A 57,671-nucleotide genomic window follows, 5' to 3' on the forward strand; every position below is an offset into this window, starting at 1 on the left:
ACCACAAATAAGCGTGAGGTTGTCGTTGGCGGTAATGGTGACTTTACCATCCACGCTATCCACTTTGATATCTTGCTTGGCGGCCATATTGAGATTGGCATTTTGGGCTTGCACTTCAATATCACCTTGGTTGGCAAATAGTTTCATCCCCGATTTTTGCGCAAATAAACCAATCGCTTCAGCCGATGAAACAGTGACGTTGTTTAAAGCGTTGATGTCGGTTTGATGTTCGCTGGTTAAGGTGAGGCTGTTAGCTGTTGTCAGTTGGATGTTTTCAGGGCTGGTTAGGGCGATGCCTTCTTGCGCATAGGCCAGTAGGCCACTTTGGGTTAGCTGAGTTAAGTTGGCTTTAAGTTGCGCTTGGCTGTCGGTATCGGCGCTGTGCGCTTCGGACTGGGTGGCGGCATTTTGTAGCGCTTTGGCAATAGAGAGGGCATTTTCAAGTTGGCTTATTGCCGCTTGCATATCCAGTTGTTTACCTTGCGCTTTCGGCTCGGTTTGGGTGGTTAAGTATAAGCCTTTGTTAGCAGCAATCGCCCCCCATTCATCAGTGCGCAGTTCAAAGCCTTCACCGCGAGGTTGTTTTTTTTCGTTAACTAAGTGACCAATATTAAGTTGAGTTTTGCCGTATTCGGTGGCCAGTTTGATATGCTCTTGCCCACGTTTGTCATCCATGCGCAGTTTGTTATTAGCCGGCGTGCGAATCACATTGCGGTGTTTGTTAATGGTGGTGACAAGGTCGGGGTGAGCACTATCATGCATCGCATGGGCAATATACGGCCTATCAGGATTGCCTTGCATAAAGGCAATGGCTACTTCAGTACCGTCAATTAAGGGAAAGTGAAAGCCATAGGTGTTACCCGCATACGGTTTGGCTAAGCGTACCCATAAGCTTTCCGTGCCATTTTTCCACTCTTTTAAATCAAAGTTAAATTTAACCCGATAGCGCCCTTGCGGGTCGATATAGCCATAGGTGTCATGATTAGCACTGGTGACACGGGCAGGTAATGTGCCACTAACTTGTGGCCAGCGTATAGGCGCAGGGCGATAGGGTTTTAAGGCTTGATAGGGAATAGCGGTAAAGGTGAGTTCATAAGCATCAGTGCGGTTACCTTGCCCCTGTACACTTAAAATAATCACACCGTCATTGATATCTGCCAGCGGGCTGCCGTTGAGGTTAATCCATTGGCCGGGAGCAAGGTTATAGTGATTACTCTTGCCTTTGAGGATAATTTGCTGGCTAATAGCCTGTTCATGGCGAATACGGGCATACCACTGACCGCTTTCAATCTGATTATCGTGAGTGTTATTGTCATTATCACTATTATCATCACCACGAGTGTGTGGATTTTCCTGTCCGTTACTCGCTAAGCCTTTATAGTGCTCGGCATAGCGATAGTCGCTGCCATAGGTGGTAAGGTCTTTAGGTTGGGTGTTTATTTCGCCCTGTAAATCGGCTAGGGCATCACGGTAGTTATCGTCTTGTACCTTGACTGAGGAGTGGATCGGCTACACTAATTAGTACCAGTTTTATAAGGTCATTGTTATGATAAACTAAAAATAAGAGAAGGTAACAACAATGGCAATCGATTCATCACGAAGAGCAAAACGTAGCTTTACTAACGAGTTCAAAAAACAAATGGTCATGCTATATCAAAATGGTAAAAAACGTGCGGATATCGTCGCAGAGTATGACCTCACCAAATCAGCATTAGATAACTGGATAATGCAGTACCAAACTACCGGCTCATTCATCGCAAAAGATAATCGTCGAACTGAAGAGAACGAACTTATCGCGCTACGCAAAGAGAATAAACGCTTGTTAATGGAGAATGATATCCTAAAGCAAGCGGCGTTGATAATGGGAAGAAAATCGAGTTAATTTTACATAATAAGCATCGATACAGCTTACGTGCATTATGTCGATGTTTAAATGTAACCCGAAATCGTTTCTATTATCAACGGAAATTAACGCAGCAATCACAAGATATATCACTGAGTGAAATAGTGGGTGAAATTTTTAATACTAATTATCGTGCTTATGGTACAAGGCGTCTGCAAGCAGAGCTGAGAAAGCAAGGCATAACCGTATCTCGACGCCGAATAGGTCGAATCATGGCGAAAAATGGCTGGGTTTCGAAATACACCTGTAAAAAATATTGTATTCATACAGAAAAAAGCAATGAATCACCGGTGGGGAATGAACTTAATCGAGAATTTGATATAGGTCAACCACGAAAGATATTGGTGACCGATTTAACCTATGTAAGGGTTAAACAGCGTTGGCACTACCTTTGTGTAATTGTTGATATCAGTAATCGAGAAATAGTGGGGCGAAGTGCTGGCAGGCATAAAACAGCGGCACTGGTCATGCAAGCTATGAGTCAAATTCCAATGAATTTACAGACGATTGAGTTGTTTCATTCTGATAGAGGAAAAGAGTTTGATAATCATTTGATTGATGAATGTTTAACAGCATTTGGAATTAAACGGTCGTTAAGTCGCAAAGGCTGCCCCTATGATAACGCAATTGCAGAAAGCACATTCAAAGCAGTGAAAACAGAATTTGTGTCAAATACTATTTTTGATTCATTGGCGCAACTTAAATTGGAATTTAATCACTATGTGGATTGGTTTAATTATAATCGAATTCATTCAACATTAAATTACCAGTCGCCGATTGAATACAAAAGAAATCGATGACCTTATCTTTTTGGTACTAAAATGTGTTGCCATTCCACGTTGAATAAATTCAAGGTCACTTTCTTGCCACTGCGTGATAAACTCCCGCTCAGGGTAGCTATCTTTTAGCTCTAAACGGTAATCAATGCCCGTCAAACCATGACTGCGCAGCACTTCTTCAACTACACTCACCACACTTTGCTGTTGAAATATGGCACTATGTTGCCCCACTGCGAGCCGTGCTAAGCACGAGGATAACACCACTTGATAATGGGCTTCCTCTTTATTGACCGATAACTGACTAAACTCAGTAATCACCCCATGCAAGGTGCGTTTATTCGTCAACGTGGGCAAATCACTTAATGAGCGGATAGCGGAAGTTAATGGTTTATTGATAACGGGATTAAAGGAGAAGGTCGATTTTTGATTAAGAAAGGCCTCAGGCGATAAGGTTTTGTCAGTACTGGTAAAGGAGATTACATAACGCCAAGGCTGGTTTAACGACTCATTACCCTCAACATGTAAAACCGAAATCGGCGCCCCCAGCCCGTCAACCGTTAAGGTATAGCGATTATGGCTAACACCCCCTAAGCCCGCCATTAAATCACTAAACCCGTCACCGAGTTGACTTAAAAGACGATTAAGTTCATTTGACATGTTTGTTTCCTTTCCTTATTTATTGATTTAATTAAAATAAAATGGGGATGCCTTTTGTTTGTTGTTATGACTTAAATGGTTAATGTTATTGCTTTTAGTTATCTAATAGATAATCTAAATAAATTAAATTGTACAAAGTATAGCGTATTTTAGGGCAGAATTTAACTAATTTTGAACGATGATGTTGTTTAATATTAATAATTACAGTTAATTAAGTGGCGTTTTTTTGCGGTGAAATCGTGGTTAAAAAAACAATAATAAGTTTATCTTTGTTAATTTAAGCTGAATTTTTTTGTTTTTTTACATAAACACGGTGCTTTCCTGAAAGTTTTTGACAAAATTGGGGGGTAGCTCATTATCAATGGCCTAGCGACTGACCATAAAGTGTTTAGTCAAATCAGTGACCGTTATTTTTTTATGATATAGGCGCCCTATCGTTTGCTTGTGATAGGGCGTTAATTTTGTTTTTTATGTTTATTTATTACTGCAATTTTTTAAATTACGGTAAACAATGTGATAGGTTTGTGCAAATAATCCTATTCTCAATTAAACGCGATTTGCCTAAACCCCGACACCTTTGTTGGTGGATTATTTTGGGCTATTTGTTCAATACGTCTAATGATTTGAATTAGTTTGTCACTGTAATTGGGATCGGTGGCATAATTGGCCTCTTGTAATGCTTTAGCTGCCGTTCTGGCGTCTGGCGCATTAACTACAGCACGATAACGAGGACTATTTGTTAATAAATTAATATAATCGGTAAGTGCATGTTGTTTGCTATTATAGGCTCTAAATTGGTCTTTAATTTTTATCATCTTATTATTGATAAATTCTTTAGTAGTTAATTGCGTTGAGTCTCCCTGCCATGATTGATTCGCTTTAATTCCAAAATAATTGTGACTTGATTGATTATTTTCTGTTTTTATTTGCTTTTGTCCCCAACCTGTTTCTAATGCTGCTTGTGCAATAATAATTTCGTAAGGAATGCCTGAATGTTTTGCAGCCTGCTTGGCAGGTTCAAGCCATTCGGTTACAAATTTAACAATATGTTCGTCTTTTCCATCATTTATTTGTGTTTTTAAAGATAATTGATTGGTTGAGCTAGTTGCCTGATTTGCCTTATGTTGGCGATAAAGCATTTGCCCTAATGCCTGAGGCGATATATTAGATGATACATCACTAAATAAAGACTTCGCTAAACTAAGATTTTGCTGGGCATTATTGGTATTTGATTGTAAATTTACCTTTGTTGATGGCGATGTATGATGACTTAATTGTTTAGTAATGATATCGGCCAGTCCAAATCCTTTGCCTGCTGCTTGCTGTGCAATTTGCTGATCAAACATTGACGTAAACAGTTGTGTAGCGGAATGATTAAATAAACCACTTTCTGGTACAGCTTTGCGCATTGACTGCATCATCATATTAATAAATAATGATTCAAATTGCTGAGCCACTTGTTTAACACTTTCAGATGAACCATTCGCTGCACTGCGCTTTAGTTGGTTAAGACCCGATAAATCATAGGCAAAACGATTGAATGATTGACCAATTTTAGTATTCATAAGCAATATTCTTTAAATAGTTTCAAGCGTTGCATGCAAACAACCGGCTGTTTTTAGTGATTCAAGTATCGACATTAATTCGGTCGGGTTAGCGCCGAGCACATTGAGCGAATTAATCACATGATTTAAGTCTGCGCCTGATGCTAGGTTGTGTAGTGCGCCACCTTCTTGTTCTACGCTGATTTGATTTTCAGGTGTGACAACCGTCGCACCACCAGCAAGTGGAGTATTGGGTTGGCTAACATTGAGTTTACGATTAATAACCACCGACAAATTACCATGTGCCACAGCACAATTATCTAGCCTAACCTTTTGGTTCATAACAACAACACCTGTTCGAGTATTGATTACAACTTTTGCCGAAATAGGCGTTGCGGCAACTTCAAGGTTTTGTATTTTTGATAATAGCTTTACTCTAGCAGTATTTTCTTCTGGCATTTGCAAAGCTATTGTTGTGCCATCTAATGCGACAGCAATATTTTTTTGTAGCCTGTTAATTGCGTCCGAAATTTTTAACGCCCGGGTAAAATCAAATTCGTTAAGGTGTAAATGGATAACATTTTGTTCATTTAGGTTGATTGCCAGCTCGCGTTCAATTGTTGCACCATTAGGAATTGAAGCGCCCGCCATTTGGTTAATACTAACACTGCTTCCTTTATTGCTTGCGCCCATTCCACCAACAAAAAGATTACCTTGAGCAATAGCGTACACTTGATTATCGGTGCCTTTTAGTGGTGTCATAATTAGGGTTCCACCACGTAAACTTTTAGCGTTACCTAGTGAAGATACGACAACATCAATTTTTTGTCCAACTCGCGAATAAGAGGGTAATTTGGCGGTTACCATTACCGCAGCAACATTTTTCAGTTGCATATTGCTTCCTGATGGCACGGTAATACCTAGTTGGGATAACATATTAGTGATGCTTTGAATGGTGAAGGGAGTTTGTGATGTTTGATCGCCTGTTCCATCAAGCCCAACAACAATACCATAGCCAACCAAAGCGTTTTCTCTTACACCTTCAATAGTGACTAGATCACGTATACGTTCAGCATGTCCATTTGGTATGACCAATATCATCATAAAAATAACACTAAAAAAGGAACGCAGTTTTTTCATCATAATCAGACTCGTTAAAATGGTGAAAGATTTAAAAATAGACGCTGTAACCAGCCCATTGTTTGTGCTTCGTCAATATACCCATTGCCAACATATTCAATGCGAGCATCGGCAACTTGTGTTGATATAACGGTGTTATTACCACTTATGGTTCTTGGGTTAACCACTCCCGAAAAGCGGATAAATTCGGTGCCTTGATTAATCGCAATCTGTTTTTCACCAATGACTTTTAAATTTCCATTTATCATAACATCTTGAACAGTCACCGTTATTGTTCCACTAAACGTGTTTTTAGCATTAGCACCACCTGCGCCTTTAAAATCATTGCCACCTGAAAGATCTGTTTCAGCTTTGCCTCGACCAACTAACCCATCTAAAAAAGTAGGGATTTTTTTTACCCCTAAATTTACCGAGCCATTACGCCCCGCATTAATAGATGAACTTTTACTGGCACTGACGTTTTCTTGTAAAACAATGGTTAACACATCACCAATATTACGCGGACGGCGATCTTCAAACATAGGCTGATACCCAAAACTGCTTGGCTGAGTGGCTTGATAAATAGAACCACTGGTATTTACAATTGTTGGCATTTGCGGAACAACGCTCGTTTCACCTTCAACTAAAGCTTGTTTGGGTAATTGCGCACAACTAAACAAAAAGAAGGCAATTGGAATATAAAAATATCTCAATACACTTATCATATTGTCAATTTTAAAGTTGATTTAACCGTTGTAGCATTTGATCAGATGTTGAAATCGCCTTGCTATTAATTTCGTAAGCACGTTGCACTTGAATCATATTCACCAATTCTTCAGCAACATTGACATTAGAGGTTTCGGTATAACCTTGATATAGTAATCCTGCACCATTTAATCCAGGCGTATTTTCGGTCGGATTGCCTGAACTTTCGGTTTCCAAATAAAGATTTTCGCCTACGCTTTCCAGACCTGCGTCATTAATAAAGGTATGTAAAGTGAGTTGACCAACTTGAACTTGTGTTGATTGATTCGCTAATGTCACATTCACTACACCATCACGCGCGACAGTCATTTTGATTGCATTGGATGGAATAGTAATGACTGGTTGAATTTCATATCCTGCTGCTGTCACCAATTGACCATTTTGATTAACTTGAAAAGCGCCACTGCGTGTATAAGCTTGTGTACCATCGGGCAATAAAACTTGAAAAAAACCTTGTCCATTAATAGCAATATCACTACTGTTATCTGTTGCCTCTAAATTGCCTTGGCTATGAATTCGCTCTGTCGCAACAGGGCGAACACCCGTCCCAATTTGTAGGCCTGACGGCAGCGTTGTTTGCTCAGAAGACTGGGCACCTGGTTGACGAACCGTTTGATACAATAAATCTTCAAATACCGCTCTTTGTCTTTTAAACCCACTGGTACTCACATTCGCTAAATTATTTGAAATGATATCCATATTCATTTGTTGTGCGGTTAAGCCCGTTTTGGCAATCCATAATGATTTAATCATAGTCTTTCCTACTTAATATATTGATAAATTTAAGTCAGCGATAAAATTTGGTTCGCTTTTTGTGCATTTTCATCTGCCGTTACAATTTCTTTCATCTGCATTTCAAACTGGCGAGCATGGCTAATTAAATCCACCATAGCAGTGACAGGATTTACATTACTCCCTTCTAATACACCTGACATCAATTTTGCTTTAGGGTTATCTGGTATGACAGCACCACGTTCATTACGTGCTTGGTCTGTTAATTGAAAAAAACCACTATCACCACGGACAATCTCGTTACGCTCAAGATGTACTTTTTTTATTTTACCCACTTGGGCAATGGTGGTTGGTTTATTGCCTGCTCCTAATACAGAAAGTGTTCCATCGCCACTAATACTGATTTGCGATCGTTGAGGCACAGTCAAAACACCACCATCACCAATTAATGGATAGCCTTGTATGTTAAGCGTACCATTTTCGTCAATTTGGATAGCACCATTACGCGTGTAAGCTTCGCTACCATCCGCTAATTGCACCGCCAACCAGTGATCTTCTGCCAAAGCAACATCCAAATTTCTACCCGTGTAATTAAATGCACCCATGGTTGAGTCAAAAGTAGGCGTTGTTGCTGTTACCATAGTCCGTGTCGGCATATTATTGGTTCCCACAATAGGAACCGCTTTCATCGCCGTTAGCTGTGCACGAAACCCTGCGGTGGAGACATTAGCTAGGTTATTAGTCGTCACTGACTGCCGGTTTAACGTCTGACTTGCTGCCGACATCGCTGTATAAATAACACGATCCATAAATAACCTTTAAATTAGCGCAAATTAACTAAAGTATTTAGAATTTGGTCCTGCGTTTTAATGGTTTGTGAATTGGATTGGTAATTGCGCTGAGCAACAATCATATTCACTAACTCTTGGCTCATATCAACATTTGAAGATTCAAGTGCGCCACTGGCTAACGCACCAAATGTACCGGAATTTGCCACACCCAATACTTCTGTACCAGACTTAATTGTCGAACGCCAATTATTATTCCCTGCTGATTCTAGACCATTAACATTGGCAAAATCAGCCATGGCAATTTGACCTAATAACATCGTTTGTTGGTTAGAATAAACGCCATAAATAGAACCATCATCATCAATGCTATAACCCACTAAATTACCTGGTGCATAACCATTAACAATTGGCGTTTTAATACTACCTACTTCTTTCCCCATATTTTGCTGAGAGCTATTGGCTAATGATAAAGTAAAGGTATTGTCAGCAGATCCATTTAACCCATTAATATTAATGGTCATTTCAGGATCACTAATTAATTTACCGGAAGAATCAAACTCCATTTGCCCCACTTTTTGTAAACTTCCATTAGGGTCACTACTATCAAGATAATGAACGTCCCATTGATTATCAGCCGTTTTAACATAAAAGAGCTGAACATTACGTTGATTACCTAGCGAGTCATAAGTGGTAATGGTTGTAGAATAATTAAATGTATCCGCATCAAGAGCATTGACCGGTTGTTTGACAGGAACTTTACTATTAGCATTTAAGTTTGTTTGCAAAGAAGCCTTGGTTGTTGCTGATGCATTTAACATTTCTTGCGAAATTTTTAATGGACCCGGCGCCGCACCTTGCTGCACTTGAGGTGGCGTTCCTGTTGCAAGATAGCCAGTCAGATAAAGACCATCAGCAGAAATAATATTTCGCTCAGCATCTAATTGAAATTGTCCGTTACGAGTATAGAAAGCTTGCCCATTACTATCCACTAAACGAAAAAAACCATTACCTGAAATAGCAACATCTAGACTATTGTTAGTGGTTGTTGCGGTTCCATCATTAAAATTTTGCATAACCGCAGCCACTTTGACCCCCATACCCACTTTTGAGCCGGCATAGATATCAGCAAATGAAATACTGGCGCTTTTAAAGCCAACCGTTGCTGAGTTGGCAATATTATTACCAATCACATCTAATTGCTTTGATGCGGCATTCATGCCACTCACTGCTTGAGAAAATCCCATCTGAACTTATCCCCTTTAAAGAATTTGACGCACTTCGTCAATACTAATTGAACCGAGTATTCCTAAATCGAGTAATACTTTATTATTAACTTTACTATTGATAACACCATAGACCACTGAATAAGCTAATGATGTTGATGATACTTTCTGCCCATCTGAAGTTGCATTGACCGAAAAGGTATAACTGCCGTCTGGCGCAATCGTTCCATCATTTAGCATGCCATCCCAAGTAAAAGAGCTCACGCCAGCTGGGATGGCACCTAAATCAACTTCTCGCACCACATTGCCATTTGCATCTTGAATAGTGATAATCACGGAATCTGCATCCCGAACTAACTCAAAGCCAAAGGGTGTTGTAACCGTTTCTTTTTCTGCATCTGAGCGTTCTAGTTCAGAGGTAGCAACTAAAATTTTATTGCCAGGCACCATGACCCCCTTACCGATCATGTTGCTAGCATTCACCGATAAACTGTCATCGATCTGACCTGAAACCATTCCCAATGTCGTATTTAGTCTTTCTATACCTGCTAAAGTATTAATTTGTGCCAATTGTGAAGTTAACTGGCTATTATCCATTGGATTGGTTGGATCTTGGTTTTTCATTTGGGCAATAAGCAATGTTAAAAAATTATCTTGCAACTCTCTGCTTGAATTACCATCTGATGAACTTTTTTGAATCTTTTGCGGATTTTTTATACCTGATGATTCTGAAACGGCAACATTAGTTACTCCCATAAGTCACTCCTTATTACTGGCCTAATGTCAGAGTTTTTAGCATTAAACTTTTTGCCGTATTAATGACTTCGACATTGGCTTGATAACTACGTGATGCTGAAATGGTATTAACCATTTCGGCAACCACATCGACATTCGGTTTTTGAATATAACCTTTAGCATCGGCCAGCGGATGATTGGGTTCATAAACTAAATTCATTGGCGTGGGATCTTCAATCACCTGCGACACTTTAACGCCCGCAATTGAATTGGTTTGACCATTATCATCTACTTGAAAAATAACTTGCTTGGCTCGATAAGCTTCTCCAGAAGTACTTGTTACGCTATCGGCATTAGCTAAATTACTGGCACTAACATTCATACGTTGGGTTTGTGCCATTAATGCTGACCCCGAAATGGCAAAAATAGAAAAACTCATCTTTATTATCCTTGCTGTAATACCGACATCACATTTTTAAATTGTTCACCTAAAAACGTTAAATTACTCTGATAGTGAATACTATTGTCAATAAACGCGGTACGCTCTTGATCCATTTCGACCGTATTACCATCAGCCGATGCTTGATAAGGAATACGATAAAGTACATTTTGATTAAGTGTGATTGGCGCTTTTACCTGAATATGATGATTTGAGGTAATATTGAGTCCAACGGGATTAATATTACTCTGATTATTAATCGCTTTGCTTAACTCAGCATTAAAATCAATATCTCGAGCCTGATAGTTAGGCGTATCGCTGTTGGCAATATTTGCAGCTAATATATTTTGTCGCATTTCACGTATATTTAATGCTTGTTGGTGAAAATTAACCCATGTATCCAATTTATCAAACATAAAATCATCTCACTTTTTTTGATAATGAGGATTTTAAGCGAATAAAAAAAAAGTCATTGAGCAAATAACGATAAAAATTGCCCTTATTTCAAGATTTGTTTCATGCAATCATAAAGTACAATCCATTTATGCATAATTTGAAACAAACAAACATGATTAAAATTGTAAAATTGATACCCGCTATTTTTATACTATTTAGCTGGCATCCTGTTTTGGCAAGTTCTCTTGATAAGCAGATTCTTAATTTAATCTCTCAACAATTTAGCTATAAAATAGATGATATTTCGATTACTTACCTGACCACTAAACCACAATTGAGTTGCGATACACCAATACTTTTGTTATTGAATAAAAAGAAGCAGTGGGGCAACATGACCATTGGGGCGCAATGTGATAATAAGAAAAAATTTATCCAGATTCATGTTGCTGTCATGGGTAATTATATTGTCGCTAAGCAAGCAATAAGCGCAGGTACTGTCATCAACAAAGATCACATACGTATACACTCCGGTTGGTTAGATAAGCTACCTCCCGCTGTCATTTTAAATGAAGCTGACGCGCTTAATCATATCGCTTTACGCAAAATTAATCTCGATGAACCAATAAAAACCACAATGCTGCAAAAAAATTGGCTAGTAAAAGCTGGACAAATAATTAAAGTAATAATGCATGGTGAAGGTTATGAGATAACGACTACAGGCAAAACACTTAGCAATGCTGTATTAAACGATAAGATTAAAGTTAAACTAAATTATGACAAAATTGTTGAAGGCACATTAACTCACCAAGGGGTCATCATTTTTAATAAATAATATTAATGATTTTTTTATTATTGCCGATAATAAAACTAAACAAATCACTTAAATCGCCAATTTGATTAAAGGTATTTTATGAGTATTGATGCAACAAAATCCGTGACAACCATATCAGGACTACTTAACCGTGATGTAGTCAATGAACAACAAAAAAACCAAATAGCATCTGTACCAACAAAAAACAGTACTAATGCAAGCACTACTGTGAGTATCACTCAAAATTCAATGAATCTTTTGCATTCAACGGATAAAGATATTGATATAGAAAAAATTGAAAAAATAAAACAATCCATTACTGATGGCACACTGGTTATTGATACCCATAAAATTGCAGACAAGTTAATTAAACAATTACTACAAAATATTTAAAGATAAGTCAAAATTACAGGAATATAAAATGTTAAAACTCGATGACATCCTAAAACAAATAACAGCAATGTTACAAACACTCTCAGAAATTCTACAAACAGAGCAACAAATCTTAATTGAAAATAGCTCAACAAATCAATTAAATGAAATAATTAATAAAAAAAGTCAGTTACTGATCCAATTAAAGTTACTGGATGAACAACGTATAACGTTAAGTAAACAATTAGATATTCAACCACCCTATAGCGAAAACCCGACAATCGCAGCGCATTGGCTATCCATCACAGACACAACAAAATTATTAGCCAATATAAATCGTGATAATGGATTGATCATTCAAAATCGCATGACTATAACCCAGCAATCTATTAACTACCTTAAAGGCATAAACAGTCCTGTTGTTTATAACAATAATGGCTATCAACAAGCCGATGTTATCTCGTCAGAACGAGCTAAAGTTTAAAAGAGAATTACGATTTTTTTGACGGTAAACGCGATAAATACCGCCAAAAATGCCCTCTTATTAAGCCAATAATTCGTGAGTAATAGTTCATACTGTTAGCAGGTAAACTGTAATTAAACGATGAAGTTTTATTTGATTCCATCATGGCCGACGATAATGATCTAGATAAAAGCGAGCATCCCACCGATAGCAAAATAAAAAAAGCGCGGGAAAAGGGACAAATTCCTCGATCTCGCGAATTAACTTCGTTGATAATCTTGTTAATAGGCATCTTCTTGTTTGGATTAATGGGTTCACATTTAGTTAACCAATTAATCATAATCATAAAAACAGCGATGACATTTTCGTATAAAACAGACGATGATAAGTTGATCGTTTTCAATTTAGTTAATTTGTTAACCCATGGCTTTTGGTCAATTGCGCCAATTTTTTGCGGTTTAGTTATAGTTGCCATATTTGCACCACTTTGTGTGGGAGGGTTACTATTTAGCCTGCAATCAATTAAACCCAATTTTACAAAATTAAATCCTATCGAGGGTTTTGGCAGATTATTTAGCACTAAAATTTTTTCTGAGTTACTAAAAAGTATACTTAAAGTTATTTTAATTTCTATCGCATCAACATGGTTTTTAGTGCACCATTTTTATGACCTGCTTACGTTACCCAATATGTATTTAAATAATGCATTAGCTAAAGCAATACAGTTAGTGATCCTTTGCGCAATACTAAGCGTTATATCGTTAATACCGATGGTGGGTTTTGATATTTTTTATCAAATATGGAGTCATTTGAAAAAATTGAAAATGTCAAAACAAGAAATTAAAGATGAGTTTAAAGAGCAAGAGGGAAACCCGCAAATTAAAGGGCGCATTCGCCAAATGCAACAAGCTATTGCCAGACGTAGAATGATGAAAGATGTGCCAAAAGCCAATGTCATTGTGACCAATCCAACCCATTATGCTGTTGCCCTACAATATGATGAAAAAACCATGATTGCACCCAAATTACTGGCAAAAGGAACTGATAACATTGCGCTACGCATTAGAGAAATTGCAAGTGAATATAATATACCTCTATTAGAAGCACCGCCTTTAGCTCGAGCTTTATATCGTCATGGTGAAATAGGTGAAACGATTCCAACCGAATTATATACCGCAGTTGCTCAAATTTTAGCATGGGTATATCAATTAAAACATTGGCATAAATATGGTGGCAATAAACCAACCGTGCCAAATAATTTACCCATTCCAGAGTCATTATCTGTCAATCAATAAAGGCAATTACTCATTTTATGATTAAATCAAAACTACTTACTTTATTATCACTTAATACGTTAAAAAATGGCCATTATCAAATTTTAGCTGGCCCAATGCTCATCTTATTGATTCTTTCAATGATGGTATTACCCCTCCCTGCCTTTATGTTGGATCTGTTTTTTACGTTTAATATTGCTTTATCAATTATTATCCTGATAGTGGCTTTATTCACTAAACGCGTGCTTGATTTTGCAGCATTTCCGACCGTTTTATTATTTGCAACTTTATTAAGATTATCATTAAACGTTGCCTCTACACGGGTCGTTTTATTAAAAGGACACACCGGCAGCGCTGCGGCTGGACGGGTGATTGAAGCTTTTGGGCACTTTTTAGTTGGTGGAAATTTTGCTATTGGTATCGTGGTATTTATCATTTTGGTTATCATCAACTTTATGGTCATCACCAAGGGGGCAGGCAGAATAGCTGAAGTGGGCGCTCGTTTTGCTTTAGATGGCATGCCAGGAAAACAAATGGCCATTGACGCCGATCTCAATGCGGGTTTAATTGGTGAAGATGAAGCTAAAGCACGCCGAGCCGAAGTTTCCCAAGAAGCGGATTTTTATGGTTCGATGGATGGTGCTAGTAAATTTGTACGTGGTGATGCAATTGCCGGATTATTAATCATGGCCATTACCATTGTTGGCGGCTTGCTCGTTGGGGTTGTGCAACATGATATGGCGCTATCTGATGCGAGTAAAACCTATGTGTTACTGACCATTGGTGATGGCTTGGTTGCGCAAATACCGTCACTGATTATTTCAACGGCCGCGGGAGTTATCGTTACGCGAGTGACATCGCAAGATAATATTAGTAATCAAATGATTACTCAGCTTTTTAATAATCCGCAAGTATTAATTTTAACCGCTGTTGTAATTGGTTTACTTGGGTTAATTCCGGGCATGCCAAATCTGGTTTTTTTACTCTTTACTGCCATTTTATCCATTCTCTCTTGGTGGCTAACTAAACAGAAAAAAACAGAACAGACAGCCACGCCCAAACAAGCTAATGTGCAAGCAACCACGCCGGCCAATATTGAAGCGACATGGTCTGATGTCAATATTGAAGATATATTAGCAATGGAAGTGGGTTATGGATTAATTCCAATGGTCGATCAAACTCAAAATGGTGAGTTGTTAGGGCGAATCCGTAGTTTACGTAAAAAATTTGCTCAAACACTGGGGTTTTTACCTCCTCAGGTGCATATAAGAGACAATCTCTCGTTAGCGCCTTATCAATATAAAATATTTATCAAAGGTGGCGAAATCGGCAAAGGCGAAATTGTGAATAATAAATGGTTAGCCATTAATCCTGGTAATGTGACAGAAACCATTGAGGGCATTACAACAACCGAACCGGCTTTTGGGCTACCTGCCATATGGATAGATGAAAACGATAAAGAAAATGCGCAAATATTAGGATATACCGTTGTAGATACCAGTACAATGATCGCAACACATTTCAACCATTTATTACAACAATTTGCAAGCGACTTATTAGGGCGCTTAGAAACCCAAGAACTGCTCGACAGAATAAAACAGGATATTCCAAAATTAGTCGAAGATTTTATTCCAGGCGTTGTGACATTAACGACTTTTCATAAAATACTACAAAATTTAATCGCCGAAAAAGTATCAATTCGGGATATGCGAACCATTATTGAAACGATCTGCGAACATGCGCCCACCCAAAGTGATGCTTATCAGCTACTCAGTATGGTAAGAATCGCATTAGGCAGAGTGATCACACAACAATGGTTTCCAGGCTTTGATCCAATTAATGTCATAGGATTAAATATCAATTTAGAACGTCTGTTATTACAAGCGCTACAAAATACCAACAATTTTGAACCGGGACTTGCCGAACATATTATTGAACAAATCAGACAAGCCATTAATCAACAAGATGCCATCGGTGCCCCCCCCGTATTATTAGTGAACCATGCATTAAGACCAATGCTGTCACAATTTTTAAGGCCTAACTTTCCTCAATTAGTGGTACTATCGAATTTAGAAATTACCGATAATCGAGAGATAAAAATGACTTCGCAAATTGGAGCTGAATAGTGACCTTATTATGCTAATAATGTGTAGTAATTATTTCCATTATTTACAGTAATTTAAGACACTACGATAATAAATATCCATAAAAAAGCAAACTAACGCCATATCACAGACAAGAGATATGGCGCTGATATCATAAACAAAACTAACCGCCACTGATTTAGCTAAACGTTTTATAGTCAGTTGTTCGACCATTTATAACGAGCTAAAGAAAACTCGACTAAAGCTGCCCGTCTCTTTAACCAGTGCAAATATTATAAGGCCAACCGCTATGGAATTAAACGTTTAGCTAAAGTTGAACTATTTACTTTTTAGGTTATATTTTTGTAAAAAATATTCAGGATTCTATACCGTTTCAAGATTAAAAAAGCCGAAAAGAGCGATACACACTTTAATTGAAATCTAGCATAATCAATAAATTTGCAAAAAAGAGACAACAAAAGTTTAAGCGATTTATTCACTTTTATAATACGGTTAAAACACATTGAAAGGGTTATATTGTGGCACTTAATGATTATTTAAGTTACAACAATGATGCCATTTAAATCTGAACAATTTTTAAACTATCCATACGGCATTGAAAATTTTAAAATCGTTTTTATGTTTGCATTTAGCTTTCTAAACTGCCTATACGGCATTGAAGATCAATAGATCAAATCGTTTTTTTAGCGCCAATTTCTAAACTGCCTATACGGCATTGAAGAGCGGTGTACCTCGTCGAAATTATCTGATTAATTTCTAAACTGCCTATACGGCATTGAAGATACCGAAGAATCGAGTCATTTTTGGGATATGTTTTCTAAACTGCCTATACGGCATTGAAGGTTGAATGTTGCTGTATATGCAAGCCCGATTCTTTCTAAACTGCCTATACGGCATTGAAGGTATTGGTATAACGTTTTTTTGGACTGAACTATTTCTAAACTGCCTATACGGCATTGAAGGAGGAAAATGAATTACCTCTTCATCTGGAATTTTTCTAAACTGCCTATACGGCATTGAAGTAGAATTTTATCTCAATAGTGCCTTATTGTAAAAGAGCATATTGCACTTTTCCCAATTTTTACCCTTTTTTTGAGTCCATTTTAATATCAATAATAATCAATATGTTAAAATCATCCCCAAAAAAAGGGTTAGAAATTTAAAAATCAGGAACGGTGGCTGTTTGGCTTAATCCATAGCTATTAAATGTCCCTTGTACTGGCTCTGGGCATTTTTCTTGCTTTATCCACAAAATAAATTTTTGCCCTGTACTTTTACTATTCAAATGAAAGTGTGGATATTGCAAATGAACGCTTCCCCACTTTTCAATCATTTTATTTTTTACTTCAGACGTCCATTTACCTTGTGCTGTTAATCGTTTTTCGGCACGCCTTAACGCACTTTGACCTTTAGGGTTAACTCGGCTAAAACGTAAATAGCCTTTTATCGTCGTCGGTACTGTAGTGATAGGCATCAATAAAGCATAATCGCTAATTGATGATTTTTGCTGTATATCTGCTTTAAGGTTTTGCAGTTCCTGCTCGGTGCCCAATAGGCGAATCACTCCGCCTAATGTTCGGTGCACATGGTAACAAGGAAAGCTAATTGCGATATTTCCTTGGTGATTGACCAAAATTTGATGTAATGATTGCATCACTTGATTCATCACATCCACTTCGGTTATCTCAATTTGCGAAATCGCTCGTAACTCTAAATAATGTGAGTGCATCTTATTTACTCCTTACCGCTGGCACCAAATACACCACCACGAATTAATACCGCAATTACATAATGTTGCTGATCAAGCGATGGTTTTTCACCTTTTAAAACCCAATTATCAAATAAGGTATAAAAATCTAATTTTTGTTTTGGTTGGCGGAAAGCATGCCCCATTGAAGTAACCGAGCCATACGGTTCTATCGCTATTGGAAATTGTGCATTATCTTCATACCAAGTATCGATAGTTCGAATGGCATTACTGATTTTTTGTGAATGCATGGCGGCTTGTTTGTTCTTCTCATACAATACTTTACTTTTAGTTTTGCCAGTATCTAGAATTAATTCTTGTGACGGGTAGACTTCTTGACCTAAGCCCATTTTCAGTTTGGCTTCAACGTTAAAAATCACAAACTCTTTACCACATAATCCTGCTTCAATCAGTGTAGCAAGATCATTCACCGATTTATCATCATAATCAAATGAGTTTAGTTGATATTGTTTAACATCACTGACTTCAATCATTGGTTTTTTTTCATCTTTTCGAGTAATCGAAAGGCTAATTTGCTCTGCTGCCATACGGTTACGCCATAACCAACGGCCACTTAAGATATTAATAGCATAACGCTTAGCTAGTGCTGTCAATCCTTGCGTTTGAATATAACCCTGCGTTGTTTTTTCTAGTTCTTTTTGATATTCGATATCATTACACACGGAAGGTTTACCTAAAAATGGCAATACTTTACAGCTCCATGTTACGACCAATGTATCTTTATCGGCATCTAACGCAGCAACATCAACTGTTTGTAAATTTGGCTTTTGTATTTCAGCATCTAATTTGGTTGGATCGTTTGCAACTGCATTTTTAAGACGATTTGAAATAGTGCCTCGCACTGATTTTTCAGTGACTGTAACAGGAGATAATTTAGTGGCATCTGCATTATCTTGCTGTGCAAAAATCGCATCAGAAATATCAAAACTACGTTCAAAAGCAAGTACGCTGGCGGTGGTGATTTTATCTTTACTCATAATGTATTCCTTATTCTATAATTTTCTAAATTTACTTAATTGGTTTCTTGATTGATAATATAAATTTCTGCATCATTAGATTGCAATTCACTGCATTTATAACGCCAAAAAGCCTGTGATAAATTCTCTTTCAAGCGTAAAGGAAAGACCCATTTACCAAGCCCATAAATACACTCCACAAATTGCGTGGCATGCTCATTACTGCGCGCATGTTCAACCTTACCCGCTGAAAATAGAGGTGAAATAGCTTGATAACCCAAATGTAAAGGAACAAGCCAACCGCGCCCTTGTTTAACTGATGTGGTTTGCCAGTGATCTTTTTCTTGAGGATAATGATGTAACATTGCAGTTTCAACCAAGGCATCAAGCGCTGTAGCATTTGGATCTTTTTGCTGTAGTTCAACGGTGATATCTTGCAAATCTTGCGGTGCTTCAACTAAAACAAATGCGGGTAATAGTGCATTGATTAAGTTTTTATTTGATTCTGATGCAGAATATAGCGCTACTGATTCAATATCAACAACGTGCCCACCAGCAACACGTTGCTGGTAAAGTTTTTGTTTCATCTGTTGGATGAATGCTTGCTGCTCATCTACATCATCTAATGTTTCACGATCTTCAATTTTTACCTCAACAAGCAATGAAACATCTAGATGAACTCGCCCTTCTTCAATAATTGAACGAGTACTACCATTTTTAGCTAGTGGATTGCGTGTTAATCGAAAAGTATAATCCGCATAGTTGTTTGGTCGATAAACTTGTACATCACATTCATGACATGCAATTAACACACCATCTAAGTAAATAGGATTTTCTGATTCAATTTTACGACTTAAAGCATGAATCGCACCCAAAAACCCCGAAATAGCCGGAAAGCCATACGTTAATGGGCTAGAAATTGCATTAGCATTATGAATTTGGACATGATCAAATAATAAATAATAACGTAATGATGCCATTAAAAGATCCCCTCCCTTTTACGTTGACTTGCTTTCACCGCAGATCTAAATTCACGGCGCCATTCACTAAACTCCGGATCGGCAAATTGCTGTTTAATATTTTTGAATTTTTCTTTTAAAGCATTTTGAACCCACTTGGCAAAAGTCTTTTCTAAACTTTGTTGCCAATCGCCTTGTTCATACTGCTTTTTAAAATCATCTTCATTTTCTAATTGGGTTCGCTGTGGATCAAGCCAAAGTTTTTCATGAAAATTAAGTGAATAATCACGACTCCAACCCGCTGGTTGAGTAGTTTGAATATGACGAGCAAACTTAAGCAATAACGATAAAATCACCGCAAACGCATCTTTACGATCATCTCGTTCTTCTACAATATTTTTTGGCGATTCAACCATATCAAACAGTAATTTAAAACCAAATCGGCAGAAATATTGCAATGTATGATTGAAAATAGTTTCTTGTTGTTTAGAAATCGATGGGAATTGAGATTTTTGAAATATAGGAGGCATAGAGGGTAATAAAAAATTGCGTCCTCCCTGACTACTAGTTAATTGACTGACGCCTTGAGGATTACTTCCTCCCAGTTTAACTACGGCTAAGTCATGGAAAGAAAAATAAGGTTGATGCTTAACATCTTTTTTTCGACGCAGTTCTCGTGCATTTTTATTTTCTTCCGAAAATCGTGATTGTACTTTTTGATAAACCAAATGACACAATGAACTCGGATGTAATGGAATTAACAATCTATAATTATTGTCTTGCTGTGATAAATAAGTTTGTTGGCTATTCGGCCAATAAATCTGCTTATTAAGCTCTGATGCTTTAGGATGTTCAAAATCACCAAAAATTGCTTTTTTAAAGTTAGCTAAATAAAGTAATGCTTTTTGCTTATCATCGGAAAGTGCAGGTAAAACAGCTGGATGATTTTCTATAATTAACTGCAAAATTTTATTTTTACCAACATATTGATTAAAAAGAGAAAATATATCTAATGAAGCGGCATTACCTGAGCTATCAAGTTCTAACAAGAATGGTGTCGCAGAAGATATAACTGTTTGATGGCTCAGTTTAGATTGGGTCGCAATATTAACGTTATCTCCAGAGCTAGATGAATGGATACCTTTGCTTAAATGAGTTCCTATTGTTATCCACGAAATTCTTCTAGTTGCCGCATCTTCCATCCACGTTTCAAATTCAAATCGCTTGGTTAATTCATCTACCTTTTGCTGAGCTTCATTCACTGCGACCTGATCGCCTAACTCTTTTGCTTTTTCTAGCTTAGACGTTTCAGTTTTATAATTACTATTATTGGCAAGCCGTTGTTGTAGAAAGTCTAAAATGACCTTTCTTATATCTTGCCAAGAAATATTATTCATTGGCTCTCCTTATATTTTTGCAAATTCAAAATAAAAAAGGCTTATATCATCATCTATAAGCCCCTTGATTTAATGCTATGCTGCTTTATATTTTAAATATAACTTCAATATATTTAATGCATTGTTGTTATAAACCCATTTTTTATGAGAATTTAAAGAGCGATACTTAGATTGTTCTAGTTCTAAATTCTTAATTAGATATTTGACTTCTTTAATCGTCGAAATATTTAGAATTTTCATTAGATCTAGAATTGAATAATATTTAACTTTACTACTTTGTTTGATCGCATCGTTAGCTGATAATATATTGATATTAAATACTTTTAATTTAATTGACCAAATATTTTTTATTGAAAATTGACATTCGATTGTTAACCTTTTATTCTTAAACACAAATTTTTTCTCCAATTAGCGTTGTTGATGAAATTTTAAACCCTAGATGGCGTCTGGGGTTTTATCTTTTAATAAGCTGTTTTATTTTCGTTTTTAACATAAAAAAACAAACAACTTTGGTTAATATAAATACAAAAAAAGAAAATGTCAATATTAATCGTAATGTGGGGATATTAAAAGTGAAACCGCCTATTCGGCGGTGAAATAATTATAACGATTACACTCAATCGTAATGTTTTCTAAACTGCTTACACAGCAGTGTCATCAAGTATAAAAGAATTCCCTACCTTTTACTAGCAACCATTATGCACCTGACGATATTTTGTCAAAAAGTTTCAGGTAACTATGTGTTTCAGTATAAAAACAATATTCTTTTATCCTTTCTTTTCATAAAATCCTAAATAAGGATGAAAATACCAACTGCTATTACGATATAAGCTTACGCTACAAAATTCATTTGCTAATCGATATGGCGTTTTATTTGGGAAATATTCGGTTATTTTTGCTATGGCTTGCTCGACACTATTAACTAGCCAAGGTTGGATGTTAGGATTAGCAAATGACCAATTTTTATATTCAATTATACTATTTTGTGTATCTTTGCAGCGTTCATCTGGTGTTTGCCATGCTATATCTGCATAGCTAAATTGATAATCCCCATCATCATCAAGTTGGCAGATATATTCATCTTGTGTCTTATTATTCCCTCTAAATGGTGAAATTGCCTGTAAATGCACACAATGGTGATGTGCTAAGTCTGGTTGCCAATAGCTGGTCACATAATTACTTTTACGGGCATGAATCGCAAACAGATCTGCCATGACCTTATGTTCTAATTCAGCTAGCGTTAGCCCATCTTCAGGGCAAGACTTAATACGAGGAACCGCATCAATATTCACTAACTGATGTTCAGGAATGAGTTCATTTGTTTTATGGGTTTTCAGCAAGAATAATGACTCTTCTTCAAATCCAGGTTTAGTAAAACAGGCTTTATCCGTACGATAATCAGATTCAATGGCCTGTAAATTCGATCCTAATATCGCTACATTGGCCTTTTGTGCCATTTTTTGTGGTCGATGTCGCCAGACTCGCCCCACTAGCTGGATAATAGAGCGCATGGATGATGGTTCAACAATAGCCCAATCATAATCATGATCACGCCCAACTTCGGTGACTGGCGTGCCGATAACAATAAAAATATGGTTTTGTTTATCGCTATCTTTGATGGCATTGATAATTTCAGGTTGATGAAATAATGCCTGTTCATCACTGCGATTTAAAATTCTATCAAGTTTTTCTTCTAGCTGGCTACGCAATAATAGCAGTTGCCGAGCATGATAAACCACGATGTGAAAAGCAGTATCAGTAGGTAACTTGGTTTGGGCATAAATTTGTTCTGTAAGTGAAATAACATCTTCGGTATGGGCAAAACGCATTAAACCAATACTTACCTTTTTTTGTGATTTTTTATCTATTTGATGATGATCTTGGTGGAATTGATAAGCTTGTGCTAATAGTTGCTCAGCAAGTACACTATAATTGAGTTTTTGTTGGTTCTCGGTTTGCTTTTCTTGGTAGTCTAATAGATCTAAGATATGTCCTTGGCGGCGAATTGCACTTTGTGCTAATTGATGAATGCGCATTGCTACAAATTGTTGATGGTGATCGCTAAACGTTTTAGTATCAGCAATTGGTGATATCGACTGTTCATATTCATCAAACCAACCACATACAATGGTATTATCGGCATATTGGTTATTTTGATTCCAAATTTTTCGCCCTGCTTGGTAAGCATCAAATAATCCAGCAATTAAATCTGGCGTTAAGGTTGCTGATGAGAGTAGCACTTTGCTACCAAATAACCCAGCTAAATGCACCAAGCGAGCCAGTGCAGGTAAGTCATGTTGATCAAAATCATCAGGTTCATCTAAAATCAGATCTGAGGTCAATAATCTTAACGTGGGTGCAATATATTTACCGCCTCGGGTACATTCGCTAGCTTGAATAATATGGTCAACCGTGCATGTCACAATGGGCGCATAAAGTAATTGCCGTGCATTACTGTCTTCGATAATTGTCCCTAATTCACAATCCGCAATACCACTTTCTGCTACATCAAGATATTCATCAAGTAACGATTCGATAGATTCACTACCTTGGTTTTCTGATTTTTTTTGAGAATCGTTTTGTTCAATGTCTTCCTTACTCAGTTCAAACAAGGTTTTTGTGGCTCGCCCACCCACTAAAATCGCCAGATGTTCATCACTTAAGTGTAATCTTTCTCTTAATGCTTTACCTGTTTGCAACGTTAAAACACGTAATCCCAATGCAATGGTAAAACGCACACCCCGTTTTGGATTTGAAAGCGCATACATAATCCGCCCATTGGCTAAGGTTTTACCACAGCCAGTCGATGCCATATTAACACCAAAAAAGCCACATTCATCGGAGATATTTTGATAACTTTTTGCTAAATCAAAAGCATGATTTTGCCATTGAAATCGTTTTATAGTTGTTCGTTTGGTAAAGGGTTTATGTTGATTAATTGCGGGTAATTCCGTGGTTATTTTAGGTAATAAACGAGCAAAGCGGGCTGAAAAATTAGCTACACCGATTAAATGATCATCTAAACACTGTTTGGCTTCTTTTTGGTAATTTGTGTTAGCAATCAGTATTTCCCTATTTCTTTTTGCTTCGTCATTTGATAAAGATAAACTTGAGTAGTTATGATCAGCAACCATTAAGCTTAAACGCGAAATATGCAATAAAAACTCGTTAATATTAGACAATTGCATTAAAGGAACATGATTTAAGGCTTTGGTTGCATAACGGCTTAGTTTTTTCAGCCAAAGCTGGCTTAAGGTAATATCGCTTTTAAGCTGCCAAAAATCATTGGGTGAAGTATGTTGACTATGACTATTTTTAACCCATTTATCAATTGCCTTAAATGTTTTATAAAAACTTCGGACAGTTAAACCAGATATATCGAAATCTAACTTTTGTGCATTTTTAATATCACTGGTTAATGAATCCGATAAAAACGGCATTCGATGATGCGACACAATGAGCCACGCAATCCATTGTGCCAATAACGGTAACTGCGTGAGATCATTTTTGTCAACTTTGGTAAGCTGCTGGTACCAATTAGGATTCTGTTGTTGATATTGATCAAAATGCGCTAATCGATCAAATAAGGCTTCGCTCGTGGTGCAGTCTTGAATCATTAATAAAAATAATTGTAACGAAATCCATTCATGTCGGTAAGGATCAGCCGCCACAGCCGTTTCTGCTCGTAATTTAGATTGAAAACCAATCGTTGCTTTACCTAAATCATGAAGTAGTGCCGCTATGGTAGTAATTAATTGAATGATGGTTGCATATTGCCAACAATTTTCGCTGTCACTGCGTAAAATATTGCGTTTAGTACGATTAGTTGGGACTCGTCCCTCTTGATTAAACTGACTGCGATCGCCCACAATCCACAAAAGATCAGTTAAATTTTTACCATGTGTCCAATAACATGCAACAGCAGTATTTTTTCGTGCAGTTTTACGTAATAATTTATAAAGCGTTTGTAGCCCTGCTTCGGTCATTGGGCTTTGCCATGTTCGTTCACCGCAGCGCTCAGCGAACTGATCGATAATCCGCCTTGTTTCAGTTAAGGCGTTTTTTTTGCATTGACTAACAAGTAAAATATTCATATTTGATCTGCTATCTGTTTTAAAGTATCAATAATCCTATCAAGTGCACCTAATTGAGCAAATTGCGCAATACATGCCATACGAAATTCTTTTTCACTGTCGCCTTGTTTGGCTGATAAAAAGGCCTGAGGTAATACAATGCCATCTTTAATAATATCTGCCGCATCAAACACTAAGCCACCTCGGCGAGTTTTTCCGTGTAAAATAGCCAGCCCATGAGGGAGACCTAATACCCAACAAGCCGTTGCGCCAAGGCCATAGGCTAAATAGTTACCATGATCTAAAAATTGGTTAGCGGGATCATGACTTTTGCCTCGTGTGCCTTGTTCTCGTTTAAATTTGTCATCTTGTAAGGTTAATTGATTTGCCATGCCATAAAGACGTTTGCTAATTCGCCCTTCTGCGGCTAAAAGTGCTTGGCTATTATCAACATCGGTAAATTGTTGTGTTGCATCAGTAAGAATATGCGCTAACTGCGTTGTATCAACATCCCAATCAAATTGCGGCCAACATTCACTAATAATATTAAGCCGTGTTTGTTGTAATAATTTAGCGGCTTGTAATCGACGTTTGTCATCAAACCAAAATTGACACCAACTTTGTAGATATTCTGTCGGGCGATATTCACTTTGTGGCGAAAAAAATTGACAAGCGAATTCAGATTCGGTTGATGAAAAAAGGGGCGTTCCGCCTCCGCCACAAAAGCCAATCATAACACCTGCTCGTGAAAGCTCTCGCACTGCCGCTTGAGTCAATGATGTACCCGTACCTAATAAAATACAGGTGGTATTTGCTATTGGGATATTCCAATATAACGACTGTTGGCCTTGCTCAGTCACATACTCAACTCGTCCACCATTAACCAAAACACGACAATGCTCTAAATAATAAATATTGGCTCGCTTGGAATGCATGATCGTTTTTAGATCAGAAGAATGAATCATATCCATGATGATAACTGATTAAATTAATTGAAATATAGCAAATAAATTAACATTATTTTATATTAAAAACGAGCATTTTATTGTCTATTACGAGCAATTGAGTGATTGCAAAGTTATTATATCATGGCAGGGGTTTTTTAAGACGAGCATTGCCCGTCTTCATCTTTTTTGTTTATCAATAAAGCTGCTGTAATGGCGTTACAGTTTGTGCCGGATCGTAATTAAGTGCCGCCGTTGTGGCATAGGCAGCATTCATGGTGGTATCGTAATGTACCTTATATTGAATGGCACTTCGACGTAATACTTTTGAGGCTTCAATAGCTGCTCGTCCAGAGGTGGTATTAAGAATATAGCTATATTCGCCATTTTTTATATGGTCATGGATATTTGGTCGCCCTTCATTTTCTTTTTTTACGACTTGGCATGGTATATTTGCTTGTTGTAATACCTTTGCCGTGCCAATAGTGGCATCAATACTAAATCCATAAGCAATTAATCGCTTAGCGACTTCTAACAGCCTTGTTTTATCCTGATCACGAACCGATAATAATGCTTTTCCTGATTTTTTCATATTGGATAAACTACCAAGCTGGGCTTTAGCAAAGGCTTCAGCAAAGGTTTTACCGATGCCCATTACTTCACCCGTTGAGCGCATTTCTGGACCTAAGATTGGATCAACGCCACTGAATTTATTAAACGGTAATACCACTTCTTTTACCGAATAATAAGATGGAATCACCTCTTTAGTCACATTTTGCTTAGCAAGCGATTGTCCTGTCATGATGCGAGCTGCTATTTTCGCCAGTGGTACACCTGTTGCTTTTGAGACAAAAGGGACGGTGCGTGCTGCACGAGGATTAATTTCAATCAGATAAATTTGGTTATCTTTGATGGCAAATTGCCCATTCATTAAACCTTTTACATTAAGTTCAAGTGCCAATTGTTTGGCCTGCTGTCGTAGTTTATCTAAAATCTCTACAGTTAAGGTGTGGGTTGGCAGTGAGCAAGCGGAATCACCAGAGTGAATGCCTGCTTGTTCAATATGTTCCATAATGCCACCAATCACAATTTGTTCGCCATCAGCAATCACATCAATATCCACTTCAATGGCATCATCTAAAAAGTGATCGAGTAAGACAGGTGCATTATTCGATTCGCTTACGGCTGTTTTAAAATAACGGCGTAAATCTTGTTCATTATAAACAATTTCCATTGCGCGACCTCCTAATACATAAGATGGTCTAACCACCAATGGATAACCTATTTTTTCTGCTTTGATGACTGCCTCATTAATATCAGTCACTGTTGCGTTGACAGGTTGTTTTAATTTCAGTTTATCGACAACTTCTTGAAAGCGCTGGCGATCTTCGGCTTTATCGATAGCGTCAGGTGAGGTACCAATAATAGGTAGACCTGCGGCTTCAAGTGCACGGGCGAGTTTTAGTGGTGTTTGTCCACCATATTGCACGATAACACCATTTGGCTTTTCAACATGCGCAATCTCAAGCACATCTTCAAGCGTGACTGGCTCAAAATAGAGGCGATCAGAAGTATCATAATCGGTTGACACAGTTTCTGGGTTGCAGTTAACCATAATAGTTTCATAACCATCCTCACGCAGAGCTAATGCCGCATGCACACAACAATAATCAAACTCAATACCTTGTCCAATCCGATTAGGACCACCACCTAGGATCATAATTTTTTTACGGTTAAATTGAGGATTGGCTTCACACTCTTGCTCATAGGTTGAATAAAGGTAAGCAGTATCGGTTGCAAATTCAGCCGCACAGGTATCTACCCGCTTATAAACGGGATGAATATGATATTGATAACGTAAATCGCGAACCGATTGCTCGGTAGTATTAAGCAGTTTGGCAATGCGTAAATCTGAAAAACCTTTCCGTTTTAATTGCCATAATGTTTCTGGATCGAGCTGTGCAAGTGACTGCTTCTTTAGCTTGTTTTCAAAATTAACCAACTCTTCAATTTGCACTAAAAACCAACGATCTATATTGGTTAATGTAAAGATCTCATCTAAACTCAATCCAGCCCTAAAGGCATCGGCAATATACCAAATACGATCGGCGCCCGCTTCTTGGAGTTCATAACGAATTTTGGTGATATTTTTTTCATCGGTATAATCATCAACTTTAGGATCAAAACCTGAGGCGCCAACTTCAAGCCCTCGCAATGCTTTTTGTAATGACTCTTGGAAGGTACGCCCAATAGCCATGACTTCGCCAACCGATTTCATTTGCGTGGTTAAACGATCGTTACAACCAGCAAACTTTTCAAAATTAAAGCGTGGGATTTTAGTGACCACATAATCAATTGACGGTTCAAATGAGGCAGGTGTTTTACCGCCTGTAATATCATTCGATAATTCATCAAGAGTATAGCCAACTGCCAACTTAGCAGCGATTTTAGCAATTGGAAAGCCAGTAGCTTTAGAAGCTAACGCTGATGAACGTGATACTCGCGGATTCATCTCAATAACAATTAATCGCCCTGTTTTAGGATCGACCGAGAATTGTACATTGGAGCCACCGGTTTCAACGCCAATTTCACGCAGTACGGCAATTGATGCATTACGCATGATTTGATACTCTTTATCCGTCAAGGTTTGTGCTGGCGCAACGGTAATTGAATCACCGGTGTGAATGCCCATTGGATCGAAGTTTTCAATTGAGCAAACAATAATACAATTATCATTTTTGTCTCGCACCACTTCCATTTCGTACTCTTTCCAGCCTATCAATGATTCATCGATGAGCAGTTCATTAGTCGGTGAAAGATCGAACCCACGGGTACAGATTTCTTCAAATTCTTCTGTGTTATACGCAATTCCGCCCCCTGTTCCCCCCATGGTAAAAGACGGGCGAATAATGCAAGGAAAACCAACCTGCTCAAGAACGGTATAAGCTTCTTTAAGTGAATGCGCAATACCCGATCGTGCGGTATCAAGACCGATTTTTTTCATCGCCTCATCAAACCGTTTACGATCTTCGGCTTTATCTATAGCATCAGCTGTTGCGCCAATCATTTCGACATTAAACTCTTTTAATACGCCTTGCTTTTCAAGCTCTAATGCACAATTTAGCGCTGTTTGCCCGCCCATAGTCGGTAAAATGGCGTCGGGTCTTTCTTGTTCAATAATCTTGCGAACGCATGTCCAATGAATTGGCTCGATATAAGTGGCATCGGCCATTTCAGGATCCGTCATGATAGTGGCTGGGTTGGAATTAACTAAAATAACGCGATAGCCTTCTTCACGTAGCGCCTTACAGGCTTGTGCTCCCGAATAATCAAATTCACATGCTTGACCAATAACAATTGGGCCTGCGCCAATAATTAATATACTGTTGATATCTGTTCGCTTAGCCATAATTATTGCTCCTGCTTATAAATTTTAATTAACTCAATAAAGTGATCAAAAAGAGGTGCGGCATCATGTGGTCCGGGACTGGCTTCTGGGTGACCTTGAAAACTAAAAGCTGGTTTGTAATTGTGATGAATACCTTGCAGTGAACCATCAAATAGTGATTTATGAGTCGCTCTTAAATGAGCAGGTAAACTTGCTTCATCTACTGCAAAACCATGATTTTGAGCGGTGATCATAACCTGATTATTTTCAAGATTTTTAACGGGGTGATTTCCGCCATGGTGACCAAACTTCATTTTAATCGTTTTAGCGCCACATGCTAGTGCTAAAAGTTGATGACCTAAGCAGATACCAAAGATGGGAATGTCAGTATTTAAAAACTGCTTAATGGCCTCAATTGCATAACGGCAAGGGGCTGGATCACCTGGGCCATTAGATAAAAATATGCCATCTGGCTTTAATGCAAGGACTTGTTCTGCTGTCGTTTTGGCTGGTACGACTGTTAATTTACAATCACGCTCAACTAACATGCGCAAAATATTGCGTTTTACGCCAAAGTCATAAGCAACAACATGGTATGGTAATTGTTTTGCTGGTATTGGATTAGGCTGTTGTTGTCTTGTCCATATGCCTTGAGTCCAAATATAACTTGTCAAACACGTCACTTCTTTAGCTAAATCAAGCCCACTTAATCCTTTAAAATTTATTACCTGTTGTTTGGCTATTTCGGCTTTTTCAAGTAAGGTCTTTTTATCCGTTGCCGTTATAATAACACCATGCTGTGCTCCTTTTTCACGCAAAATACGCGTTAAGCGCCGTGTATCAATATCGGCGATGGCAATAACATTATGTTTTTTTAAATAGCTGGAAAGATCGAGTTCACTTCGGTAATTGCTGGCTAATAATGGCAAATCACGAATAATCAATCCCTTTGCATAAATTTGGCTGGATTCAGCATCATTGTCATTTGTTCCGACATTACCAATATGAGGATAGGTCAGTGTAACCAATTGTTCACAGTAAGAAGGATCGGTAAGGATTTCTTGGTAGCCAGTCATTGAGGTGTTAAATACTACTTCCCCAACAGAGTGCCCATCAGCACCAATTGATTTTCCGATAAATTGCGAACCATCTTGTAACATAAAGAGGGCATAAGTTTGCATGATAAAAAAGACCTTTTTGAATAAATGATCGTTATTTTTGAATATAAATTCAAATTTACTTATCTATAAAGATATAATAATTGGTCATTTTATTACACTTTTTTGTACAAAAAAAGGAATATTATAAAAATCACTTTAATAATCATGTCTAATTTTTGAGACATTCTCAACGTAAAAACAAAATATTGGGATGATTATTATGTTTAACTTGAATTTGCATAATTATTCAAATAGAATCTTTTGAATAATTACGGTTATTAGGAGCAATATCATGCACGGTTTTTATCAGCGCCATTTTTTACGATTACTCGACTTTACCCCTACCGAAATCAATCAACTAATTAATCTTGCCATAGAATTAAAACAAGCCAAACAACAAGGGCGAGAACAACAACATTTGATTGGTAAAAATATCGCGTTAATTTTTGAGAAAGACTCCACCCGTACACGCTGTGCTTTTGAGGTTGGTGCGTTTGATCAAGGAGCTCAAGTAACCTATTTAGGCCCCAGTGGTAGCCAAATTGGGCATAAAGAATCGATTGCAGATACCGCGCGCGTGCTAGGTCGAATGTATGATGGAATTGAATATCGTGGTTATGGTCAAGAAATTGTTGAAACCTTAGCAAAATATGCAGGTGTGCCAGTCTGGAATGGTTTAACGACCGAAGCACATCCAACCCAAATATTAGCCGATTTTATGACAATGAAAGAGCATATAGGAGATCGACCATTAAGCAGTATTAAATTTGCCTATTTAGGTGATGCTCGGAATAATATGGGAAATTCATTAATGGAAGGTGCAGCGTTAATGGGGATGGAGATTCGATTAGTTGCACCAAAGGCTTGTCAGCCGGAAGCCGAACTTGTGCAAAAGTGCCAAGATATTGCCAAAATGACAAGAGCAAACATTATCTTAACTGAAGATGTGACTTTAGGCGTTAAAGACGTCGACTTTTTATATACTGATGTATGGGTATCAATGGGTGAGCCTAAGGAAGTTTGGGATGAGCGAGTTAAATTATTAACACCTTATCAAGTGAATGAAAATGTTATTAAACTTACCAATAATCCAAATGTTAAATTGATGCACTGTTTACCAGCTTTTCATGATATGAATACGACAGTGGGTAAACAAATGGCAGCACAATATGGCTTAACCAATGGGCTTGAAGTAACTCATGATGTATTTGAATCTGAGCATAGTATTGTATTTGACGAGGCCGAAAACAGGCTACATACCATTAAAGCGGTAATGGTTGCAACATTAACTAAAGACGAATAATATTGTCACAATTAATACAAAGGTGTTTTGTTAACATAAGCGCCTTTCTTTTTGCCGACTTAATGTCGGCATAATTTTATCTAAAAGGATATTGAATCATGACCAAACAAGAGCGAAACAAAAATTTTAAAAAATACCTAAAACTGACCAATCCCATTCATTTTTTAGCAGTAGGATTGGGTAGCGGCATGTCACCGATTATGCCGGGAACCATGGGTTCATTAATGGCTATCCCGTTATGGCTTTTGTTTTATGGTTTACAGCCAGCTTTATACTGGATATTTATTTTAGTGACTTTTATTTTTGGTTGTTTTATTTGCCAAAAAACATCGGATGATACCCATACGCACGATTCAGGGCATATCGTTTGGGATGAATTTGTCGGCATGTGGATCACCCTATTTTTTATTCCGCAACTTTCAGTTATGTGGATTGCCATAGCTTTCGTGGCATTTAGAGTGTTTGACATGGCAAAACCTTGGCCAATTCGCTGGTTTGATAAACGTGTCCCCGGTGGATTTGGCATTATGGTAGATGATGTAATTGCAGCTATCTTTTCATCATTCACAGTTTATGTCATGACATTAATTATTTAAGATGAAATTTTATACTAAAACGTATAGTTTCCTGAAAGTTTTTGACAAAAAAAGGCTAAAACATTTTTTGTGACCAACCTAATTTGGTTGAAAGATTATTAAAGTAATCATAATCTTTGGTATGAATCAAATTAAATTCATACGAAGATCGGCGAATAATCACATCTTGTGTTGGTTTGACCGGTAAAATAATTTGGCTATCACAAGCGATATTTAAATCAAGTGCTGTCGTTGGGAATTTAAGATGAATAGGCACATCGCCCTTGATGACCAATGGTCTGACAGCTAATGAATGCGGAAACATTGGTGTAATAATTAATGCGTCTAAATGAGGCGCTAAAATAGGTCCACCCGCCGATAGTGAATAAGCGGTAGAGCCTGTCGGTGTTGCAATAATCAGCCCATCAGCTCGCTGTGAAAACGCATTGCGTTCATTAATGTAAACATCATAGTCAATCATGTGGGCAACCGTATTGGGGGTCACAACAATTTCGTTCACGGCAAAACTTGAATTAATTAAATTGCCTTTATCATAAATAGAAACTTCGAGTAAAAAACGAGGGTCATCGTCATATTCACCAGCAATCACAGGGCTTAATTGTTCAATCACTTGTTCGTGTGATATGTCGGTTAAAAAACCTAAATTGCCACGATTAACACCGATCACTTTGATTTTATATGGTGATAAATAACGCGCGGAACGTAACATATTGCCATCCCCCCCCACAACAATGGCAAGGTCAGCTTGCTGGCCAATTGTTTCTAACGAAGCGTAATGGCTAACGGGGAATTGAATGTGCTCCGCCAAGCGATGTTCCACTAACACACGAATACCAAGTTTAACAAGCCAATCATAAAGCACTTGATGGGTTTCAATTGCTTCTAACTTACGCGGAAGTCCAATTAGACCAATGCATTTAAATGGTGTTTGCATAAAATATCCTTGTAATTTGTTACATAAACGCTATGTATTTTTTCGTGACAGGTCAAAAAATTACATATCAAAGTACTGATAAGCTTGTAATCATAAAAATTGTCCCCATAATAACCGTTATTCACTAAGTTTTCGACTACATTATTTGGAGTACCTTATGACAGAACAAGATAAAAATACGTCAGAAAATGAAACTAGCATTGACACACCAGCAGAAGATACAATCGAACAAGAAGCAGCGCCACAGCCAAATCTTGAAGAGCAATTAAGTGCAAAAGATGCACGCATTGCAGAGCTTGAGCAAGCCTTACAATTGGCGAAAAAAAATGAAAGCGAAGCCATGATTCGTGCACGGGCTGAAATTGATAATGTTCGTAAACGTGTTGAGCAAGATGTTGATAAAGCACGTAAATTTGCACTAGAAAAATTCTCTAATGAATTATTACCAGTTATTGATAATCTAGAACGCGCTTTAGAATCGACAGACAAAGCGAATCCAGAACATAAAGCGACTGTTGAAGGGTTAGAATTGACATTAAAATCATTCTTAGATACGGTCAAAAAATTTGGTATTGAAGTGATTAATACCGAAGATTCACAATTAAATCCTGATGTACACCAAGCGATAAGCATGGTTGAATCACCAGAACATCAATCAGGCCAAATCGTTAATACGATTCAAAAAGGCTATACCTTAAATGGTCGTTTAATTCGTCCTGCGATGGTCATTGTTGCTAAATAATTTAGTTTAAACCAGTTAACCGCCAACCCTTTGGCGGTTAATTTTATTTATTCCGTTGCTCTTCGCGGGCAAGCTTTTTCATTTTTTGCTCGATTCGTTGACGTTTTAATGGAGAAAGATAATCAACAAAGAGTTTACCTTTTAAGTGATCCATTTCGTGCTGAATACAGATAGCCAGTAATTCGTCGGCTTCAATTTCATAAGGATTACCATTACGATCAAGTGCTTTGATTTTGATTTTTTCAGCCCTTGGTACAAAACCTCGACAATCAGGTACTGATAGGCAGCCTTCTTCTATACCGGTCTCACCTTCTTGACTGATGATTTCTGGATTGATAATCACATAAACTTGACTTTTATCTTCTGATACATCAATCACAATAATTTGCTCATGCACATCCACTTGAGTTGCAGCAAGGCCGATTCCATTTTCGTCGTACATGGTTTCGATCATATTATCAATGATCGTTTGTAGCTCTGGTGTGAACTGGGTAACAGGTTTAGCAACTTTGCGAAGCCGCTCATCAGGAAAACGTAATACCGGTAAAATAGCCATAAATTATTCGATCTACTCCTCAAATTTCGCGTTTATTCAATTAATTGCTCATTGTAAACATTTATCATACTGATGAATAGTCCTTGTTGGCTATTACTAGTATTTATCTTATCAATTCAAGATAGTTAAATTATTTAAAATGAGTGCAAAAAGTTATGATGAATAAATATGAGTTCTTATTGCGAATTTCAATGCTTGGACATGGCAAACAAGCTATTTTTAAAAAAATTGGACAACTTTTTGCAAATGATTTACCTGATAAAATACAAAATGTGCCTTTTTTGTTAGATAAGCTGGGCTTATTAGATGTTCAATTAGCGCGTTTTTATGAAACTTCATATCTTCATTTTGAACCAATACTTGAATGGTTAGATTCTCCCAGCCCACAAAAACATCTTATTGCCTATTGTGATAGTGATTATCCGTTGTTGCTCAAACAAATCTGCTCTCCGCCTTTGTTACTGTTTGTTTTAGGTAATCGACAGTTATTACATTCTCCTCAACTAGCTATGGTTGGAAGCCGTGAATTTAGTGAATATGGAGCTCAATGGGGGCGATATTTTGCAAGCGAATTAGCGATTAATGGTTTAACCATAACCAGTGGTTTGGCGCTAGGGTTAGATGCAATTTGTCATCGTGGTGCACTTGAGGCATCGGGTCGTACAATTGCAGTGTTAGGTAGTGGTTTAGCAAAGATTGCACCAAGATCAAATTTAAACTTAGCCAATGATATTTTGGCACAAAATGGTGCAATTGTGTCCGAATTTTTGCCGTTTGAAAAAGCTAGATCGGCTTACTTTCCTCGTCGAAACCGAATTATTAGTGGGTTAAGTTTGGGCACCTTTGTGGTTGAAGCATCAGAAAAAAGCGGCTCGCTAATTACTGCGCGCTATGCACTTGAACAAAATCGCGATGTATTTGCTTTGCCGGGTGATATTAATAATGAAAACTGTAGCGGAACGCACTATTTAATTAGACAAGGGGCTTATTTAGTTTCTAAACCTGCTGATATTTTAGAACATTATTGTAATTATTTATCAGTAATAAATAGCTCATACAATCAGCCGAAAGAAAAACAAAGTCATTCTATTTTATACCCTGACATTTTTGCTGTGATTCATCACCAACCTATTCCAGTTGATATTATTGCTCAGCAAGTGAATATGTCAATTTCGGAAGTGACAACCAAATTATTAGATATGGAACTAGAGGGATTAATTAAAACGGTAACCGGTGGTTATATTCGTCATCGAGTGGTTTAAAAACAGAGTGTCTTTTTGTCAAATAGTTTCAGGAAAGTAGACATTTAAATATAAAATCCGCCGATACTCGCCGGCGGTGTAGACCTTTGTTTATTTATCTTCAATTTCGAGAGCAATTTCAGATAATATAATACCGGTATTGTCAGCATAGACAAAATCACCCGAAAAGAATGTCACGCCACCAAAATTAACACGAATATCGACTTCACCAACGCCCTGATCATCCGCGCCAACTGGAATAGCGGCTAATGCTTGAATACCAATATCGGCTTCAGCCAGATAATCAACTTGGCGAACGGCGCCATAGACAATAATCCCTTCCCATTGATTTTGAACGGCAATATCTATCAGCTCTGCGTCAATTAATGCTCGACGCGCAGAACCACCACCATCAATGACAAGAATTTTACCTGAGCCGTCTGATTGTAAAATTTCGTATAGTAACCCGTTATCTTCAAAACATTTAACTGTTACAGCTTGACCTGAAAATGATGCAACGCCCCCAAAATTACTAAATATCGGTTCAACTACGTTAACATCTTCTGGGTAATAATCGCAAAGAATTGAAGTATCAAACTCCATCATCAAGTCTCCTTTTGCTGTGAGGTGTGTAAGTTTGTTTAGTATAACGCTAATACTAAGTAAAATGATATTAAAATTAAATAAACGTGAACTAGCTCAAAATAATCCCCAAACAATAAAGTAAATTAGTTAATAAAGCAAGTTTGACTATCTGTAATAACAAAGGCATCCAGTCTTTATATTTATTAAATTGTAAAACCGCATCAATATGTTTAATAAATAGCGGTAACATTAATATAAATTAGTCACGTTCCAAATATAGCCATACGGTTTATTGTCAAAATTAAGTATTCACATATAAGGCATTATATTATCTTTACATTTTAAGCGTTAATCATGTTTTACTTATTATGTTACTTTTCTAGTTTTACACTCGATACCCCTTTAAGAATCGTCTTACTCGACCTTCCCGCAACGCTGCAATAAAAAAGCCAAGTGAACCATATATGATCCCCAGTAATAAAATCATAAAAACATTAAATAAATTATCTAGTAAGCCTAATCCCATTTGATTTACACCAGCAATCATATTAGTTGCCCAAGTTGATGGCAACATTTTGGAAACAATTTGTACCCCAAATGGCATTGCATCAAGTGGCCAAATCGTGCCTGACAGATAAAACACTGGTGTTGTCAAAAATGCAAGTGTGAGATAAATCATTTCAGTTTTACGTAAACACTCTGTCAGTAATTTACTTAAGCCTAACACGCCAAGTAACAATGGAAATGTCATAATTAGAATTTCGGGTATATTTGCAAGCTGTCGATAACCAAGAACCCAAGGCCATAAACCAAATAGCACAATGGATAAAAATAACCAGATCGGTATAAGACCACACAAGCTACCCAATCTAACAATTTTAGGTGGTTTACCTTGCGGTAACGAGTTTAATGTAATATTAGTACGTGTTGAAGCAATTAAAAATGAGTGTTGCAATAACATTACTAATAAACCCGGAAAGGTAATAGCGGCAAAACTGACGCCAGGATTATAAAGTGGTTCAGTTTGACCATTTATTGGCGATAAAATAATATTGATCTGTTTATCTGAAAATCCACTATTACGCATTATTCGAGTATTATATTGGGTTAATATCTGTTGATAGATCCCTTTTATATCGACTTGTATTAAGCCATTGGCTAAACGACTCGAAGCATCGCCATATGCAGGTATTGTTACTTCTTCGCCATTTAATAACCGCTTTTCAAAATCTCTTGGAATTGTAAATACCGCAAAAAGTCGGTGATTATTAATATCATCATAAGCTTGCAGAGAACTCTCATATATAAGGGTCTCTATTTTTGAACTGGTATTTAAAGAACGAATTAAACTTCGGCTAGTTGGCGTATGATCTTGATCGATTATCGCAACCGGCAAACTGGTAATCGTGCCATTACTATAAACTAAACTCATCAATGAGACCGACAATAGTAGCAACAACCACATTGGTCTAACTAATAAAAGCAAAAATATTTTTATAAATGAAGACCAAAATATTTTAAGCATCTTGGTGTTTCCTCTTACTGTGAATGTAGTCGTCTTACTAGACGTTTTCTCACTAACACGGTAATAATTATTGGGTAGACCATTAAAATAACACAGGTTTTTAACACTGAAAGATAACTAGAGTGACGTAAAAACAGATCGAACAGCTTATTAAGAGCATAAGTTAATGGTTCTAGTGATGAAATAAACCTTGCAATCCAAGGCATAGATAGTTCAGGCACAACAACACCAGAATAAGTTAACGCAAGTCCAACTAAAACACCGATATAAGTATAAGCATCAATAGGGGTTTTAGTAAAAGTATATAGCAAAATACCAATACTTTGTGCAGCAATCACATAGAAAAATACCACCGTCACCATGGCAAAAGGCGAACCTGATACACGAGCATGAGAAAACAGAACAAGCATGGCAATTTCGAAAATAAGTAGCATAGTAAACCAAATGGTATAAGGCGCTAATTTTCCCAAAACAAAAGGATAATTAGGGCGAGTTCGCTTTGGCAATTGTGCTAATAGATGAATCGTTGTTGTGACAACAAACAGTTGTAGTAGATGTACAACAGCCGAAAATTGCTGAAAGTACATTGAGTTACCACTGGCATTAAACAATCCATCATAATTGAAGTTTACTTTTGCAAGCTTAGGTACTGGTATCCCAATACTAGTTGCCATTGTGCTACGGTATTGGATATTTAATGCCGCAATTAGGCCTGAATAATCCATAATAGAATATAATCCAGCACTATAATATAACGCATTATAATAAAGCATTGGTGTTGGCTGCCGACCCGCTAATACATCTGCTTCAAAATTCGGTGGAATATAAAAAATGGCATAGATTTTTGCTTTTTGCAAATCACGTTCGGCCTCAGCAAGATGGCTATCATAATTGACCAAATTGGCATGTGCTCCAGCATTAAGATCACGCACGATTTGACGCGATAAAACACTTTTATCATTATCAATATAGCCAACAGGTAAATCAAAAAGTACACCGCGATAAAAGATACTACTGATTAATATAAAAATAATTAGTGGTAAGATCCACATTAACCAATGAAAAGTAAACCGCTTAAATATCACAGGTATTTCAGCATTAAACGCTTCTTTGAAGCGCTGCCAAAAATCCCAAATTAGTTGTCTAATTTCCATAGTGTGCTCATACCTGCACGTAAACCAGCAATAGGCGTTGTTGGATAAAGTCTAACTTCAAAGGTTTTTAAATCAAAATCACCGGTAGCTCGTGTTGCACGTTTTGTTGCATAATCACCCATAGGTGCGATATAACGAACTTCAGCTTCAATTTCCTTATTACCAAGAGCAGGCACTTCAAGCTTAACATGATCGCCTTTATGAATATTAGGCATAATGTTTTCACGAAGATTAAATATAAAGTACGCTTTTGGTAGTTGAATTACAGTCAATAATGGACTATTGGCATTAAATAACTCGCCAACTTCGGCTGGTATTGAACCAACCTCACCTTCAACGGGGGCTTTTACTTGTAAATCATCGTATTGAATTTGTAATTGTTTAAGCTGCTCTTCTGCTTCTTTTAATTTAGCATCATAAATTTCACGTTGTTCAATACGATCACCATTTTTGGCTTGATCTAAATTAGCTTGTGCTGACTGAACTTGTTGAAAGGCTGCATCACGCGTTTTTAATGCATTATCTAAGATCGATTGAGAAACATAACCTTTGACCGAAATCGCTTTGTTACGATCATATTCTTTGGATGCATTATTATAAGCAACTTTAGCTTGTTGAAGTAACGCTTCATAGTAGCGAATGCTTTCTTCACGTGTTCCATGTTCAGAAAGCGCGACTTGGGCTCGTGCTTGATCGCAAGCCGCTTGCGCTGCTTTGACTTGTGCTAATAGCTCTGGACTATCAAGCGTTATTAATATATCGCTTGGTTTTACATCATCACCTCGATTGACATGTATCGCCTGCACGCGCCCTTTCGCTTTTGACGAAATACTAACATTAGGTGCATCAACCTCGCCTTGTAATATAAGCTGGCTATTATGTGATCGAATTAGAATTGTCATTGAAATTAAAATAACAATTAACACAATAATAATAAAAATTTTTTTATTCATAAATTTTGCATAGAGTGATAATGATTGGATATGGCCTAAACAATTAGGATGATGGTATGCATTATAGATCTCACTTTTATAAATTGTAACGATTACTGTATTATAAATTATACGAAAAGTGCTTTATTTTAATGAATAAAGCAAAATTTTTAGTTTTAAAAAAGAAATATATCAACACGATCAATAATAAATACGGCTATACTCCATTTGGAGTTTTAAATAAATTTTAATAATTGTAAAACATCACTTTAATAGGTTTTATTTATAAATGAGATTCGTTAAAAGAAATAGATAAAAACCTACTTATTTAGTATGATATTTACAATTAATTACGATAAGGTTTGAAATTTATGAAAAAAATAATAATTATTGGTGGTGGAGCTGGTGGTTTGGAACTAGCTACAGACCTTGGCAATAAACTAGGAAAAGGCAACCAAGCTGACATTACACTGATTGATAAAAATAGTTATCACCTATGGAAACCTTTATTACATGAATTTGCTACTGGTGTTTTGAACGAACAAGCTGATAGAATTGACTATGCTTCGCAAGGGCAACAACACAACTTCCAATTTACTCAAGGTACGTTCACCAATCTTAACCGTGAAGAAAAACAAGTTATTATTGAGAATTTAAATAACGAATCTATTTCTATTCCATATGATATTTTAGTTGTAGCAATAGGTAGTACTTCAAATGATTTTGGTACGCCAGGTGTTAAAGAACATTGTATCTTTTTAGATGACCAAAACGCTGCAATTCGTTTACGTGAAACACTTATTGCAAAATTTGCTAGTTTTTGTTCAATTATTGATAAACATGAAGCAACAACTGAAGATAAAATTCGTATCGCTATTGTTGGTGGTGGCGCAACTGGTGTTGAATTAGCTTCCGAATTACCTCATATGGTTGAAACATTTGGTGCTTGTGGCCAAAATAAAATGTGTTCAGATTTGCTGGATGTATCGGTTATTGAAGCAACTGATCGTATTTTACCTGCGTTACCTGAAAAAACAGCATTAGGTATTACCGAAACATTACAAAAACGTGGCATTCATGTGTTAACAAAAACCATGATAACTAAAGCGGAAAGTGATGGCTTTTATCCCAAAGATGGAAACACCATTCACGCCGATATTATGATCTGGACTGCGGGTGTAAAAGCGCCTGACTATCTAAAAGATATTGCTGGTTTAGAATCAAGCCGTTCTAATCAACTTGTGGTTAAACCAACATTACAAACAACACGCGATGATAATATTTTTGTTATTGGTGATTGTGCTTACGCAATGCAAGACAGCGGAAGAGCCGCTCCCGCTACAGCACAAGCCGCACATCAGATGGCAAAAATCTGTTATGAAAATATTGTGAACATGTTAAATAATAAATCAATGAAATCGTTTAATTATACCGATAATGGAACGATTATTTCTCTGCATGATACTGCACAAGGTGTGGTCAAAATTGCCGGCAAACGAGAAATGAATGTTAAAGGATTTTTTGCTTTAACTATTCATCGCCTGCTCTATCGTATGCATCAAGCAAGTTTATTGGGTATATTCAACACAATTCGATTTGTTAAAGCGAGTAAAGAGATGTATAAAAATAAATTTGCGTCTATCTTTACTCATCAAGATTAGGTTCTTCTCCTTTAGATAACTACTTACAAAATATATTTTGTAAGTAGTTTTTTTCTTCTATGATCTATAGCAATTTTGATTTATATAAGTAAATTTAACGCGTTTTATTATACGGTTGATGCTGTCTGTAGTTAGCTTTATTAGTATGGCTAGTTAGAAACCTCAAGATGGTATATTATTTTTCAATCCTCACAATCAAAAAAAGTCTAGCTGTTGAACAAGCAACAAACTCGCCATACAGCCATATGTTTTTGAAACTGCTAATAAAGTAGTTTATACACCACTAAATAGTTGGATTGCGCGTGATAAAAATAAAAATTACATCATAAAACGTTTAAAAGATCACAATTTATCCAATAACCAAATTGCAAAATTAAAGCAAGTAGTTTTGAAGGCAAACCTTATGATATCGGGTTTGATTGGGACAATAATTATATCTATTGTTCTGAGTTAATCTGGAAAATTTATGATAAAGCACTTAAATTGAAAATTGGTCAATTACAAACTATCAAAGATTTTAATCTTTCATCGCCAGCCGTGAAGAAAAAATTAAAAGAACGTTATGGAAACAAAATTTCTTATCAAGAAATAGCCATTTCACCAGTTTCTATTTTCAATTCACATTTCTGACACCGGTTGACAAACAATGGTGAATTAAAATAATGCTAAACTCTTAACTGGTGCAAAACTTTTACGATATAAATGATTAATACCATGTTCTTTTATCGCCGCTAAATGCGCTTTAGTTGGATAACCTTTATGCTTAGCCAGACCATATTGTGGATACAACTTATCAAGCTCAACCATCTCACGATCACGTGTAACTTTAGCCAAAATTGAAGCAGCACTAATCTCTGCCACCAATAAATCGCCCTTAATGACTGCTTTGGTTTCAATACCAAAATCAGGACAACGATTACCATCAACTAATACAAAATTGGGTTTAATAGTTAATCCAGATACAGCACGCTGCATTGCTAGCATAGTGGCATGTAATATATTTAATTTATCGATTTCATCCACTGAAGCGCGGGCAATATTCCACGCTAAAGCATCTTGTTTAATTATGTCAAACAGTTGTTCGCGCTTTTTTTCAGTCAATTTTTTAGAGTCAGTTAAGCCTTTAATTGGCTTGTTTGGATCTAAAATGACGGCAGCAGTAACAACATCGCCACACAGTGGACCGCGTCCGACTTCATCGACACCAGCAATTAATGTGGCATCTGGATAGGTAAATTCTAACAACAATGTGCATCCTCTAATACATCAAGTACTGCTTTAGCTGCTTGCTCATCGGCATTACAACGGATTTGTTTATGCAAAGATAAAAATGTCTGTTTTAGCTCAGTATTATCACCCTCTAACAAGGCAATAATGTGATTCGCGATATTTTCAGGTGTGCAATCTTGCTGTAATAACTCTGGAACTAGGGCTTTACCAGCTAAAATGTTAGGTAAAGAGACATAAGGAGTTTTAATTAATTTTTTAGCGAGCCAAAAGGTGAAAGGTTTCATTTTATAACCTACAACCATAGGACATTTGGCTAACATACATTCTAGTGCCACAGTACCAGAGGCTAAAATTGCCGCATTGCTAGCAATCATTGCTTCACGGGCATGACCGTCTAATAATTGTATGTCAAGTTGTGGCGCAACTTCTGCTTTAATCTGTTCAAACTCTTTTCGTCTTTTTTTATTCACTAATGGTACAACAATATGTAAATCAGGATAACGTTGACGTAATAGTTGCGCAGCTTCTAAAAAAGGAGTCGATAATAATGTCACTTCTGCATGGCGACTACCGGGTAATAAAGCTAAACAACGGCAATTTAGTGGCACATCTAATTGTTGACGCATTGTCGTTTGATCTGGATTAAGTGGAATATCATCAGCCATCTTATGACCAATAAAGCGACAAGGCACATCAAATTTATCATAAAAGGTTTTTTCGAATGGTAAAAAAGCTAAAATGAGATTGGTATTACGTTTTATTTTGAAAACCCGTTTTTGCTTCCAAGCCCAAACGGAAGGGCTAACGTAATGAATCGTTTTAATACCGGCTTGTTTTAATTTACCTTCTAGGGAAAGATTGAAATCAGGTGCGTCAATACCAATAAATATATCAGGATTAAGTTCAATAAGACGTTTACTGATATCTCGGCGAATAGATAAAATACGGCGTAATCGCCCCAATACTTCAACAATGCCCATAACCGATAATTCATCCATTTCATACCAAGCCCTACACCCTTCAGCTTGCATTTTAGGACCTGCTATACCAACAAATTCAATGTTGGGATGATGATTTTTTAGCGCACGAATCAATCCGGAGCCAAGAATATCGCCAGAAGTTTCTCCAGCGACTAAGGCAATGGTTAATGGTTTATTGGTCATTAACGGATAATGCCACGCGTTGAACGTGCAAAAAAGTCAACAAAGAGTTGAGCTTCAGGATATTGTTCGGCAATGGTTGCAATTTCAGCTTTAGCTTCGTCCAACGTTAAGCCATTTCGATAAAGGACTTTGTAGCTATTGCGAATCGCCTGTAAGGCATCTTTGCTAAAGCCTCTGCGCTTTAAGCCTTCATAATTTACACCATGAGGAGTTGCATGATTGCCTTGGGCAATAACATAAGGAGGAACGTCTTGCGCAACACCAGAACAACCACCGACCATAACATGCGATCCAATCACACAAAATTGATGAACAGCTGTCATGCCGCCAACAATGACATAATCGTCCAATTGAACATGTCCACCTAAGGTGGCGTTATTTGCTAAAATACAGTGATTACCAATATGACAATCGTGTGCAACGTGAGCATTAATCATCAATAAATTATCACTACCAACACGAGTTAACTCGCCACCTTGAACCGTACCACGGTGAATAGTGACGCTTTCGCGAATCATATTGCGATCGCCAATTTCGGTACGCGTTGGCTCTCCACGATATTTTAAATCTTGGTTTACTTCACCAATTGAGACAAATTGATAAATTTGGTTATCTTTACCAATTTTGGTGTGACCATTGATGACAACGTGCGATTTTAAAAATGTTCCGTCACCAATTTCAACATTTTCACCAATAAAACAAAAAGGACCAATTTTGACGTTATCGCCGATTTTAGCACCTTTTTCAATGACTGAACTTGGGTGTATTTCTGTTGCCATAGTATTTCCTTAAAACAATTTGGAATATATAAAATACCAAATGTTATTTACGAGCACACATCATTTCGGCTTCGCAAACTAACTTACCATCAACAGTTGCAACACCGTGGAATAACGCAATGCCACGACGTTCTTTAATATACTCAACGTCTAATACAATTTGATCACCCGGTACTACGGGACGCTTGAAACGCGCTTTATCAATTGAAGCGAAGTAATAAAGTTGTCCTGGCGACAATTCTTCAATGCTTTTAAATGCCAAAATTCCTGTAGCTTGTGCCATGGCTTCTAAAATTAATACGCCTGGAAAAATCGGTTTATTAGGAAAGTGACCTTGGAAGAATGGTTCATTCACAGTAACATTTTTGATCGCTTTTAATGTTTTACCTTTTTCGTAACTAAGTACGCGATCAACCATTAAAAATGGATAACGATGAGGTAATAAACTGATGATTTCTTCAATATCAAGGGCATTAAGTTCGGTAGTCAAAATAGCTATCCTTATACATTATTTGCTATAAATTTTATACATTATAACTGAGGAAGCCTGTTTCACTCAAGGATGATTTAAATAGCTCGTTTTAATTATTCCATTATATTGATGCTATGTTAATATAACTTAATTAAATAAATGATTTGTAAATACTATATTATCCCATACCAAATCATATATAATAATGAAAATAATTAGTTAAAAAGTTTATAACTTGGAGAAGTAGAATGAAATCATTGATTAAAATGACATTAGTCAGCAGTGCCATTGTATTAGCATTAACTGGGTGTGATGATAAAAAATCAGCTGACACTAATAGTTCCACAACAGTAGCAAATAAAGTTACAATTTCAACTGATGCACAAAAAGAAGCATATGCGTTAGGTTCATCATTTGCAACGTACATGAAGTCAAACTTAGAACAAAATGAAATCAAACCAGACCAAGAGTATTTGATTAGTGGTTTTAATGAGACTTTCCGTGATGCATCGCAACTTTCAAAAGATGATGTTAAAAACATCTTAGATGCATTTGGAAAACGGATTCAAGAAGAAAGCAAAGCACGTTTTGAAAAGCAAAAAACTGAAAATACAGCAGCAGGAGATAAATTCCGCACAGAATTTGCTAAACAAGATGGCGTACAAAAAACCAAGTCAGGATTACTTTATCAAATCATTAAAGAAGGTTCAGACCGTCATCCAACTGAGCAAGATACTGTTATTGTTCATTATTCAGGCACATTGACGGATGGACGTAAATTTGATAGTTCTTATGACCGTGGTGAGCCGGCAACCTTTCCACTTAATGCGGTTATCAAAGGTTGGACTGAAGGAATTCAATTGATCGGCATTGGCGGTAAGATCAAACTGGTTGTGCCACCAGAGTTAGCTTATGGTGATCAAAGTCTTCCAGGACAACAAGATAAAGCAGGCATCCAACCAGCATCAACATTAGTATTTGAAGTTGAGTTGCTTGGCATTGATGGCGATAAAAATGACAATACTCAAGAATCAACACCAGCTCAAAATCAAGAACACGCAGCTGAATAATTTGCTTGATTCATTAAGTTATACTCTTGTTATTATGGGTCCTGCTTATGGGACCCAATCTGCTTACTGCGCATATCAATTTGCACAAGTTTTACTGTCTAATACACCACATACAATTAAAAACATCTTTTTTTATGCCGATGGTGTTTATAATGGCAACCGCTATACCGATCCAGCCAGCGATGAATTTGATTTAATTTCTGCATGGCAAGAATTATCTCAAAAACACGCTTTCACTTTGACGGTTTGTGTAGCAGCAGCACAGCGTCGTGGCATTATCGAAAATAACCTCGCTGATCATTTTCAATTAACTGGCCTTGGTGAATTAAGTGAGTCAATTGCAATGACAGACCGTACTATTCAGTTTTAAGGTTAAGGATTCAAATGAAAAAAGTGGCAATTATTATTAGTACGCCCCCGCATGGAAATGCCAAAGGTCGAGAAGCACTTGATATCGCATTAGCCACCTCAGCAATTAACCATATTTCTGTTTTTTTTGTCGATGATGGTGTATTTCATTTGTTACCTAATCAGCAACCAGATCAAATTTTAATGCGTGATTATATTGCGACTTTTAATATGCTTGAACTTTATGATATTGATGATGTGTATGTATGCGAATCTTCACTTAAATCAAGAAATCTAATACAGATACCTCGTAATATCCCAAGTAAAATCATTAATAATGAGTCATTAATGCAATTATTAACCATTCAAGATGTAGTATTGCGCTTCTAATTTTATATTGACATACACAATCTCACACCACAACAACAAGATTGATCTCTAAACTAAAATCATTCAAATAAATATTGATTTTATTTAACTTTTTATTTTGTTGTTTTTTTAATAATCAATTTTCATAAAAAATGCATTCTAGCGTTGATAGTTAGACTCATGAAGTTTGTTAAGTTTAAATCAAATAAATAACCCACTCCATTTTTTGCTATGCTTAAATAGAGTGGGCTATAATTTCATTAGATTTAGCTTTTATATAACTAAACTAATTTCTTCATTTGATCAGCAATTTTTTCAGCTTGAGTTCCAACAATAATTTGTGCGCCAGTTTTACCTAACTTAATCACTGCCATTGCACCAAGCGCTTTGGCCGCTTGCTCATCAATAAGATCTGAATCATTCACCCCTAAACGTAAACGTGTAATACAAGAATCAATATTGGTTAGATTTTCTTTACCACCAACAGCAACTAAATACTGCTCTGCAAGTTTCGATGTATCACCAATTGCTTGTTTTTGCTGAGTGTTTTCGGTTGATGAAACTGTGGTATCTTCATCTTCACGACCTGGTGTTTTAAGATTAAATTTAACAATCACAAAACGGAATACAACATAGTAAACAATAAAGAACACTAAACCTTGAAGTATAAGCATATACCAATGTACAGCAAGTGGATTACGGCTGGAAAGTAACATATCAACTAAGCCAGCACTAAAGCCAAACCCTGCAATCCATTGCATTGCAGCTGCAATATAAAGTGAGATACCAGCTAAAACAGCATGTAAAACATAAAGTACTGGTGCTACAAACATAAACGCAAATTCTAACGGTTCAGTAACACCGGTAAAAAATGCAGCAACTGAAGCGGCTAACATGATTGAGGCCGTTTTATTTTTATTGCCTTTTTTCGCGGTATGGTACATCGCTAATGCCGCACCAGGTAAACCAAACATCATAACAGGGAAAAATCCAGCTTGGTAACGACCAGTAATACCCACTGTTGCTAATCCATCTTCAATTGATTTTTGCCCACCTAAGAAGTTAGGAATATCATTGATACCCGCAACATCAAACCAAAATACTGAGTTTAAAGCATGGTGTAAACCAACAGGAATAAGTAAACGATTGAAAAATCCATAAATACCTGCACCAACAGAACCTAATTCTTTAATATATTTACCGAACGCAACAAGTGCATCATAAATAGTTGGCCAGATAAAATATAAAACAGCGGATACTAACAACATAACTATTGAGACAATAATAGGGACCAGTCTTTTTCCACTGAAAAATGATAGCGCTTTATGTAATTCAACCTGACTAAAACGATTATAAAGTTCGGCGGCAATAATACCAACAAGAATACCGATAAATTGGTTATTTATTTTTTTGTAAGCAGCAGGGACTTGCCCTAGCCAGTCATCTGCTTTTGTATCAATACCATTAAATAGTGCAATCGAGCTAGGAGAAAGTAAAGTTGTAACCACTAAAAAACCGACTAAACCAGCAAGTGCGGCAGCACCATCTTTATCTTTAGACATACCGTAAGCCACACCAATAGCAAAAAGTATAGGCATATTATCAATAATTGCGCCGCCCGATTTAATTAAAAACGCAGCAATAATATTATTTTGTCCCCAACCATTAGGGTCGATCCAATACCCTATTCCGAGTAGTATTGCGGCTGCGGGTAGTACTGCGACAGGCACCATCAGTGAGCGCCCGATACGTTGCATATAAGCTAAAATTCCCATAAGTTAACCTCATATATTTTTAAGGGCATATAAAAAATGTCATAAAATTTTACATTTTTAAACGATGATAAGTAAGTCTTCTTTATTTCACTCTATATTATTTTACTTCGCAAATTAATTATTACTTTTTTGTGACAAAAATCACTATATTTTTTGATTAATTGTCTTAATATAGTACAATTAATCCAACATATTTTACTTTTAAAAAAAAGAATTTATTTAATTATATCAAAAGAGGTGATATCTCATGAGACTTATTCCTTTAGACAATGCACAAGAAGTCGGTGCTTGGGTTGCACAGCGTATTGTGAATAAAATTAACCAATTTAAACCGACAGCAGATCGACCATTTTTACTAGGTCTACCAACCGGAAGCTCGCCGTTAGTCATGTATCAACAATTAATCAAACATTATAAAGCTGGTCATGTTAGCTTTAAACATGTAGTAACGTTTAATATGGATGAATATGTAGGCCTTCCTGAAGATCATCCGCAAAGCTATCACACATTTATGTACGAAAATTTCTTTAACCATATTGATATTGATAAAAACAATATCCATATATTAAATGGTAATGCGCCAGATATTGATGAAGAATGTCGTCAATATGAAGCGAAGATCAAGGCTTATGGCAAAATCAATATTTTTGTAGGTGGGGTTGGACAAGATGGACATATCGCATTTAATGAGCCGGGCTCTTCGCTTTGCTCTCGTACTCGTATCAAAACATTAACTGAAGATACACGCATTGCCAATTCTCGCTTTTTTGATAATGATGTTAATCAAGTACCAAAACATGCGCTAACTATCGGAGTTGCCACTTTAATGGATGCTCAGGAAGTGATTTTATTAGTTTGTGGTCATAACAAAAGTTTAGCGTTACAAGCTGGTGTTGAAGGTAGTGTTAATCATCTTTGGACAGTGACAGCACTACAAATGCATCGAGCTTCAATCATTGTTTGTGATGAACCAAGTACTGATGATCTTAAAGTGAAAACATTAAAATATTTTAAACAAATGGAAGCTGATAATCTTAAAGTGACCGTTTTATAAAGGATAAATCAATGTACGCATTAACAAATTGTCGTATTTATACAGGTTATGAAATTCTTGAAAATCACGCCGTTATTATCAACGGCGACAAAATTGCTAAAATCTGTAAACAAGACGAATTAACCCCAGATATCAAAATTGAAAATTTACAAGGTGCAATAGTTGCGCCTGGATTTATTGATATCCAAGTCAATGGCTGTGGTGGGGTGCAATTTAATGAAACGCTTGATGCCCTAAGTATTGAAACATTAGAAGCAATGCAAGCAACAAATCTAACTTATGGATGTACGAGTTATTTACCGACTTTAATTACATCAACTGATGAATTTATGATAAAGGCGGTTAAAGTAATGCGTGAATATTTAGCCACGCATGCCAATCAAGCACTGGGTTTACATCTTGAAGGTCCTTATATTAGTCCAGAAAAGAAAGGCATTCATGACGAGAATATTATTCGCCAACCTTCACAAGAAATGATTGATTTTCTTTGCGAAAATGCAGATGTAATAAAAATTATCACATTAGCTCCTGAAAGAGTCGACAGCCATTTTATCAAACAGCTGGTTAATGCTGGAATTCATGTATCAGTTGGTCATTCTAATGGTCATTATGATGATTGTCGTCGTGGATTTAATGATGGTATTCGTTTAGGAACACATCTATTTAATGCCATGCCTTATATTTCTGGACGCGAACCAGGTGTAGTTGGTGCAATTTATGATGAATCAGAAGTTTATGTAGGTATTATTGCTGACGGTCAACATGTAAGTTGGGCAAATATTCGCAATAGTCACAAAATTAAACAAGATCATTTAATCTTAATTACCGATGCAATGCTACTTGCTGGCTCTAATTTAGAAACTGGTGTATTTGCAGGTAAAACCATTTATTACAAAGATGGTCGCTGTGTGGACGAAAACGGTACACTTGGTGGTTCGGCATTAACCATGATTGAAGCAGTAAAAAACGCTGTTGAATATGTAGGTATTGCATTAGATGAGGCGTTAAGAATGGCGACACTTTATCCAGCCAAAGCAATCGGTGTGGATAAAGACCTTGGTAGTATTAGCGAAGGGAAAATCGCCAACTTAGTTATTTTTAATCGTGATTTTACTGTCACTAAAACCATTGTAAATGGAGAAATACATCTTTAGAATGCAGATAGTTAATAAAAATATTGAGATGTAATATGTTATTTAATTATCTGAATTTAGTGGGAAATGCTGAGCTAATTAAACAACTTAATTATGCAATGATCTACCGTTTAATTGTTCAGCAAGCTCCTATTTCTCGTATACAACTGGCTGAAATGAGTCAATTAGCACCAGCCAGTATTACAAAAATTACTCGACAATTATTAAAAAATCAGCTGATCAAAGAAGTTGATGCTCAGCAATCAACGGGTGGTCGACCTGCGGTTTCCATTGAAGCTAAATTTGGACATTACCAAGCCATTGCGGTGCAATTAAGCCGCTTTCATGTCACTATTGAACTTTTTGACTTAGGATCTAAATGCCTAATCTCCAAAAGATATTCTCTGACTCATTTTACCGAACAGCAAGTACAAGCATATTTAATCAAATTAATTAAAGAATTCATTGAGGAAAATAGCAAAAAAATAAATCAGTTAATTGCAATATCCATTGTACTTCCGGGCTTAATTGATTCGGTCAATGGCATTGTCCGCTATACACCACATATTCAAGTGAAAGAGTGGGCTTTATCCAAAGTTTTACAAGAAAAATTCAATGTATCTATTTTCTTAGGCAATGATATTCAAAGTTTAGCATTAGCCGAAAGTTATTTCGGGTCAACACAACATGTTGATGACTCCATTTTAATCCGTGTACACCGTGGTGTAGGCTCTGGCGTTATTGTTAATCAACAACTACTAACAAATCACAATCAAAGCGCTTGCGAAGTTGGTCACATTCAAGTTGATGCATTAGGCGAACGCTGCCATTGTGGTAACTTTGGTTGTTTAGAAAACCGTGTAGTCAATAAAGCTATTGAAAACCGAGCGAAACAGATGATTGAACAAGGCTATAGATCAAGATTAACAACAGATCACTGCGATATTAACCATATCTGTCAATATGCTAATCAAGGAGATGAGCTAGCAATAAAACTAGTCAAAGATGCGGGTGAAAACCTTGGCAGGGCAGTTGCAATTATGGTTAATATCTTCAATCCACAACGAATCGTATTAGCCGGTGAACTCACCAAGTCGCCCGAAATACTATTAAACGCGGTCAATAGCGCATTAAATGCTCAAAGCTTAGAAGGTTTACGGAAAAATCTGACTATTACTTGTTCATCACTTAACGACAGATCAGCGATTGGCGCATTTGCATTAGTGCAGCAAGCTTTATTTAATGGCTCATTATTAATGACATTGTTGGACGATAAAGAACAGTAATCGATTATAATAAATAATAAAGCCCGACCAATCGGGCTTTGCCATTTTATGTTTAATTTAGGCTAATATGCGTAACATTCTTCGTAATGGTTCAGCCGCGCCCCATAATAATTGGTCACCAACAGTAAAGGCAGATAAATAATCTTTACCCATATTAAGCTTACGTAATCGGCCAACTGGTGTGGTTAAGGTACCTGTTACTGCGGCTGGTGTCAGCTCTCGCATGGAAATATCACGATCATTCGGCACTACTTTTACCCAATCATTATGAGCGGCAAGCAGTTTTTCAATTTCAGGCACACTGATATCTTTTTTCAACTTAATAGTAAAAGCTTGGCTATGACAACGTAGTGCGCCAATACGAACACAAAGTCCATCAACTGGAATAATTTGGCTGGTACCTAAGATTTTGTTGGTCTCAGCTTGTCCTTTCCATTCCTCTTTGCTTTGGCCATTATCAAGCGCCTTATCGATCCAAGGAATTAAACTACCCGCTAATGGCATACCAAAGTTATCAGTAGGCAAACTACCATCACGCATTTTTTGGGTCACTTTTCTCTCAATATCTAAAATAGAAGAATGCGGATTTTGTAACTCTTTGGCAACCTCAGCATTTAGCATGCCCATTTGAGTAAGCAGTTCACGCATATGGCGCGCACCACCACCTGAAGCCGCTTGATAAGTTGAAACCGAAACCCAATCAACAAGATTTTCAGCAAATAAACCACCGAGAGACATTAACATTAAGCTCACAGTACAGTTACCACCAACAAAGGTTTTAATACCTTTATCTAAAGCAGCATCAATGTTGGCTTTGTTAACAGGATCGAGCACGATAATTGCATCATCAGCCATACGTAATGTTGATGCTGCATCAATCCAATAACCTTGCCAGCCCGTTGCACGTAGTTTTGAATAAATCTCGGAGGTATAATCCCCACCTTGGCAAGTAACAATAATATCTAACGCTTTTAATGCATCAATATTATCTGCACTTTGTAATGTGCCTGTTTTACCGCCAAAATTAGGAGCAGCTTGACCTGCTTGAGAAGTAGAAAAGAAAATAGGATTGATATAATCAAAATCGTGTTCTTCAACCATACGTTGCATAAGAACAGACCCCACCATTCCACGCCAACCGACAAAACCAACATTTTTCATATTTTATTTCCAAAAGTAGATGTTATAAAAAGATATTTTCACTATTAAAGCAAAATATCATCATAAAACAAGTCAGATAAGAATTATTTTTGTAGGCAGGGCTTTAATAACATGGTGTTATATATTGAAAGATAAAATAACCATAATAACCAGTAGAAAAACGAATCATCATCTGCAACTAAATACCGCTTCTAGATAATACATTCACCACTTTAACAACTTGATTAATTTTATATTTTTATTTATTGAAATGATTTGGTTACTAGTTGATTTATTTGTAACAACTTATATGTACCTAACGCATTTCTTGGTTGGGTAATTCCTACACATAAAAATATAAGCATTATTGCTGTTTAAATTATTTATAGAACCATTTATTATAAAATTTGGTGACAGAATTAACTGTCATCTTTAAATTAGCAAATACACCAAATATAGGATGGGATCTGTGTTTTGTATTTAAATTTACGCACAGCTTGACTGCGTAATGCTAGTGCTTTAACAACCGACTTACTATTCTTTCTAAAACAACATATTCCTCATCAAGAATATCATGGTCTAAGCTTGGGGCTCCTAAACGTACTTTTATGAGCTAATAGAGATGGGCATTGATTAAGGCATAATTCCCCAATTGTTGTTTAAAGTCACAACTAAATTTTTTGACCACAATATGTGCTGCTATGATTTTTATTTATACTATAGCGACCATCTTTTTCCTCTTTTTGGCAAGGAGAAATAAGTTGCTATCGGATTCCAATAAGATGAAACGGTATAGAATCCTGAATAATTTTCACAAGCAGAAGCCAAAAATAAAAGCATAACAGTTAGGGAAATGAATAATAAGCAACGCTAATGCTGAAAACAGGGAGCTATCTAAATTTTTGATAGAAGATAATAAAATAGCCCACTTGGATAAGTAGGCTTTTTTATTGAAAATTGGTCGGCGAGAGAGGATTCGAACCTCCGACCCACTGGTCCCAAACCAGTTGCGCTACCAAGCTGCGCTACTCGCCGTTAGATGCTTTTTGCGTTCTATAAATGGGGTGGCTAATGGGATTCGAACCCACGACAACTGGAATCACAATCCAGGGCTCTACCAACTGAGCTATAGCCACCATAGAAGCAGGACGAAATATTACGCATAAAAAATAACATTGTCCAGCACAATTTTAAAAAAACACACCAATTGATTATATAAGAAGCGCTAAAAGTATAAAATTTGATAATTCCCAATTCAGTCTTTAGCAAAGGCGCTTTTAGCTGAAATACTGATTTCTTAGTTGGATAGATTATTGTTAGCAATTTTAACACACCCAAATCAGTGAGTTGCTAGCAATCCTTTTTGTCATAACGTTTTTGGTACTTTAAGAAGTTCAGCATTGACACATCGGTAACCTCGCCAGTAAGCTATGGCTGTTCACATATACCTTAGGCTCTAAAGATAATGAGCATGCTTTTTTATTAAATTAGGAAAAACATAAGCATTTTTTAATAGTTATTTTTAGCTATTTGGCGGTAACATAATCAGAAAATACAACAATATTGGCTTTGTCAATTCTAAAGTCTATAAGACGTCAAACTTCAGCAAATTTATTCTTTCCTAATTACTTGTGGTTTTATTTTTTATCTCCATATTCTATCTATAAAGTACATATTTGATGGTGAAACATTAAAATATTACTTTATTATATTTTAGCTGAGAATTGAATGATGTAATTGCAGAATAAACAATCAATTCCACTTATATTCTTGGGTTAGAACATATACTACAACATATAGCTAACCTAAAACGTTTTTACATTATTAATAACAGTAAATTAAAACATCTGGGATCGTTCAAAATATGTAATATTTTAGTAAAAGAACCTGACTTTTTTTTTATTATTGCAATAATGTAAAAATCTAAATTAAATAACAATGGCGATTGCGATTATGATAAATATTTTATTAATTGATGATGATATTGAACTATCACAAATGCTTAGCGAATATTTGACTAATGAAGGTTTTAATATCAAAAGTGTTTATTTAGGTAAAGATGGTATTGATGAAGCATTATCAGGAAAATATCGTGCCGCAATTTTAGATGTCATGTTACCCGATATTAATGGCATTGATGTTCTTAAAAGCATACGACAACAATGTAATATGCCAGTTATTATGTTAACAGCCAAAGGCGACAATATTGATCGTGTATTGGGATTAGAATTGGGTGCGGATGATTATATCCCGAAACCATGTTATCCTCGAGAATTATTAGCCAGATTACGTGCTGTTTTACGTCGTTTTGATGAACGTTCAGTTGAAATGGTTGATGATAAAAAATATCATTTTAATGGTTTAACTTTAGATCTACCACAACGATTATGTACTTGGAATGGACAAGTCATTGATTTGACATCAACCGAGTTTAATTTATTAGTCTTATTGGTAAAACATAGTGAGCGAGTAGTCACTAAAGAAGAGTTATCAGAAATCGGGCTTGGTCGAGCACGAGAACTTTACGACCGCAGTGTCGATGTTCATATTAGTAATATTCGTCAAAAATTACATCAAATAGCACAAAATGATGTAACGATTGAAACAATTAGAGCGGTCGGTTACCGTATCCGTTAACGACCAATAGGCTTTTAGTATGAATCGTCGATTATTTTGGAAAATACTCATTATATTTTGGGTTATTTTTTATCTCACCTTCCAATTAACTTGGATTGCGTTTTCGATTTATGCAGAAAATAAAAATCAAAGATTCCTCAATCATATGCCGACAAAAGTCGATATGATTGCTCAGTTATTACATGTGGCAGGTGAAGATGAAACACTTAATTTTATAGCGCATTTGCCCGAACAAGAAAGGGCTTTATTATCAATAAAATTAGTTTCTCCAATAAATGAGCAAGTCAATATACTGACTGATGAATTAGAAACGCCAACATATGTTTATCAACGTATGGCAGCAGCGCCTGACGGAACGCTTTATTCTGTTTCATTTAAAGAAGATAAGGACGATCATACTAAAAAAACATTGTTCAATATGCCAATGCCAATAGTGTTAATGGGAATATTTGTTGGACTTGTCTTTAGTCTTTTTTTAGCATGGAATTTAACCAGACCTATGAGACTATTAAGGCAAGGCTTTTTCAGGGTATCTCAAGGCGATCTTTCTGTCCGATTATTCAATAAATTAAAACCTCGCCGCGATGAGTTGAGTGAACTCGGTAAAGATTTCGATATGATGGTTGAACAACTTAATATATTGATATCTGATCGCCAATCTCTCCTTCATGACGTCTCTCATGAGCTCAGAACGCCACTTGCTCGTTTACAGCTAGCAATTGGGCTTGCTCAACAAAATAAACAAAACATTGATACGGCTTTGGCTAGGATAGAGTTAGAATCACAAAGATTAGATCAACTAATTGGTGAGATTCTAAATTATTCTCGAGCCGAAATGAATAATCGCACTGATGAATATTTTGACTTAAAAGATTTAATAAGTGTAGTTATCAATGATGCTAACTATGAGGCGAATCACCAGTTAATTGATGTACATTTTATTTCATCACCAATTACGCATTCAATTGTTAAAGGCAATTCAGAACAAATACGCCGTGCGATTGAAAACATTATCCGTAATGCTATTCGCTTTTCACAGGCAGGACAAGCAGTAGAAGTTTCATTAAAAGAAACAGGCAAGTATTTGCAAATTGAAGTAAAAGATCGTGGACCTGGTGTTGAAGCTAATAAACTATCCAGTATTTTTGAACCGTTTGTTCGTATTCAGTCTCCGCAATTAGGCAAAGGTTATGGATTAGGGTTAGCAATAGCCAGAAAGACTGTCATTATGCA

At 36.6% G+C, this 57,671-nt stretch carries 51 protein-coding genes, 2 tRNA genes and 1 CRISPR repeat array (1 of these 54 running past the window's edge); of the genes, 20 read left to right on the forward strand and 33 right to left on the reverse strand.

Annotated elements, in window-relative coordinates; translation table 11 throughout:
- Positions 1-1,506, reverse strand: a 1,506-nt coding sequence (locus A9G24_RS04195; RefSeq protein ID WP_255307226.1) for a DUF2345 domain-containing protein, incomplete at its 3' end; no start/stop codon positions are given.
- Positions 1,507-1,579: 73 nt separating this feature from the next.
- Here A9G24_RS04195 and A9G24_RS04205 point away from each other — a divergent pair.
- Positions 1,580-2,703 (forward strand): IS3 family transposase gene (locus tag A9G24_RS04205; protein WP_141673062.1). Its coding sequence is split into 2 segments (ribosomal slippage): positions 1,580-1,874 and positions 1,874-2,703, totalling 1,125 coding nucleotides; the frame shifts between segments, so codons are not numbered across the junction.
- On the opposite strand, the gene A9G24_RS04210 is transcribed toward A9G24_RS04205, so the two are convergent.
- From A9G24_RS04210 to flgB, 10 genes are all read right to left on the reverse strand, one after another.
- Positions 2,662-3,339 (reverse strand): contractile injection system protein, VgrG/Pvc8 family, encoded by a 678-nt coding sequence (locus A9G24_RS04210; protein ID WP_065637911.1) that lies wholly within the window; start codon positions 3,337-3,339, stop codon positions 2,662-2,664. The two genes, A9G24_RS04205 and A9G24_RS04210, sit on opposite strands and share 42 nt — an antisense overlap.
- 542 nt (positions 3,340-3,881) lie before the next feature.
- Positions 3,882-4,904: a flagellar assembly peptidoglycan hydrolase FlgJ gene (flgJ, locus tag A9G24_RS04215; RefSeq protein WP_081303078.1), complete on the reverse strand. Its 1,023-nt coding sequence runs from the start codon at positions 4,902-4,904 to the stop codon at positions 3,882-3,884.
- Positions 4,905-4,916: 12 nt separating this feature from the next.
- Complete coding sequence (locus tag A9G24_RS04220; RefSeq protein WP_065638029.1) at positions 4,917-6,023, reverse strand: flagellar basal body P-ring protein FlgI; 1,107 nt, start codon at positions 6,021-6,023, stop codon at positions 4,917-4,919.
- A gap of 14 nt (positions 6,024-6,037) precedes the next feature.
- Complete coding sequence (locus tag A9G24_RS04225; protein WP_065637913.1) at positions 6,038-6,727, reverse strand: flagellar basal body L-ring protein FlgH; 690 nt, start codon at positions 6,725-6,727, stop codon at positions 6,038-6,040.
- A 10-nt stretch (positions 6,728-6,737) separates the two neighbouring features.
- A complete protein-coding gene (gene flgG, locus A9G24_RS04230) occupies positions 6,738-7,520 on the reverse strand; it encodes a flagellar basal-body rod protein FlgG (RefSeq protein ID WP_065586729.1) in 783 nt (260 codons plus the stop codon).
- Between the two features lie 29 nt (positions 7,521-7,549).
- Positions 7,550-8,308, reverse strand: coding sequence for a flagellar basal body rod protein FlgF (locus A9G24_RS04235; protein WP_065637914.1), 759 nt, complete (start codon positions 8,306-8,308; stop codon positions 7,550-7,552).
- A 14-nt stretch (positions 8,309-8,322) separates the two neighbouring features.
- Complete coding sequence (gene flgE, locus A9G24_RS04240; RefSeq protein ID WP_065637915.1) at positions 8,323-9,534, reverse strand: flagellar hook protein FlgE; 1,212 nt, start codon at positions 9,532-9,534, stop codon at positions 8,323-8,325.
- Between the two features lie 15 nt (positions 9,535-9,549).
- Entirely contained in the window at positions 9,550-10,269 is a 720-nt protein-coding gene (locus A9G24_RS04245) for a flagellar hook assembly protein FlgD (RefSeq protein ID WP_065637916.1), read from the reverse strand.
- A 13-nt stretch (positions 10,270-10,282) separates the two neighbouring features.
- Positions 10,283-10,687: a flagellar basal body rod protein FlgC gene (flgC, locus tag A9G24_RS04250; RefSeq protein ID WP_065637917.1), complete on the reverse strand. Its 405-nt coding sequence runs from the start codon at positions 10,685-10,687 to the stop codon at positions 10,283-10,285.
- A gap of 5 nt (positions 10,688-10,692) precedes the next feature.
- Positions 10,693-11,103, reverse strand: coding sequence for a flagellar basal body rod protein FlgB (gene flgB, locus A9G24_RS04255; RefSeq protein ID WP_065637918.1), 411 nt, complete (start codon positions 11,101-11,103; stop codon positions 10,693-10,695).
- 152 nt (positions 11,104-11,255) lie between these two features.
- Here flgB and flgA point away from each other — a divergent pair, with 152 nt between their 5' ends.
- The 5 genes from flgA to flhA all read left to right on the forward strand — a co-directional run bounded on the left by flgA (position 11,256) and on the right by flhA (position 16,129).
- Positions 11,256-11,915 (forward strand): flagellar basal body P-ring formation chaperone FlgA, encoded by a 660-nt coding sequence (gene flgA / locus A9G24_RS04260; protein WP_176701163.1) that lies wholly within the window; start codon positions 11,256-11,258, stop codon positions 11,913-11,915.
- Between the two features lie 78 nt (positions 11,916-11,993).
- Positions 11,994-12,287 carry a flagellar biosynthesis anti-sigma factor FlgM gene (gene flgM, locus A9G24_RS04265; protein WP_065637920.1) on the forward strand — a complete coding sequence of 98 codons (294 nt, stop codon included), beginning with the start codon at positions 11,994-11,996 and terminating at the stop codon, positions 12,285-12,287.
- 28 nt (positions 12,288-12,315) lie between these two features.
- Complete coding sequence (locus A9G24_RS04270; RefSeq protein WP_065637921.1) at positions 12,316-12,750, forward strand: flagella synthesis protein FlgN; 435 nt, start codon at positions 12,316-12,318, stop codon at positions 12,748-12,750.
- Positions 12,751-12,893: 143 nt separating this feature from the next.
- Entirely contained in the window at positions 12,894-14,024 is a 1,131-nt protein-coding gene (flhB, locus tag A9G24_RS04275; protein WP_065637922.1) for a flagellar biosynthesis protein FlhB, read from the forward strand.
- 17 nt (positions 14,025-14,041) lie between these two features.
- On the forward strand, positions 14,042-16,129 hold the full coding sequence (gene flhA / locus A9G24_RS04280) for a flagellar biosynthesis protein FlhA (protein ID WP_065637923.1): 2,088 nt from the start codon (positions 14,042-14,044) through the stop codon (positions 16,127-16,129).
- Positions 16,130-16,681: 552 nt separating this feature from the next.
- A CRISPR array of direct repeats spans positions 16,682-17,130; the repeat unit is 28 nt; unit sequence TTTCTAAACTGCCTATACGGCATTGAAG.
- A gap of 137 nt (positions 17,131-17,267) precedes the next feature.
- On the opposite strand, the gene cas6f is transcribed toward flhA, so the two are convergent.
- The 8 genes from cas6f to carA all read right to left on the reverse strand — a co-directional run bounded on the left by cas6f (position 17,268) and on the right by carA (position 30,774).
- On the reverse strand, positions 17,268-17,837 hold the full coding sequence (gene cas6f, locus A9G24_RS04285) for a type I-F CRISPR-associated endoribonuclease Cas6/Csy4 (protein WP_065637924.1): 570 nt from the start codon (positions 17,835-17,837) through the stop codon (positions 17,268-17,270).
- A gap of 5 nt (positions 17,838-17,842) precedes the next feature.
- Complete coding sequence (gene csy3, locus A9G24_RS04290) at positions 17,843-18,853, reverse strand: type I-F CRISPR-associated protein Csy3 (RefSeq protein WP_065637925.1); 1,011 nt, start codon at positions 18,851-18,853, stop codon at positions 17,843-17,845.
- Between the two features lie 35 nt (positions 18,854-18,888).
- On the reverse strand, positions 18,889-19,812 hold the full coding sequence (gene csy2 / locus A9G24_RS04295; protein ID WP_065637926.1) for a type I-F CRISPR-associated protein Csy2: 924 nt from the start codon (positions 19,810-19,812) through the stop codon (positions 18,889-18,891).
- A complete protein-coding gene (csy1, locus tag A9G24_RS04300; RefSeq protein ID WP_065637927.1) occupies positions 19,812-21,188 on the reverse strand; it encodes a type I-F CRISPR-associated protein Csy1 in 1,377 nt (458 codons plus the stop codon). The genes csy2 and csy1 overlap by 1 nt, the downstream gene beginning before the upstream one ends.
- A gap of 767 nt (positions 21,189-21,955) precedes the next feature.
- Positions 21,956-25,282 (reverse strand): type I-F CRISPR-associated helicase Cas3f, encoded by a 3,327-nt coding sequence (gene cas3f / locus A9G24_RS04310; RefSeq protein WP_065637929.1) that lies wholly within the window; start codon positions 25,280-25,282, stop codon positions 21,956-21,958.
- Positions 25,279-26,232, reverse strand: a complete 954-nt coding sequence (cas1f, locus tag A9G24_RS04315) for a type I-F CRISPR-associated endonuclease Cas1f (RefSeq protein ID WP_065637930.1) — start codon at positions 26,230-26,232, stop codon at positions 25,279-25,281. The genes cas3f and cas1f overlap by 4 nt, the downstream gene beginning before the upstream one ends.
- 169 nt (positions 26,233-26,401) lie before the next feature.
- Positions 26,402-29,614 (reverse strand): carbamoyl-phosphate synthase large subunit, encoded by a 3,213-nt coding sequence (carB, locus tag A9G24_RS04320; RefSeq protein WP_065637931.1) that lies wholly within the window; start codon positions 29,612-29,614, stop codon positions 26,402-26,404.
- 2 nt (positions 29,615-29,616) lie between these two features.
- The gene (gene carA, locus A9G24_RS04325; RefSeq protein WP_065637932.1) at positions 29,617-30,774 is read right to left on the reverse strand and encodes a glutamine-hydrolyzing carbamoyl-phosphate synthase small subunit; all 1,158 of its coding nucleotides are present in this window, start codon (positions 30,772-30,774) and stop codon (positions 29,617-29,619) included.
- 271 nt (positions 30,775-31,045) lie between these two features.
- On the opposite strand from carA, the gene argF reads away from it, so the two are divergent.
- Positions 31,046-32,056 carry an ornithine carbamoyltransferase gene (gene argF, locus A9G24_RS04330; RefSeq protein WP_065637933.1) on the forward strand — a complete coding sequence of 337 codons (1,011 nt, stop codon included), beginning with the start codon at positions 31,046-31,048 and terminating at the stop codon, positions 32,054-32,056.
- 98 nt (positions 32,057-32,154) lie between these two features.
- Positions 32,155-32,652 carry a phosphatidylglycerophosphatase A family protein gene (locus A9G24_RS04335; protein WP_065637934.1) on the forward strand — a complete coding sequence of 166 codons (498 nt, stop codon included), beginning with the start codon at positions 32,155-32,157 and terminating at the stop codon, positions 32,650-32,652.
- Positions 32,653-32,707: 55 nt separating this feature from the next.
- Here A9G24_RS04335 and nadK read toward each other — a convergent pair whose 3' ends face one another.
- Positions 32,708-33,586 (reverse strand): NAD(+) kinase, encoded by an 879-nt coding sequence (gene nadK / locus A9G24_RS04340; RefSeq protein ID WP_065637935.1) that lies wholly within the window; start codon positions 33,584-33,586, stop codon positions 32,708-32,710.
- 157 nt (positions 33,587-33,743) lie between these two features.
- Here nadK and grpE point away from each other — a divergent pair, with 157 nt between their 5' ends.
- Entirely contained in the window at positions 33,744-34,328 is a 585-nt protein-coding gene (grpE, locus tag A9G24_RS04345; RefSeq protein WP_065586751.1) for a nucleotide exchange factor GrpE, read from the forward strand.
- 43 nt (positions 34,329-34,371) lie between these two features.
- On the opposite strand, the gene def is transcribed toward grpE, so the two are convergent.
- The gene (def, locus tag A9G24_RS04350) at positions 34,372-34,884 is read right to left on the reverse strand and encodes a peptide deformylase (protein WP_065586752.1); all 513 of its coding nucleotides are present in this window, start codon (positions 34,882-34,884) and stop codon (positions 34,372-34,374) included.
- A 155-nt stretch (positions 34,885-35,039) separates the two neighbouring features.
- On the opposite strand from def, the gene dprA reads away from it, so the two are divergent.
- On the forward strand, positions 35,040-36,146 hold the full coding sequence (dprA, locus tag A9G24_RS04355) for a DNA-processing protein DprA (RefSeq protein WP_081303079.1): 1,107 nt from the start codon (positions 35,040-35,042) through the stop codon (positions 36,144-36,146).
- 90 nt (positions 36,147-36,236) lie between these two features.
- Here the strand turns inward: dprA and rraA are convergent, their stop codons facing one another.
- From rraA to A9G24_RS04375, 4 genes are all read right to left on the reverse strand, one after another.
- Positions 36,237-36,728 (reverse strand): ribonuclease E activity regulator RraA, encoded by a 492-nt coding sequence (rraA, locus tag A9G24_RS04360; protein ID WP_065637937.1) that lies wholly within the window; start codon positions 36,726-36,728, stop codon positions 36,237-36,239.
- Positions 36,729-37,095: 367 nt separating this feature from the next.
- Positions 37,096-38,235, reverse strand: a complete 1,140-nt coding sequence (locus A9G24_RS04365) for an ABC transporter permease (protein WP_065637938.1) — start codon at positions 38,233-38,235, stop codon at positions 37,096-37,098.
- Between the two features lie 14 nt (positions 38,236-38,249).
- The gene (locus A9G24_RS04370) at positions 38,250-39,389 is read right to left on the reverse strand and encodes an ABC transporter permease (RefSeq protein ID WP_065637939.1); all 1,140 of its coding nucleotides are present in this window, start codon (positions 39,387-39,389) and stop codon (positions 38,250-38,252) included.
- Positions 39,371-40,342: an HlyD family secretion protein gene (locus tag A9G24_RS04375; RefSeq protein ID WP_065637940.1), complete on the reverse strand. Its 972-nt coding sequence runs from the start codon at positions 40,340-40,342 to the stop codon at positions 39,371-39,373. Before A9G24_RS04375 ends, A9G24_RS04370 begins: the two co-directional genes overlap by 19 nt.
- A gap of 350 nt (positions 40,343-40,692) precedes the next feature.
- On the opposite strand from A9G24_RS04375, the gene A9G24_RS04380 reads away from it, so the two are divergent.
- Positions 40,693-41,982, forward strand: coding sequence for an NAD(P)/FAD-dependent oxidoreductase (locus tag A9G24_RS04380; RefSeq protein ID WP_081303080.1), 1,290 nt, complete (start codon positions 40,693-40,695; stop codon positions 41,980-41,982).
- A 372-nt stretch (positions 41,983-42,354) separates the two neighbouring features.
- Positions 42,355-42,612 carry a YiiX/YebB-like N1pC/P60 family cysteine hydrolase gene (locus tag A9G24_RS13315; protein WP_081303081.1) on the forward strand — a complete coding sequence of 86 codons (258 nt, stop codon included), beginning with the start codon at positions 42,355-42,357 and terminating at the stop codon, positions 42,610-42,612.
- A gap of 24 nt (positions 42,613-42,636) precedes the next feature.
- Here the strand turns inward: A9G24_RS13315 and rnhB are convergent, their stop codons facing one another.
- Genes rnhB through fabZ form a run of 4 tightly spaced genes read right to left on the reverse strand, consistent with a single transcriptional unit; the run spans position 42,637 to position 45,644 of the window.
- A complete protein-coding gene (gene rnhB, locus A9G24_RS04385) occupies positions 42,637-43,227 on the reverse strand; it encodes a ribonuclease HII (RefSeq protein ID WP_065637941.1) in 591 nt (196 codons plus the stop codon).
- Complete coding sequence (gene lpxB / locus A9G24_RS04390; RefSeq protein WP_065637942.1) at positions 43,221-44,375, reverse strand: lipid-A-disaccharide synthase; 1,155 nt, start codon at positions 44,373-44,375, stop codon at positions 43,221-43,223. The genes rnhB and lpxB overlap by 7 nt, the downstream gene beginning before the upstream one ends.
- Positions 44,375-45,154, reverse strand: coding sequence for an acyl-ACP--UDP-N-acetylglucosamine O-acyltransferase (gene lpxA / locus A9G24_RS04395; protein WP_065637943.1), 780 nt, complete (start codon positions 45,152-45,154; stop codon positions 44,375-44,377). The genes lpxB and lpxA overlap by 1 nt, the downstream gene beginning before the upstream one ends.
- Before the next feature lie 43 nt (positions 45,155-45,197).
- A complete protein-coding gene (gene fabZ, locus A9G24_RS04400; RefSeq protein ID WP_065637944.1) occupies positions 45,198-45,644 on the reverse strand; it encodes a 3-hydroxyacyl-ACP dehydratase FabZ in 447 nt (148 codons plus the stop codon).
- A 230-nt stretch (positions 45,645-45,874) separates the two neighbouring features.
- Between fabZ and fkpA the strand changes: the two genes are divergently transcribed.
- Genes fkpA through tusC form a run of 3 tightly spaced genes read left to right on the forward strand, consistent with a single transcriptional unit; the run spans position 45,875 to position 47,434 of the window.
- Entirely contained in the window at positions 45,875-46,696 is an 822-nt protein-coding gene (fkpA, locus tag A9G24_RS04405) for an FKBP-type peptidyl-prolyl cis-trans isomerase (RefSeq protein ID WP_065637945.1), read from the forward strand.
- A gap of 1 nt (position 46,697) precedes the next feature.
- On the forward strand, positions 46,698-47,066 hold the full coding sequence (tusD, locus tag A9G24_RS04410) for a sulfurtransferase complex subunit TusD (protein ID WP_218056212.1): 369 nt from the start codon (positions 46,698-46,700) through the stop codon (positions 47,064-47,066).
- Positions 47,067-47,080: 14 nt separating this feature from the next.
- Positions 47,081-47,434: a sulfurtransferase complex subunit TusC gene (tusC, locus tag A9G24_RS04415; RefSeq protein ID WP_065637946.1), complete on the forward strand. Its 354-nt coding sequence runs from the start codon at positions 47,081-47,083 to the stop codon at positions 47,432-47,434.
- 260 nt (positions 47,435-47,694) lie between these two features.
- Here the strand turns inward: tusC and nagE are convergent, their stop codons facing one another.
- A complete protein-coding gene (nagE, locus tag A9G24_RS04420) occupies positions 47,695-49,188 on the reverse strand; it encodes an N-acetylglucosamine-specific PTS transporter subunit IIBC (RefSeq protein WP_065637947.1) in 1,494 nt (497 codons plus the stop codon).
- Positions 49,189-49,435: 247 nt separating this feature from the next.
- Between nagE and nagB the strand changes: the two genes are divergently transcribed.
- The 3 genes from nagB to A9G24_RS04435 are packed head-to-tail and all read left to right on the forward strand — an operon-like array spanning position 49,436 to position 52,661.
- Complete coding sequence (nagB, locus tag A9G24_RS04425) at positions 49,436-50,242, forward strand: glucosamine-6-phosphate deaminase (RefSeq protein ID WP_065637948.1); 807 nt, start codon at positions 49,436-49,438, stop codon at positions 50,240-50,242.
- Between the two features lie 11 nt (positions 50,243-50,253).
- Positions 50,254-51,396 carry an N-acetylglucosamine-6-phosphate deacetylase gene (nagA, locus tag A9G24_RS04430; protein ID WP_065637949.1) on the forward strand — a complete coding sequence of 381 codons (1,143 nt, stop codon included), beginning with the start codon at positions 50,254-50,256 and terminating at the stop codon, positions 51,394-51,396.
- Positions 51,397-51,431: 35 nt separating this feature from the next.
- Positions 51,432-52,661: an ROK family protein gene (locus A9G24_RS04435; protein WP_065637950.1), complete on the forward strand. Its 1,230-nt coding sequence runs from the start codon at positions 51,432-51,434 to the stop codon at positions 52,659-52,661.
- Positions 52,662-52,718: 57 nt separating this feature from the next.
- Here the strand turns inward: A9G24_RS04435 and asd are convergent, their stop codons facing one another.
- The 3 genes from asd to A9G24_RS04450 form a co-directional block, all read right to left on the reverse strand.
- Positions 52,719-53,822 carry an aspartate-semialdehyde dehydrogenase gene (gene asd / locus A9G24_RS04440; RefSeq protein WP_065637951.1) on the reverse strand — a complete coding sequence of 368 codons (1,104 nt, stop codon included), beginning with the start codon at positions 53,820-53,822 and terminating at the stop codon, positions 52,719-52,721.
- 937 nt (positions 53,823-54,759) lie between these two features.
- Positions 54,760-54,836 (reverse strand) — tRNA-Pro (locus A9G24_RS04445).
- A 25-nt stretch (positions 54,837-54,861) separates the two neighbouring features.
- A tRNA-His gene (locus A9G24_RS04450) sits at positions 54,862-54,937 on the reverse strand.
- 820 nt (positions 54,938-55,757) lie between these two features.
- Between A9G24_RS04450 and A9G24_RS04455 the strand changes: the two genes are divergently transcribed.
- The gene (locus A9G24_RS04455) at positions 55,758-56,438 is read left to right on the forward strand and encodes a response regulator transcription factor (RefSeq protein WP_065638031.1); all 681 of its coding nucleotides are present in this window, start codon (positions 55,758-55,760) and stop codon (positions 56,436-56,438) included.
- Between the two features lie 19 nt (positions 56,439-56,457).
- Positions 56,458-57,671, forward strand: partial view of an ATP-binding protein gene (locus A9G24_RS04460; RefSeq protein ID WP_065637952.1) — the 5' portion only. 85 nt of this gene lie beyond the right edge of the window; only the first 1,214 of its 1,299 coding nucleotides appear in the window; its start codon is at positions 56,458-56,460; its stop codon lies off the right edge, out of view.

The organism is Gilliamella sp. App6-5, from assembly GCF_001690525.1.
Taxonomy (GTDB): domain Bacteria; phylum Pseudomonadota; class Gammaproteobacteria; order Enterobacterales; family Orbaceae; genus Gilliamella; species Gilliamella apicola_H.

Coding starts and splice junctions, on each gene's coding strand:
- A9G24_RS04210 (WP_065637911.1), bottom strand. CDS start 3,339: ATGTCAAATGAACTTAATCGTCTTTTAAGTCAACTCGGTGACGGGTTT.
- flgJ (WP_081303078.1), bottom strand. CDS start 4,904: ATGAATACTAAAATTGGTCAATCATTCAATCGTTTTGCCTATGATTTA.
- A9G24_RS04220 (WP_065638029.1), bottom strand. CDS start 6,023: ATGAAAAAACTGCGTTCCTTTTTTAGTGTTATTTTTATGATGATATTG.
- A9G24_RS04225 (WP_065637913.1), bottom strand. CDS start 6,727: ATGATAAGTGTATTGAGATATTTTTATATTCCAATTGCCTTCTTTTTG.
- flgG (WP_065586729.1), bottom strand. CDS start 7,520: ATGATTAAATCATTATGGATTGCCAAAACGGGCTTAACCGCACAACAA.
- A9G24_RS04235 (WP_065637914.1), bottom strand. CDS start 8,308: ATGGATCGTGTTATTTATACAGCGATGTCGGCAGCAAGTCAGACGTTA.
- flgE (WP_065637915.1), bottom strand. CDS start 9,534: ATGGGATTTTCTCAAGCAGTGAGTGGCATGAATGCCGCATCAAAGCAA.
- A9G24_RS04245 (WP_065637916.1), bottom strand. CDS start 10,269: ATGGGAGTAACTAATGTTGCCGTTTCAGAATCATCAGGTATAAAAAAT.
- flgC (WP_065637917.1), bottom strand. CDS start 10,687: ATGAGTTTTTCTATTTTTGCCATTTCGGGGTCAGCATTAATGGCACAA.
- flgB (WP_065637918.1), bottom strand. CDS start 11,103: ATGTTTGATAAATTGGATACATGGGTTAATTTTCACCAACAAGCATTA.
- flgA (WP_176701163.1), top strand. CDS start 11,256: ATGATTAAAATTGTAAAATTGATACCCGCTATTTTTATACTATTTAGC.
- flgM (WP_065637920.1), top strand. CDS start 11,994: ATGAGTATTGATGCAACAAAATCCGTGACAACCATATCAGGACTACTT.
- A9G24_RS04270 (WP_065637921.1), top strand. CDS start 12,316: ATGTTAAAACTCGATGACATCCTAAAACAAATAACAGCAATGTTACAA.
- flhB (WP_065637922.1), top strand. CDS start 12,894: ATGGCCGACGATAATGATCTAGATAAAAGCGAGCATCCCACCGATAGC.
- flhA (WP_065637923.1), top strand. CDS start 14,042: ATGATTAAATCAAAACTACTTACTTTATTATCACTTAATACGTTAAAA.
- cas6f (WP_065637924.1), bottom strand. CDS start 17,837: ATGCACTCACATTATTTAGAGTTACGAGCGATTTCGCAAATTGAGATA.
- csy3 (WP_065637925.1), bottom strand. CDS start 18,853: ATGAGTAAAGATAAAATCACCACCGCCAGCGTACTTGCTTTTGAACGT.
- csy2 (WP_065637926.1), bottom strand. CDS start 19,812: ATGGCATCATTACGTTATTATTTATTATTTGATCATGTCCAAATTCAT.
- csy1 (WP_065637927.1), bottom strand. CDS start 21,188: ATGAATAATATTTCTTGGCAAGATATAAGAAAGGTCATTTTAGACTTT.
- cas3f (WP_065637929.1), bottom strand. CDS start 25,282: ATGAATATTTTACTTGTTAGTCAATGCAAAAAAAACGCCTTAACTGAA.
- cas1f (WP_065637930.1), bottom strand. CDS start 26,232: ATGGATATGATTCATTCTTCTGATCTAAAAACGATCATGCATTCCAAG.
- carB (WP_065637931.1), bottom strand. CDS start 29,614: ATGGCTAAGCGAACAGATATCAACAGTATATTAATTATTGGCGCAGGC.
- carA (WP_065637932.1), bottom strand. CDS start 30,774: ATGCAAACTTATGCCCTCTTTATGTTACAAGATGGTTCGCAATTTATC.
- argF (WP_065637933.1), top strand. CDS start 31,046: ATGCACGGTTTTTATCAGCGCCATTTTTTACGATTACTCGACTTTACC.
- A9G24_RS04335 (WP_065637934.1), top strand. CDS start 32,155: ATGACCAAACAAGAGCGAAACAAAAATTTTAAAAAATACCTAAAACTG.
- nadK (WP_065637935.1), bottom strand. CDS start 33,586: ATGCAAACACCATTTAAATGCATTGGTCTAATTGGACTTCCGCGTAAG.
- grpE (WP_065586751.1), top strand. CDS start 33,744: ATGACAGAACAAGATAAAAATACGTCAGAAAATGAAACTAGCATTGAC.
- def (WP_065586752.1), bottom strand. CDS start 34,884: ATGGCTATTTTACCGGTATTACGTTTTCCTGATGAGCGGCTTCGCAAA.
- dprA (WP_081303079.1), top strand. CDS start 35,040: ATGATGAATAAATATGAGTTCTTATTGCGAATTTCAATGCTTGGACAT.
- rraA (WP_065637937.1), bottom strand. CDS start 36,728: ATGGAGTTTGATACTTCAATTCTTTGCGATTATTACCCAGAAGATGTT.
- A9G24_RS04365 (WP_065637938.1), bottom strand. CDS start 38,235: ATGCTTAAAATATTTTGGTCTTCATTTATAAAAATATTTTTGCTTTTA.
- A9G24_RS04370 (WP_065637939.1), bottom strand. CDS start 39,389: ATGGAAATTAGACAACTAATTTGGGATTTTTGGCAGCGCTTCAAAGAA.
- A9G24_RS04375 (WP_065637940.1), bottom strand. CDS start 40,342: ATGAATAAAAAAATTTTTATTATTATTGTGTTAATTGTTATTTTAATT.
- A9G24_RS04380 (WP_081303080.1), top strand. CDS start 40,693: ATGAAAAAAATAATAATTATTGGTGGTGGAGCTGGTGGTTTGGAACTA.
- lpxB (WP_065637942.1), bottom strand. CDS start 44,375: ATGACCAATAAACCATTAACCATTGCCTTAGTCGCTGGAGAAACTTCT.
- lpxA (WP_065637943.1), bottom strand. CDS start 45,154: ATGGCAACAGAAATACACCCAAGTTCAGTCATTGAAAAAGGTGCTAAA.
- fkpA (WP_065637945.1), top strand. CDS start 45,875: ATGAAATCATTGATTAAAATGACATTAGTCAGCAGTGCCATTGTATTA.
- tusC (WP_065637946.1), top strand. CDS start 47,081: ATGAAAAAAGTGGCAATTATTATTAGTACGCCCCCGCATGGAAATGCC.
- nagE (WP_065637947.1), bottom strand. CDS start 49,188: ATGGGAATTTTAGCTTATATGCAACGTATCGGGCGCTCACTGATGGTG.
- nagB (WP_065637948.1), top strand. CDS start 49,436: ATGAGACTTATTCCTTTAGACAATGCACAAGAAGTCGGTGCTTGGGTT.
- nagA (WP_065637949.1), top strand. CDS start 50,254: ATGTACGCATTAACAAATTGTCGTATTTATACAGGTTATGAAATTCTT.
- A9G24_RS04435 (WP_065637950.1), top strand. CDS start 51,432: ATGTTATTTAATTATCTGAATTTAGTGGGAAATGCTGAGCTAATTAAA.
- asd (WP_065637951.1), bottom strand. CDS start 53,822: ATGAAAAATGTTGGTTTTGTCGGTTGGCGTGGAATGGTGGGGTCTGTT.